This window comes from Streptomyces sp. NPDC002835 (assembly GCF_053591995.1).
In genome coordinates this window covers 168,354-226,024 of sequence record NZ_JBSFUW010000001.1, presented here as the reverse complement: position 1 = coordinate 226,024, position 57,671 = coordinate 168,354, and the positions used below count along the sequence as shown (strand labels likewise).

Here is a 57,671-nt window from a genome sequence, read left to right as displayed (position 1 = left end):
TTCTACGACGTGGAGTACCTGCCCGACGGCCGCATCGGCCGCGTCGTGCCCAACAAGTCGGGCGTGCCGTGGCGGGTCTCGAAGCACACCGTCATGGACCTCGACGAGTGGCCCTACCCGAAGCAGCCGCTGGTCCCGCTCGCGGAGACCGTCCACGAGCGGATGTCCGTCGAGATCTTCCGCGGCTGCACCCGCGGCTGCCGTTTCTGCCAGGCCGGCATGATCACGCGCCCCGTACGGGAGCGAAGCATCACCGGCATCGGCGACATGGTCGACAAGGGTCTCAAGGCCACCGGCTTCGAGGAGGTCGGCCTGCTGTCGCTGTCCTCCGCGGACCACAGCGAGATCGGCGACATCGCGAAGGGCCTCGCGGACCGGTACGAAGAGGACAAGATCGGCCTCTCGCTGCCCTCGACCCGCGTCGACGCGTTCAACGTCGACCTGGCCAACGAGCTGACCAGGAACGGGCGTCGCTCGGGCCTGACCTTCGCCCCCGAGGGCGGCTCCGAGCGCCTGCGCAAGGTCATCAACAAGATGGTCTCCGAAGAGGACCTGATCCGTACGGTCTCCACCGCGTACGGCAACGGCTGGCGTCAGGTGAAGCTGTACTTCATGTGCGGTCTGCCCACCGAGACCGACGAGGACGTCCTCCAGATCGGCGACATGGCGGTCAAGGTCATCGCCGAGGGCCGCAAGGTCTCCGGGCAGAACGACATCCGCTGCACCGTGTCCATCGGCGGCTTCGTGCCCAAGCCGCACACGCCGTTCCAGTGGGCGCCGCAGCTGAGTGCCGAGGAGACCGACGCGCGGCTGGAGAAGCTGCGCGACAAGATCCGCGCGGACAAGAAGTACGGCCGGTCGATCGGCTTCCGCTACCACGACGGCAAGCCCGGCATCGTCGAGGGCCTGCTCTCGCGCGGTGACCGCCGCATCGGCGCGGTCATCCGCGCCGTCTACGAGGACGGCGGCCGCTTCGACGGCTGGCGTGAGCACTTCTCGTACGACCGCTGGATGGCGTGCGCCGCCAAGACGCTGCCGGACTTCGGCGTCGACGTCGACTGGTACACCACGCGTGAGCGTACGTACGAAGAGGTCCTGCCGTGGGACCACCTGGACTCCGGTCTCGACAAGGACTGGCTCTGGGAGGACTGGCAGGACGCGCTCGACGAGACCGAGGTCGAGGACTGCCGCTGGACGCCGTGCTTCGACTGCGGCGTCTGCCCGCAGATGGACACGCAGATCCAGATCGGCCCGACGGGCAAGAAGCTGCTTCCGCTGACCGTCGTCAAGTAGCGCCCGCCACCCGGCTCGGGGGACGGCCCGGCCACAGGGAGACCTGTGGCCGGGCCGTCGTCCGTTTCGGCGACAATGGGACGGTGCCGCAGCTCATCGCCCCTCATACCCGGGTCCACGCCTCGCTCCTCGACGCGCTCGCGGAGTTCGCCGCGGACGGGACCGAGGCGCACGTCGTACACCCGCACGAGGTCGCGGAGTTCGGCGGCGTCTGGCACCGGCCGGACGGCTTCGCCGGCTATGTCGCACGGCTGCGGGCGGAGGCCCTTGAGGACGGCCCGCGGCCCGAGCACTGGGTGCCGCACACCGTGCTCTGGTACGTCGACGGCGACACCTTCCTCGGCCGGCTCTCCATACGGCACCGGCTCTCCCCGTTCCTGCTCGAGTTCGGCGGCCACATCGGCTACGCCGTGCGGCCCGGCGCCAGACGGCAGGGACACGCCACGGCGATGCTGCACGACGCCCTTCCGCACGCCCGGCGGCTCGGGCTCGGGTCCGTCCTGCTCACCTGCGACCACGACAACATCGGATCCCGCCGGGTCATCGAGGCGAACGGCGGTGTGTTCGAGGACCGGCGGGGCGAAAAGCGCAGGTACTGGATCCGAACAGGCCTCTGACGCGTCCTTCCTGGCATGGACTCGGAGAAACCGTCGCAGGCGACCGTGGAGCGGCGCCACGGTGCGCACCCCGCACCGCAGGGGTACGAGCCGGGTGACGGCTGCCTCGCGCAGGTCATCCGCATTCCGGTGCGCGTCGTGGTGGTGCTCGTCGTCATCCCCGTACGGATGGTGTGGGACGTCCTCGCGCTCTGCGGCCGGGCCGTCGAGCGGGTGCTGCTGAGGCCGCTGGGGCGGGCGCTGGCGTGGGTCTTCGAAGAGGTGATCACCCCCGTCGCGCTCGCCGTGGCCTGGCTGGCGGTCGTCGTCGGCAAGGCGCTCTTCTACTGGCCGTGGGTGGGGTTGTGGCGGTATGTGGTGGTGCCGGTGGTGCGGTACGGGCTGGTGGTGCCGGTGGTGTGGGTGTACCGGCAGTTGCTCACCCCGCTGGGGCACGGCGTCGCGTGGCTCATCGAGCGTCTGCTCGTCGCGCCGGCGCGGTGGGCCTGGGCCACGCTGCTCGTCCCGCTCGGCCGCGGAATCGCGGTGGTGTTGGGGTGGCTGGTCACGGCGTTGTTCTACTGGCCGTGGGTGGCGCTGTGGCGGTATGTGGTGGTGCCGGTGGTCCGGTACGGGCTGGTGGTGCCGGTGGTGTGGGCGTACCGGCAGTTGCTCACCCCGCTGGGGCATGGCGTCGCGTGGGTGGTGCGGGCCCTGGGGCACGGCCTCGCCTGGCTGGTCAGGACGCTGCTCGTCGCTCCCGTGGTCTGGCTGTACCGGTACGTCCTCGCCCCCGTCGGCCGGGAGATCGCGGCGGCGGTCGGCGTGGCCTGGCGTATCGCCGGATACGTCTCCCGCGCGGTCGGCCGGGGGCTGAAGTGGCTCGCGTGGCACCTGGTGGGCCGCCCGGTGCGCTGGGCCTACCGCGAGGTGTGCACTCCGGTCGGACACTTCGTGCGCGACGCGGTGTGGCGACCGGTCGCCGAGGCCGCCGTGCAGGCCGGCCGCGCGGCCCGGGCGGCGCTCGCGACGGCCGGCGAAACGGTGCGCCAGGCACGGCGTGACGCCTGGCGCGCGCTGATCGGCGCGCCCCGCCATCAGCGTCCCCTGGTGGGTACGGCCGCTCAGGCGCGTAACCTGGGTGGCAGACAACAAGCACAGACCGTTCCCGGCGCGGCGGCCGAACCCGAGATCTCCCTGCACAAGCAGGGGTGAACCGGTCCGGCCCCCGGGGAGCACCCCACACGTTGAGGGCGGCGCGCCACCCGCGCCCGCTCCACACCGAGGAGAAGAACCACTGGGCAAGCGACAGCCCGAAGGCCCGCCGCCCGCACCTGCGGTGCAGCGCATCCGACTGCGCTACACCAAGCGCGGCCGCCTCCGGTTCACCAGCCACCGTGACTTCCAGCGCGCCTTCGAGCGGGCGTTGCGCCGTGCCGAGGTGCCCATGGCGTACTCGGCGGGCTTCACCCCGCACCCGAAGGTGTCGTACGCCAATGCCGCACCCACCGGCACGGGCAGCGAGGCCGAATTCCTGGAGATCGCCCTCACCGACCACCGCGACCCGGACAAGCTGCGCGAGCTGCTCGACGAGTCGCTGCCGGCCGGTCTTGACATCACCGACGCCGTCGAGGCTCGTGTTCCGGGCCTCGCCGACCGGCTCACCGCCTCCGTGTGGGAGCTGCGTCTGGAGGGTGTCGAGCCCCGGGACGCCGAGAGCGCCGTGGCCGCCTTCCTCGCCGCCGAGACCGTCGAGGTCCAGCGGAAGACGAAGAACGGCATGCGAACCTTCGACGCCCGTGGCGCCGTGGCCGGCCTCGAGGCTGGTCCCGCGGCGTCCGATAGGAGCGGGGACGGGCCCTGTGCGATACTGCGCCTGGTTGTTCGGCACGTGACACCTGCCGTACGACCCGACGACGTCCTGTCCGGTCTCCGAGCTGTGGCCGACCTGGCGCCGCCGGTCCCCGCAGCGGTGACCAGGCTGGCGCAGGGGCTCTTCGACGAGGAGTCCGGCACGGTGACCGACCCGCTCGCGCCCGACCGCGAGGCAGCCCCGGCCGCTACACCCACGGCCGTCGGGACCGCTTCTGCGACGGCGCCGGAAGGTCCCGCCGCGTAAGGACGGTCGTCGTAGCGCGGCTCTTGCACTCGGGAGCCACCAGGGTCGGGCCGCGCGATGACACAGGAGACTTTCGCCAGGCCGTACGTACATCGCGTACGGAACCGGCGAGCCAGACATCAGCTCCCGTGCGGCGCCCGCGCCCCGGACGGCGGCACCGCGCACATGACGCGGGCCGCGGCCGGACCGGATTCAGGCGCGGCGCCCGGGAGCGTGACGGGAGAACCGCCCGCATGCTCGAGCCGAACGAAACCGGCACTGCCGGTAACAACGACAACAACGAAGACAACAACAGCCCCAGCGACACGCTGCCGCCGCGCCGCAGGCGCCGCGCCGCGTCGCGTCCGGCGGGCGCGCCGAAGGCGGTCGAGACCGCGGAGGGCGTCGACCAGGTGCAGGCCGCCGAGGCCGTGATTCCGGCCGTGGCCGCCGTGGGCGCCGTGGTGGAAGCCTCCGACGAGGCTGCCGAAGAGGCGACGCCCGCAGAGCCGGAGGCCGCGGAGGCGGCCCAGGTGGCGCAGGCCGTGACCGACGCGCCGCGTGCACGTCGTCGTGCGACGCGTAAGGCGACGGCTCCGGCCGGTTCGCCGCAGGTGGCGGCCGAGGGTGTTGAGCCGGATGCGGCCGAGGCTGCTGAGGTTTCGGCGCCGCGGCGTCGTCGTCGGGCGTCCGCCCCTGCGGGAGCGCCGGTTGCTGCTGAGGCCGAGGCGCCTGAGGTGGTCGCGGAGGCGGCTGCCGAGGAGGTGCCCGCGCCGCGTACCCGTCGTCGTGCGACCCGTAAGGCGACGGCTCCGGCCGGTTCGCCGCAGGTGGCGGCCGAGGGTGTTGAGCCGGATGCGGCCGAGGCTGCTGAGGTTTCGGCGCCGCGGCGTCGTCGTCGGGCGTCCGCCCCTGCGGGAGCGCCGGTTGCTGCTGAGGCCGAGGCGCCTGAGGTGGTCGCGGAGGCGGCTGCCGAGGAGGTGCCCGCGCCGCGTACCCGTCGTCGTGCGACCCGTAAGGCCACGGCTCCGGCCGGCGAGCCGAACGTGACCGAGGCCCGCGGTGACGAGGCCGAGCCCGCCGGAGCTGCGGCCGAGGAGACCCCCGCGCCCGCCACGACGGAGAGCGCCGCCCCCCGCCGCGCCCGTCGCCGTGCGTCCGCCCCGGCCGGTGCGCCGAAGGCCGTCGAGGTCGAGACTGTCGAGCCCGAGGCCGTAGAGCCCGAGCTCACCGAGGCCGAGGCCGACGAGGAGGAGGCCGCCGTGGCCGCTGTCAGCGAGGAGCCCGAGGCCGCAGCCGACGAGGAGACGCCCGCACGCCGCCGTACGCGGCGACGTGCCTCCGCGCCCGCCGGCGCCCCCAGGGCCGGCGCCGCAGAGGCCGAGGCCCCCGAGGCCGAGGCCGACGAGGAGGAGGCGCCCGCGCCGCGCACCCGCCGCCGGGCCGCCCGTAAGGCCACCGCCGCCGCAGGCGCGCCCAGGGCGGCCGACGAGGAGACGGCGGACGCGGGCGAGAGTCTGCCCGAGAGCGCCGTCGCCCAGATCGCTGCCGAAGGCGCAGAGGTCGAGGCCGCCGAGAAGGCCGCGACCCGTGGCCGCACGCGCCGCCGTGCCGTGTCGCCCCAGTTCACCGCGCAGCAGGCCGAGGAGACCGAGGAGACGGCCGCCAAGGGCGGTCGCGCCGGCCGGCCGGCCGTACCGACCTTCCGTGCGCCCGTCTTCACCGAGCCGATGTTCCAGACCCCGGAGACGGCCGCCGCGGCTGCCGCCGCCGAGAGCGGTCCGGAGCCGCAGGAGGAAGAGGAGCCCGTCGTCGAGGCGGCCGCTCCCGAGCCCGCGGGCCGTCGTCGCCGCCGCCGTCGCGGCGAGCCGGCGGAGCCCGTAGAGGCCCCGGCGCCCGTGGCCGAGACCGCCCCGGCCGAGGACGAGACCGAGCCCGAGCAGGAGGAGGCCGCCGAGGGCGAGGAGCAGGACGAGTACGAGGACCGCCCCTCGCGCCGCCGTCGCCGTGGAGGCCGTCGCCGTCGCCGTGGCGAGGCCGCGGAGGCCGACGAGAACGCGGACGAGCGGGCCGACGAGACCGGCACCGAGACCGAGGCCGCCCACGAGGAGGGCGACGAGGAGGACGAGGACGAGTCGGGCACCCCGTCCGCCGCCGGCACCAGCAGCACCCGTCGCCGCCGGCGTCGTCGCCGTCGCAGTGGTGACGGTGGCGCCGCGGAGGGCGAGACGGGCGCCGACGACCCCGAGCGCACGGTCGTCAAGGTCCGCGAGCCCCGCAAGAAGGAAGAGCTCGGCACCGGCGCGGACGAGGTCCAGTCCATCAAGGGCTCGACCCGTCTCGAGGCGAAGAAGCAGCGCCGCCGCGAAGGCCGCGAGCAGGGCCGCCGCCGGGTGCCGATCATCACCGAGGCCGAGTTCCTGGCGCGCCGCGAGGCCGTCGAGCGTGTGATGGTCGTCCGCCAGAGCGGCGAGCGCACCCAGATCGGCGTCCTCGAGGACAACGTGCTCGTCGAGCACTACGTCAACAAGGAGCAGGCCACCAGCTACGTCGGCAACGTCTACCTGGGCAAGGTCCAGAACGTGCTGCCGTCCATGGAGGCCGCGTTCGTCGACATCGGCAAGGGCCGCAATGCGGTCCTGTACGCCGGTGAGGTGAACTTCGAGGCCCTGGGCATGGCGGGCGGCCCCCGCCGTATCGAGGCCGCCCTCAAGTCCGGCCAGTCGGTCCTGGTCCAGGTGACCAAGGACCCGATCGGCCACAAGGGCGCCCGCCTCACCAGCCAGGTGTCCCTGCCCGGCCGCTACCTGGTCTACGTGCCCGAGGGCTCGATGACCGGCATCAGCCGCAAGCTGCCCGACACCGAGCGCGCACGGCTGAAGACCATCCTCAAGAAGATCGTCCCCGAGGACGCGGGCGTCATCGTGCGCACCGCCGCCGAGGGCGCGAGCGAGGACGAGCTGCGCCGCGACGTCGAGCGTCTGCAGGCCCAGTGGGAGGACATCCAGAAGAAGGCCAAGGGCGGCGGCAGCTCGAACGCGCCTTCGCTGCTCTACGGCGAGCCGGACATGACCGTCCGTGTCGTCCGCGACATCTTCAACGAGGACTTCACCAAGGTCGTCGTCAGCGGTGACGAGGCGTGGGAGACCATCCACGGCTACGTCGCGCACGTGGCGCCCGATCTCGCGGACCGGCTGCAGCGCTGGACCAGCGAGACCGACGTCTTCGCGGTCCACCGGATCGACGAGCAGCTGATGAAGGCGCTGGACCGCAAGGTCTGGCTGCCGAGCGGCGGTTCGCTGGTGATCGACAAGACTGAGGCCATGGTCGTGGTCGACGTCAACACCGGCAAGTTCACCGGCCAGGGCGGCAACCTCGAGGAGACCGTCACCAGGAACAACCTGGAGGCGGCCGAGGAGATCGTGCGTCAGCTCCGGCTGCGCGACCTGGGCGGCATCGTCGTCGTCGACTTCATCGACATGGTGCTGGAGTCCAACCGGGACCTGGTCATGCGCCGGCTCCTGGAGTGCCTGGGCCGCGACCGGACCAAGCACCAGGTCGCCGAGGTGACGTCGCTGGGTCTGGTCCAGATGACCCGCAAGCGGGTCGGTCAGGGGCTGCTGGAGTCCTTCTCCGAGACCTGCGTCCACTGCAACGGCCGCGGCGTGATCGTGCACATGGAGCAGCCGACGTCGGTCGGCGGCGGTGGCGGCAAGCGCGCGAAGAAGCGCGGCCGTGGCGGCGCGCAGGAGCAGGCGGAGCCGCAGCCGGAGACCACCGAGACCGAGAGCGAGGCCGAGGTCGCCGCCGAGGTGGCGGAGCCGGTGGCGCTCGCCGAGCCCGAGTTCATCCCGGACGAGGAGCTGTACAGCAGCGCGGCGGAGGCCGAGGCGGCAGCCACCCGCGGCCGTGGCCGCCGCCGGGCCACCCGCAAGGTGTCCGCCCCGGTCGGCACGCCCAGGGCGGCGGAGCCGCAGGAGCCCGCGGAGCGGGCTGTGGAGCCGCAGGCCGAGGTCCCCGCGCCCGAGGAGGCCGCGCCGGCGGAGGAGGCGGCCCCCACGGGCCGTACCCGCCGCCGCGCGACGCGGAAGGCGTCCGCTCCGGCGGGCCCGCCCGTGACGTCCGAGCCGACCGTCGTGGAGACGACCGTCACCGCGCCGGCCGAGCCGCAGCCCGAGCCCGCGGAGGCGGCCCCCGCCCCCGCCGCCGAGGAGGCGCCGGTCGTGGCGCCGCCGCGTGCGCGCCGCCGGGTGACCCGCAAGGTGACGGCTCCGGCCGGTTCGCCGTCGGGCGCCGAGGAGGCCGCGGTCGTCGTGGTCGAGGCTGAGCCGAAGGCGGCCGAGCCGGAGGATGTGGCCGCGAAGGCCGACGAGACCGGAACCGAGGCCGAGACCGAGGCCGCGGCCCCGGCGGCCAAGAAGGCGGCCCGCAAGACCGCCAAGAAGGCCACGGCGAAGAAGGCGGCGGCGAAGAAGACGACCACCGCCAAGAAGACGGCTGCGAAGAAGACGACGGCGAAGAAGGCTGCCAAGAAGACCGTCGCCGCCGAGCAGACGTCCACGCCGGGCGTCTCGTCCACCGCGTCGGACGAGTAGGGCGGGGCAGCACGACACACGGCCGGCGGTGGGCCTCCCGAGGGGGAGGTCCACCGCCGGCCGTGTGTCCGGGTTCCGTCAGCGCCGCCCGAGCGCCCTGCGGACCTTGCGGCATGCCCGGTCGGCGAAGAACGGGAGCGGTGCGAGAGCCCCGGGCCTCCGGAGGCGCACGACGCGGCAGCAGGGCGCCGGCGAACGGGCGGCGTCTTGGCCCTCGGGGCCGTGGCGGTGACCCGGGTGACCGGACCTTGCCCACGCGGACCTCGAGCACGAGCCGGCACTCAACCCCGGCCGGCGCCCCGGGCAGCGGCGGCGCTGCCCGGCCGTCGCACGGACGCGGTCCGGCGGCGGCACCCGCACGCGCGGCCGGATCGGTGCCGGGGCGGCCGCGGCCGCTCCTCCGCGTCGAGACCTACGATGCGCGCCGACGGGACCCGGGGTGAGCCCGTGGGGCCGTACCGGCCCGGGCCGGGCCGGCCGGTTTGACCCGCCGCGACGCGGTCCGTAACCTGGACCCTCGGCGTGTTTCCTTCATTGCGCCCACTCCTGAGCACCTCCCTCCCGGTCCGCCGGGAGAGGCCGCTCGTCCATTCGGATCACACGGGCCCCGGCCCGTTCGAACGGCTGGCATCAGGAGTTTCGTTCCGAGCGAGAGAGAGATCCGCGTGTACGCCATCGTGCGCAGCGGTGGTCGCCAGCACAAGGTTGCTGTCGGCGACATCGTTGAAGTTGACAAGATTTCCACTGCCCAGGTTGGCGACACGGTCGAGCTCTCGACCCTGCTCGTTGTCGACGGCGACGCCGTGACCAGCGACCCGTGGGTGCTGGCCGGCATCAAGGTCACGGCCGAGGTCGTGGACCACCACAAGGGCGCGAAGATCGACATCCTTCGCTACAAGAACAAGACCGGCTACCGCCGCCGCCAGGGTCACCGTCAGCAGTACACGGCGATCAAGGTCACCGGCATCCCCGCGGCTGCGAAGTAAGGGACTGAGGAGAGATGGCACACAAGAAGGGCGCATCGTCCACCCGGAACGGTCGCGACTCCAATGCTCAGCGGCTCGGCGTGAAGCGCTTCGGCGGTCAGGTCGTGCTCGCCGGTGAGATCCTGGTCCGCCAGCGCGGTACCCACTTCCACCCCGGGGCCGGCGTCGGCCGCGGCGGCGACGACACGCTGTTCGCGCTGCAGCCGGGTGCGGTGGAGTTCGGTACCCATCGTGGCCGCAAGGTCGTGAACATCGTTCCGGTCGCCTGACCGAACGTATCCGAGGGGCGGACCTCACTTCCCGTACGGGAAGCGGGTCCGCCTTTCGTGTGTTGTAGAGACAGACATTACGTACACATCACCCCTCATCACTGGAGGCACTTCCATGACAACCTTCGTGGACCGCGTCGAGCTGCATGTCGCCGCGGGTAACGGAGGCCACGGCTGTGCCTCCGTTCACCGGGAGAAGTTCAAGCCGCTCGGCGGCCCCGACGGCGGCAACGGCGGCCGTGGCGGAGACGTGATCCTGGTCGTCGACCAGTCGGTCACCACACTGCTCGACTACCACCACAGCCCGCACCGCAAGGCCACCAACGGCAAACCGGGCGAGGGCGGCAACCGCTCGGGCAAGGACGGTCAGGACCTGGTCCTGCCGGTCCCCGACGGCACCGTCGTCCTCGACGGACAGGGCAACGTCCTCGCCGACCTGGTCGGTCAGGGCACCACCTTCGTGGCCGCGGAGGGCGGCCGCGGCGGCCTCGGCAACGCGGCCCTCGCGTCGGCGCGCCGCAAGGCGCCCGGATTCGCGCTGCTCGGCGTGCCCGGGCAGGCCGGCGACGTGGTGCTGGAGCTCAAGACGGTCGCGGACGTCGCGCTGGTGGGGTACCCCAGCGCCGGCAAGTCGTCGCTGATCTCCGTGCTCAGCGCCGCCAAGCCCAAGATCGCGGACTATCCGTTCACCACCCTCGTACCGAACCTGGGCGTCGTCACCGCGGGCTCGACCGTCTACACCGTCGCGGACGTCCCCGGCCTGATCCCGGGCGCCAGCCAGGGCCGCGGCCTGGGCCTGGAGTTCCTGCGCCACGTCGAGCGCTGCTCGGTGCTGGTGCACGTCCTGGACACCGCGACGCTGGAGTCCGACCGTGACCCGGTCTCCGACCTCGACGTCATCGAGGAGGAGCTGCGGCAGTACGGCGGCCTCGACGACCGGCCGCGGATCGTCGTCCTCAACAAGATCGACATCCCGGACGGCCAGGACCTCGCCGACATGATCCGCCCGGACCTGGAGGCGCGCGGCTACCGCGTGTTCGAGGTGTCCGCGGTGGCCCACAAGGGTCTGAAGGAACTGTCCTTCGCGCTGGCCGAGATCATCTCCGAGGCGCGGGCGGCCAGGCCCGTGGAGGAGGCGACCCGGATCGTCATCCGGCCCAAGGCGGTCGACGACGCCGGCTTCACGGTCCGGCAGGAGGAGGACCGCCTCTTCCGCGTGCGCGGCGAGAAGCCGGAGCGCTGGGTGCGACAGACCGACTTCAGCAACGACGAGGCCGTCGGCTATCTCGCCGACCGGCTGGCCCGCCTCGGTGTCGAGGCGGAGCTGATGAAGGCCGGGGCCCACGCGGGCGACGGTGTGGCCATCGGTCCCGAGGACAACGCGGTCGTCTTCGACTGGGAGCCGACGGTGATGGCGGGTGCGGAGATGCTCGGCCGCCGCGGCGAGGACCACCGCTTCGACGCGCCGCGCCCGGCGGCTCAGCGGCGACGCGACCGCGACGCGGAGCACGACGAGGCGCTGCAGGAGTACGAGGGCTTCAACCCCTTCTAGCCTGCGGACGCTTCACTGACATTGGCCCGGAGATCGTCTCCGGGCCAATCTCATTCACACCGTCCACGGCATCGGCGGCACCATCCGCACGACGTACCGTGCTGCACGCGGTGCGGGGCCGGGCTCCCGCCGCCGTGCGGATCGGGCCGGAGCGCGTGACTCACCGTCACCACAGGGCGGCGCTGCGGGAGAAGCGGTGCGCGCCGGATGAGAAGACCATGAGAATCGGGCCGGTGCCGGACGACGCGGCACAGGTGAAGAAGACCGGCCCTGAACGTAGTTGACCTCCCACGACCCGCTCTTGGGTGATTCATGCCACTCAGTTGTGTGGTGTCCGTCACTCCCGGGTGGCCGTCCGGCCCGGTCAATTCCCCTGATCACCCGGTGAACAGCCGGTTTCTCGGAGCAGTTACCCGGGCGACACCTGCCTTGCGGTTCGGTAACGGAGGGTGCAACCATCGGATTTGTTCCCCAGCCCTCGCAAGGTAGGTCGTCTGTGTCTGTGCAGCACATAGCCAAACCCCGAACCACAGCAGTCGTGCTCGCCGGCGGGACCGGTCAGCGCGTGGGCCTGTCCATCCCCAAGCAGCTGCTGAAGATCGCAGGCAAGGCTGTCATCGAGCACACGCTGTCGATCTTCGAACGGGCCGACTCCGTCGACGACATCATCGTGCTGATGGCTCCCGGTTATGTGCCGGACGTCGAGAAGATCGTGGCCAAGGCGGGGCTGACCAAGGTCGTCAAGATCATCGAGGGCGGCTCGACGCGCAACGAGACCACCGAGCGCGCCATCGCGGCACTGGGTGAGGGCCTGGGCGAGGGCGAGGACTGCAACGTCCTGTTCCACGACGCCGTGCGACCGCTGCTCTCCGACCGGGTCATCAAGGACTGCGTCGACGCGCTGGACCGCTACCAGGCCGTGGACGTCGCCATCCCGTCCGCGGACACGATCATCGTGACCCGGACCCACGGCGAGGACGGCGAGTTCATCACCGACGTCCCGGACCGCTCCCGGCTCCGCCGCGGCCAGACGCCCCAGGCGTTCAAGCTGTCCACGATCCGCAGGGCGTACGAGGTGGCCGCGGGCGACCCGAACTTCCAGGCCACCGACGACTGCTCGGTGGTGCTCAAGTACCTGCCGGACGTGCCGATCTACGTCGTCGCGGGCGACGAGTACAACATGAAGGTCACGCAGCCGGTCGACGTCTTCATCGCGGACAAGCTCTTCCAGCTGGCCTCCACCGCCGCCCCGCGCCAGGCCGACGAGGCCGCCTACCGCGAACTGCTGGCGGGCAAGACCTTCGTCGTCTTCGGCGGCTCCTACGGCATCGGTGCCGACATCGCCAGGCTCGCCGAGTCCTACGGCGCCAAGGTGTACGCGCTGGGCCGCTCCACCACGGGCACCCACGTCGAGAACCCGGAGCACGTCGACGAGGCCCTCGCCACGGCGTACGCCGAGAGCGGCCGCATCGACTACGTGGTCAACACCGCGGGCGTCCTGCGCATCGGCAAGCTCGCGGAGACGGACAACGCGACCATTCAGGAAGCGCTGAACGTCAACTACCTGGCACCCGTCCAGATCGCCCGGGCGTCGCACAAGTACCTCGCGGAGACCCAGGGCCAGCTGCTCCTCTACACCTCCAGCAGTTACACCCGAGGCCGGGCCGAATACAGTCTGTACTCCTCCACCAAGGCCGCCATGGTGAACCTCACCCAGGCCCTGTCGGACGAGTGGGCCGCCGACGGCATCCGCGTGAACTGCGTGAACCCGGAGCGCACCGCGACTCCCATGCGCACCAAGGCGTTCGGCGCGGAGCCGGCCGGTTCGCTGCTGTCCTCGGAGGCTGTCGCGCGGACCTCGCTCGACGTACTGCTCTCCGAACTGACGGGGCATGTCATCGACGTCCGTCAGCAGGATCCGACCCGTGGAGCCTCCGCGGCGTCGGGCTTCGAGCAGGCCCTGGCATCCGTCCTGGACCGCCAGGAAGATGTGTAATAATTCTTGATAATCATTTCTCTGGGCCTCTGTAGTCGCCGCGTTTCGCGCAGCACTTCGGGGGCCCGAGTTCGTGGAGGTTTGCCTTCACACCTTCTTCGCAAGGCGAAACTGTCGGTACCCCCAGGAGCAGGTGCTTCGTGATTTCGAAAGCCATTCGCTTGGCTCGCGTGGGTAGCGGATCCGAGCTGGCCGCGGCATTCCTGCTGGCGCTGGGATTCCCGTGCGTCATGCTCGCCGCGATAATTCCCGATCTCTGGTTCTTCACGGCGGCCGTGGCAGTGACGTATCTGTCCGACCGGTTTCTGCACCAGCGTTCCAGCTATCTGATCAACCGTCTCGCCAAGGTGCGGGCCGGTCTGTCCATCAGATTCCTGCTGCGCCAGCTGCTTCTCGTGCTGCTGATGGCCCGGACGGGGCTCGCGGACCAGCGGGTCTTCTACGTGGCCGTCGCCTGCCTGCTGGTCTTCTACGGCCTCCAGGCGCCGCACGGCGCGATGGTCACGCTGCTGCGGCTGCGCCGCAAGCTGCCGGTCGTCACGCGTAACGTCGATCTCTCGGGATACGTGCACATCCCCGACGCCCCGCCGCGGCGGCTGCTCGACCGGTCCGCGGAGAAGATGCTTCACCTGGACGTCTTCGCGCTGCTGGGCGTGCTCGCGGCGATCGAGGCCGACGTCCCCGCGTTCGCCTACGCGGGCCTGGCGCTCACCCTCGCCCTCGCCGTCGGGTACCTGGCCCTGCTCCTGCCGTATCTGCGGCCCAGCAGGCTCGTGCCGCCGGCGGACGAGGTCCTGAAGGGCGTCGACAAGTGGCTGACCGACTACCGGCCTACCGTGATGATGTACTTCTCGGGTTCCGCCGACTCCGCGTACCAGATCAATATGTGGCTGGAGACGATGTCCCAGCTCCAGGGCCGGCCGATCATCTTCCTGCGTGAGCGCAACATCGTGCCGCAGCTCGCCCCCACGTCGGTGCCGGTGGTCTGCGTGCCCGGCAGTGTGCACCTGATGAACCTGGACCTGTCCTCCGTGCGGGTCGCGCTGTACGCCGCCAACGTCGGCAAGAACATCCACATGCTGCGGGTGCCGACCATGAAGCACGTCTTCATCGGCCACGGCGACAGCGACAAGCTCGCCAGCGTCAACCCGTTCAGCAAGGCGTACGACGAGGTCTGGACCGCCGGCCGCGCGGGACGCGACCGGTACGCGCTGGCCGACGTCGGAGTGCGCAGCGAGGACATCGTCGAGGTGGGCCGCCCGCAGCTCGCCCCGATCAGGACGGGCAACACGAGGACCGGAAACCCCATTCCGACCGTGCTGTACGCCCCCACCTGGGAGGGCTGGGACGACAACCCGGGCAACACCTCCCTGCTGCTGGCCGGCGAGAACATCGTCAGGAAGCTCCTCGAAGCGCCGGAGCCCGTGCGGGTCGTCTACAAGCCGCACCCCTTCACCGGCACCCGCAGCTTCAAGGCCAAGGCCGTCAACGCCCGGATCGTCGAGATGATCGAGCGGGCCGCGGCGGCACGCGCCGCTGAACCCCGCTGGGTGAAGGAGGCTTCCTCGCACCTCGCGGAACAGGCCGAGGCGGCTGACGAACTGCGGCGCATCGAGGCCCGGCTCGCGGAACTGACCATCGGGACCGGCGAGGGCCAGGACGAGGCGGAGGGGTCCCGCGACTCGCTGCCGGACCCGGCGCGCGAGGCGGAGGCGGCACGGCTGCGGGACGAGTGGAACACCGCTTACTGGCGCTCCTTCGGATGGTGGGAGCACAGGGTCGTCACCGGGCCCGCCCCGCGGCTGTACGACTGCTTCAACGAGTCGGACGGCATGGTCTCCGACATCTCCAGCGTCGTGTCCGACTTCATCGCCAGCGGCAAACCGTACGCGGTCACCGACTCGGCGGGCCTCGGCAAGGACGAGTTCAAGCGGCAGAACACGGCCGTACGGGCCGCGGTGATCCTCTCCAACAGCGCCGAAGAACTCGACGAGTTGCTGGCCGCGGTCGCCGACCCCGCCGCCGACCCCCTCGCCGAGGAGCGCCGGATCCTCAAGGAGTACCTGCTCGGACCCGACGAGCCGTCGTCGATGGAGCAGTTCGACACCGCGGTGCAGAACCTGGCCGCGAAGTCACTGGCCCGCAACACGGGTGTCGAGCAGCGGCTGGCCGAGCCCGAGCAGGCGCCCGGTTTCGACGACACGCCGGTGGGCGGCTGAGAGAAGTTCCCGGCCCGGCGGCCGGCTCCTGAACGGGGGTGGCCGCCGGGCCGGTTTTCGCTCCGGCCGGCGTATGCGGATGCGTCGTTCCGTACAGGCCGCGGGCGTTGTGTCTCCGGGGCTGTCGCGGCCGGCTGCGACTGCTACCGCCTCGTCGCCGGGGGCGCCGGTAAGCACGCGGCGCGGCGGGGAAGTTGTTCGCCGCGTCTCCGTGCCCGACTCGTCGGGCAGTCGGCGCATCATGCCCGCCCGTCACTGTTTTCTCACGTGCGCAACCGACTGTGGGAAGGGCTCGGCGGAATCCGCGAAAGCCGGGTGTCCGCAGACCCCGCCGACGGCGGGTCAAGCTTGACAATGGGTAAAATCGAGCGGCCGGGGCGATGGCCGCTCGGGAAACAAGACCCAATCGAGGACAGAAATCGTGAAGGCACTCGTACTCTCTGGTGGAGCGGGCACACGTCTGCGCCCCATCACCCACACCTCGGCCAAGCAGCTCGTTCCCGTCGCCAACAAGCCGGTGCTCTTCTACGGTCTGGAGGCGATCGCCGAGGCCGGGATCACCGAGGTCGGTGTGATCGTGGGCGACACCGCCGAAGAGATCCGCGAAGCTGTCGGCGACGGCTCCCAGTTCGGGATCAAGGTCACCTATATCCCGCAGGACCAGCCGCTGGGCCTCGCGCACGCCGTGCTGATCGCCCAGGAATTCCTCGGCGACGACGACTTCGTGATGTACCTCGGCGACAACTTCATCGTCGGCGGCATCAGCGGTCTGGTCGACGAGTTCCGCGCCGAGCGCCCCGACGCGCAGATCCTGCTCACCAAGGTGCCGAACCCGACCTCGTTCGGTGTCGCCGAGCTGGACGACGCCGGGCGCGTCGTGGGGCTGGAGGAGAAGCCGAAGGAGCCCAAGAGCGACCTGGCGCTGGTCGGTGTCTACCTCTTCACCCCGGCCGTGCACGAGGCGGTGCGCTCCATCGAGCCGTCCTGGCGCGGCGAGCTGGAGATCACGCACGCCATCCAGTGGCTCATCGACGAGCGGCGCGACGTCCGTTCCACGACGATCGCCGGCTACTGGAAGGACACCGGCAACGTCACCGACATGCTGGAGGTCAACCGCTCGGTGCTGGAGGGCGTCGAGCCGGTCGTCGAGGGCACGGTCGACGAGAGCAGCGAGATCATCGGCCGGGTCAGGATCGAGGCGGGCGCCGAGGTGACCGGCAGCCGTATCGTGGGTCCGGCGATCATCGGCGCCGGCACCGTGATCAGCGACGCCTACGTCGGCCCGTTCACCTCGGTCTCCGAGGGGTGTCGGATCGAGGACAGCGAGATCGAGTACTCCATCGTGCTGCGCGGCTCCTCGATCACCGGTGTGCGCCGCGTGGAGGCGTCCCTCATCGGCCGTGACGTCGTGGTCACGCCCGCTCCCCGCAACCCGTCCGCCCACCGGCTCGTGCTCGGTGACCACAGCAAGGTGCAGATTTCCTCATGACCACGAAGATCCTGGTGACCGGCGGAGCCGGCTTCATCGGTTCCCACTACGTCCGCACCGTCCTCGGCCCCGGAGGGCCCGGTGACGTCGCCGTCACCGTGCTCGACAAGCTGACGTACGCGGGCAACCCGGCCAACCTCGACGAGGTCCGTGAGCACCCCGGCTTCGCCTTCGTGCAGGGCGACATCTGCGACCCCGAGCTGGTCGGCAAGCTGATGGCCGAGCACGACCAGGTGGTGCACTTCGCGGCCGAGTCGCACGTGGACCGGTCCATCGACGGCGGCGCCGAGTTCGTCCGCACCAACGTCGTGGGCACCCACACGCTGATCGACGCCGCGCACCGCGCGGGCGTGCAGACCTTCGTACACATCTCCACCGACGAGGTCTACGGCTCGATCGACGAGGGCTCCTGGCCGGAGACCCACCCGCTGGAGCCGAACTCCCCGTACTCCTCCGCCAAGGCGTCCAGCGACCTGATCGCCCTGTCGTACCACCGCACCCACGGCCTGGACGTGCGCGTGACCCGGTGCTCCAACAACTACGGGCACCACCACTTCCCGGAGAAGGTCATCCCGCTGTTCATCACGAACCTGCTCGACGGCAAGAAGGTCCCGCTGTACGGCGACGGCGGCAACGTGCGCGACTGGCTGCACATCGACGACCACGTCCAGGGCATCGAGCTGGTCCGCACCAAGGGCCGCGCGGGCGAGGTCTACAACATCGGCGGCGGCACCGAGCTCTCCAACAAGGAGCTCACCGGGCTGCTGCTCGAGGCGTGCGGCGCCGACTGGGACACCAGCGTCGAGTACGTCACCGACCGCAAGGGCCACGACCGCCGCTACTCGGTCGACTGCGCGAAGATCCGCGAGGAGCTCGGCTACGTGCCCCGCAAGGACTTCGCCAAGGGCCTCGCGGAGACGGTCCAGTGGTATCGCGACAACCGCGCCTGGTGGGAGCCCCTGAAGGAGCGTGCGGCGCTGTGAGCGCGTGGCTCGTGACCGGCGCCGGCGGGATGCTGGCGCCGGACGTCCTGGAGCGGCTGGCCGCCGACGGCATCGAGGCCGTCGCCGCCGGCCGTGCCGACCTGGACATCACCGACGCGGATTCGGTCCGCGCGGCCATGGCCGCGCACCGGCCGGCCGTCGTGGTCAACTGCGCCGCGTGGACGGACGTCGACGGCGCGGAGACCCAGGAGGAGGCCGCCCTCGCGGTCAACGGCGCCGGCCCCCGGGTGCTGGCCGAGGCGTGCAAGGAGGCGGGAGCGGTCCTGCTCCACGTCTCCACGGACTACGTCTTCGCCGGCGACGGGACCGAGCCCTACGCCGAGGACGCCCTCACCGGGCCCCGCAGCGCGTACGGGCGCACCAAGCTGGCGGGCGAGCGGGCCGTGCTGGAGCTGCTTCCCGACACGGGCCACGTGGTCCGGACGGCGTGGCTGTACGGCGCGCGAGGTGGGAACTTCGTCCGCACCATGATCAGGCTGGAGGCGGTCAAGGACACCCTCGACGTCGTCGACGACCAGCGGGGCCAGCCCACCTGGACCGCCGATCTGGCCGACCGGCTGGTCCGGCTCGGAAAGGGCGCGCTGGACGGCACCGTCAAGGCGGGCGTCCACCACGGCACGAGCAGTGGTGAGACGACCTGGTTCGGGTTCACCCGGGAGATCTTCCGGCTGCTGGGCGCGGATCCCGAGCGGGTGCGGCCGACGACGAGCGCGGCCTTCGTCCGGCCCGCGCCCCGGCCTTCGTACAGCGTGCTGGGCCACGAGGGATGGCGGGAGACGGGAATCGAGCCCATCCGCGACTGGCGCGAGGCGCTCGCGGAGGCGTTCCCCGCGCTGGTCGCGGCGGAACGAGGGAGTGACACACACTAGGTTACTCATCGGTAGATGTTTACCTGCAGGCCAGGTACCGGCTAACTTCGCTGGGAATCAATCAAGTTGAGATTCCCAGCGAAGGGCACCACCAGGTGGACCGCCATACTTTCCTCCGCCAGCTGCACCGTATTTACAAGCCCCGGACATATCTGGAGATCGGGGTCAACGACGGCCGTAGCCTGACGCTGTCCCGCGTTCCCTCGATCGCGGTGGACCCGGCCTTCCGGGTCGTCTCGGAGCTCAGTTGCGACGTGCACCTGGTGAGGGCCACGAGCGACGACTTCTTCGCGCGTCGGGACCCTTTGCTGCATTTGCGCAACGGGCGCAATCCGTTCCGCGCGCTCGCCCGCAGGGATCCGTTCAATCTGATGGGCGCCGATCCGAAGCTGGAGCTGTCCTTCATCGACGGCATGCATCTGTTCGAGTTCGCGCTGCGCGATTTCATGAACGTCGAGAAGCACTCCCGCTGGTCGAGCGTCATCGTTCTTGACGACATGCTGCCCCGCAACGTCGACGAGGCCGCACGCGACCGGCACACCAGTGACTGGACCGGTGACGTCTTCAAGGTCGCGACGGTGCTGCGCAAGTACCGCCCCGACCTCCTGGTGGTCGAGGTGGACACCCAGCCCACCGGTGTCGTCGCGATCTTCGGCGCGGACCCGGAGAGCACCGTGCTCCAACGCTCGTACGACGAGATCGTCAAGGAGTACATCACTCCCGACCCCCAGGAGATTCCGGAGGAGGTGCTGGTCCGCAAGAGGGCTGTGCAGCCCGAGGAACTGCTCGGAGCGGCGTTCTGGTCGGACCTGGTCCGCGCCCGGAACCTGCGCCGGCCCCGGTCGGCCTTCACCTCGCTGCGCGGCAGGATTCCTGGCTCCGGCAACTGATCGGCTCGCTCTCGGGGCAGTCGCCGGGGCTTCGGCGGCTGCCCTCTGCTGCCTGATCGGACTCTTCGGGGCGCGATAGTCTGTCTCTCCTGTGCTCCCGCAAAGTAGGATGCCGGAGCTTTGTGAGGGTCGTCGGGAGCTTGTGCGTGTCGGTCGAGGTCAGTGTGGTCATACCCCAGCGTGCGGCGCCGTGAGCGGTACGCGCGGCTGGCTGGTGACCGGTGCGGGCGGGATGCTCGCGCAGGGCGTCCCGGCCCGGCTCGCGACCGCCCGAATCCCGGCGCTCGCCGTCACCCGTGCCCCGGCGGACATCACCGACCTCGCGGCGGTACGCGAAATCCTCGAGCACCGGGCCGCAGTCGTGGTCGACCGCGCCGCCGGGACCGCCGCCGACGCCGCCGGGACCCGCGAGGACGACGCCCCGCGCCACCCGGCCGAGGCCCGCCGCGAGCCGGCCGCCGTACTGCTGCACGTCTCCACGGATCACGGCTTCCCCGGCGACGCGGAGAAGCCGTACGCGCAGGACGCTCCCACGGGCCCGCGCGGGACGGCATCGAACCGATACGCGACTGGTCCGAGGCGCTCAGCTGCGCGAGGCCCGTGTTGGTCGCAGAGTCCCAGGAGGGGAACCCATGACCGTGAAGGTCAGCATCATCATCCCGGTCTACAACGCGGGGATCTACATCGAGCGCCCGATCAACTCGATCCTGAAGCAGTCACTGCCGCAGGACGAGCTCGAGGTGATCTTCGTCGACGACGGGTCGACCGATGATTCCGCGGCGCGGCTGAAGGAAATGGCCGACAAGACGGAGAACTTCCGGGTGCTCTCCATGCCGAACTCGGGCTGGCCCGGGCGTCCCCGCAACGTCGGTGTCGCCAACGCGTCCGGCGAGTACATACATTTCCTCGACCAGGACGACGCCCTGGGCCCGAAGGCGCTGCAGGTGATGTACGAGCGGGCGCAGCAGAACAATTCCGACATCGTGGTCGGCAAGGTCAAGGGCAATATGCGCGGCCCCATTCGCCTTTTCCGCGAATCGGTCGACAGCACCGGTCCGGAGCTCGCCGAGCTGTACGAGACGCTGACTCCGCACAAGATGTTCCGGCGTCAGTTCCTGCTCGACAACGACATCACCTTCCAGGAGGGGCGCTGCCGTCTCGAGGACCAGATGTTCCTGGCTAAGGCCTATCCGCTCGCCAAGAGCATCACGGTCGTCGGCGACGTCGTCTGCTACGACTGGAGCAAGCGCGACGACGGCAGCAACAACAGCAAGAGCCGGACCGAGCCGGGGGACTACTACCCGTGGCTCGCCAAGACCGCGCAGATCGTCAAGGCCAACACGGTTCCGGGACCGGCGCGCGACGCCTTCCTGACGCGCAACTACCGGGTCGAAGTCCTGCGGAACACCGCCACACAGGGATTCCTGAAGGGCGATCCCTTCAGCATGGGGCACTACGAGGCCGCCCGTAAGGTGGCGGTGGAAGAGTACTCGGACTCCGTCCGTGAGGGACTGCCGCCGCTCTGGCGGTTCCGCGCCGAACTGCTCGAGGCCGACCGTGTCGAGGACCTGCGCCTGGTGGCCCAGCGCTACCGCGACGTCATCAGCGAGGTCGAGTTCAGCGGCCCGGTGCGCTGGCAGCAGGGTGTGCTGGTGGCTCCGTTCCGTGCCCGGCTGCGGTACCAGGACGGTGCCACGGTGAAGGTCAGGAAGCTGGGCGACGCCTACGGCCTCGACCTCGCCGTGGTCCATGGGATCGACGGCGGGCCGGAGTGGTCCTTCAAGGACATCGAGAACCGGGCGGTCGTGGATTTCCAGCTGCGTCAGCGCAACAAGGCGCAGGCCTGGTTCCCCGAGATCGACTCCAAGCTGACGGTGGCCACCGACGGGACCGTGGAGATCGCGGGAACCGTCTCCGTCGACCCTGACACCGCAGCATGTGGAGGCCGGCTCCCCAAGGGGCTCTACGACGTCCACGTCAATGTCCAGATCCTCGGGATCGAGCGCATGGCCCGTGTCGAGGGCGGTCCCGTGAGCGAGCTGCTTCCCTGCGGTGGTGAGCGGTCGCGGCGCCTGAACATCCAGGCTGCTCCCTACTGGACCAGGGACGGGCGGCTTGCTCTCGACATCGGCGGAAACATGCACAAGGTCCCGGCGAAGCCCGAGGCGCCCCAGCCCACTTGGCGAAGGATTGCCAAGAAGGTCAAAAGAGTTTTCGCTTCCTGACCCCGGAGGTCCCGCTACATCATGAAACCCCTTTCGATCGAAGGCGCCTGGCTCCATGAGCCCAGCGTCTTCCCCGACGAGCGCGGCAGCTTCCACGAGTGGTTCCGGGGCAACGACTTCCGCGAGGCCACCGGGCAGGACCTCAGCCTTGCCCAGGCGAACTGCTCGGTCTCCAGGCGTGGCACCCTGCGCGGCATCCACTTCGCGGACGTGCCGCCCAGCCAGGCGAAGTACGTCAAGTGCGTGCGCGGCGCCGTGCTGGACGTCATCGTCGACATCCGCACCGGCTCGCCCACGTACAAGCAGTGGGAGATCGTCCGGCTGGACGACGAGAGCCACCACGCCGTGTATCTGTCCGAGGGCCTCGGACACGCCTTCCTGGCTCTCACCGACGACGCCACCGTCGTCTACCTGTGCTCCGAGGGCTACGCACCCGAGCGCGAGCACGGGATCCACCCGCTCGATCCGGATCTCGCCATCGCCTGGCCGGCAGACGTCCAGCCGCTGCTCTCGCCGAAGGACGACCAGGCGCCGTCCCTGGCGGAGGCCGAGCAGCAGGGGCTGCTGCCCTCCTACGCGGACTGCGTCTCCTTCCGCGAGCAGCTGCGCACCCGCTGATCAGCGGACCGGCGTAGCGGGCGCCTCAGCCGCCGCGTGACGCCGGCCCGGCGCGGCTTCTTGCGCCCGGCGGACGGCAGACGCCGGACGACCGGGCCCACGACCGTGCGTCTGGGCACGCCGCAGCCCTGCTCTGCGGCGTGCCGAGGCGGCGGGGGTCCAATAGGCCCGCGCGGGCCTAGGGCGGGTGCCCGGTTGTCCAGCGGACGGAATGCCAGCGCGCACGGTGCGCGCGCTGGCATACATTCGGCGTTGTGACAGAGGCGAGGCAGAGCGTGGCAGGACAGGCCGCAGGGCAGGCGGAAGCACGGCGGACGGCCGTGGTGCGGGAGCAGGTGACCGGGGCCCGCAGGATCGTCGTGAAGGTCGGCTCGTCGTCGCTGACCACCGCCTCCGGCGGGCTGGACGCGGACCGGGTGGACGCCCTCGTCGACGTACTCGCCAAGATCCGCAGCGGCGGCGAGAAGGAGATAGTGCTCGTCTCCTCGGGCGCCATCGCCGCCGGACTGGCGCCGTTGGGCCTGGCCCGCCGCCCCAAGGACCTCGCCCGCCAGCAGGCCGCCGCCAGCGTCGGCCAGGGACTGCTCGTCGCCCGCTACACCGCTTCCTTCGCCCGCTACGGCGTCCGCGTCGGCCAGGTGCTGCTCACCGGCGACGACACCAGCCGCCGCGCCCACTACCGCAACGCCTACCGGACCCTGGACCAGCTGCTCGCCATGGGCGCGGTCCCGGTCGTCAACGAGAACGACACCGTCGCCACCGACGAGATCCGCTTCGGCGACAACGACCGGCTCGCCGCGCTCGTCGCCCACCTCGTACGGGCCGACCTGCTGGTCCTGCTCTCCGACGTCGACGGGCTCTACGACGGGGACCCGGCGCTGCCCGCCAGCTCCCGGATCGAGGAGGTGCACGGCCCCGAGGACATCGCCCATGTGCAGATCGGCAGCGCGGGCAAGGCGGGCGTCGGCACCGGCGGCATGGTCACCAAGGTCGAGGCGGCCCGGATCGCCGCCGCCGCCGGTGTCCCCGTGGTCCTCACCTCGGCGAGCCGCGCGGCCGACGCGCTCTCCGGCCGTGCGACGGGCACGTACTTCCACGCGACCGGCCGCCGGTCGGCCGACCGGCTGCTGTGGCTGGCGCACGCCTCGGCCCCGCAGGGCTCGCTGACGCTCGACGACGGTGCCGTACGGGCCGTGGTGGTGGGCAGGAAGTCGCTGCTGCCCGCCGGTATCGCCGCGGTGGACGGCGAGTTCAGCGCCGGGGACCCGGTGGAGCTGCGTGACGCCTCCGGCCGGGCGGTGGCCCGCGGACTGGTCAACTTCGACGCCAAGGAGATCCCGCAGCTGCTCGGGCGCTCCACCAAGGACCTGGCGAAGGAACTCGGCCCGGAGTACGAGCGGGAAGTCGTACACAGGGACGATCTCGTCGTCCTCCAGTCCTGAAAAGGCGGAAAGTCCGCCCATCAGGCACAGACCTTTGCCAAAACCGCCACACGGCCCGCCGTGGGCTGGTCAACTTTGTTGCGGGGACGGGGATCGGCTCGACGACCAAGCACGACGCTGCAACAGGGAGGCCGCCGGTGAGACGAGCGCGCCCAGGGGATGCGCCCCGAGGGAACGGGAGGCCGCCCACCGCCCGCCGGGCGGTGGGCGAGGAGCGGGCCCTGACCAGCGTCGGGGCGGGCACCGACTTCGGTGACGGACCCGGCGACAGAGGCCACGACGGGCCCGGCGACGGAAGTGCGGAAGGACGCGCCGACGTGGTCGTGGAGGACCGTGCCGACACGGCCGTGGACGGGCGCGTCCGCGGGCTCGGGGAGGTGCGTCGCGAGGCATTCGCCGGCCGGCCCGGCGACGGTACGGCCCGCCCGGGGACCGGGACACGGCCCGGCGCCGTCGACGAGGAGCGGACGCTGTCCCGGCTGTGGCACATCACGCTCAGCGTCTCCGGCCCGGACGCCCCGCTGAAGGACGTCCGCCGCGGCCTGGAGCAGCTGGCCCACGACCATCCCTTCCTCCTCACCAGCCGGTACGCGGGCGACCACGCCGAGATCCGCTACTGGGAGGAGGCGCGTGATCTGCACGACGCGGCCGCCGTCGCCCTCAGGCTGTGGGGCGAGCACCGGTCGACGGCCAAACTGCCGCCATGGGAGATCGTCGGCCTGGAGGTCATCGACCGGCAGACCTATCACCAGCGCGTCGCCGAGGGTTACGGACCGCCGCCCGCCGCGAGGGTCGGTGTGCACCCCTTCTGAGCTGCCCGTCCGGCCACGGGCCGGCCCCGGCCGTCTCGGAGTGCGGAATCCGTGCCAGGTGCCAGCCAAAGGCGCATTACGCTGCACGTATGACGTCGCTCTCTTCGGTCTCGCCGTACGACAACATGTCCCCGGTCGCCCAGGCGGCCTACCGGGCCCGCGCCGCCGCCGCCGACCTCGCGCCACTGCCGAGGTCGGCCAAGGACGACGCACTGCTGGCGATGGCGGACGCCCTCGAGGTACGTACGAGCGAGATCGTCGAGGCCAACGCAGAGGACGTCGCTCGCGCCCGCGAGGCGGGGACCAGCGAGGCGATCGTCGACCGGCTCACGCTCACCCCCGAGCGGGTGCGCGCCATCGCGGCCGACGTGCGCGACGTCGCCGCGCTGCCGGACCCGGTCGGCGAGGTCGTGCGCGGCCAGACGCTGCCCAACGGCATCGACCTGCGCCAGGTGCGGGTGCCGCTCGGCGTGGTCGGCATCATCTACGAGGCCCGGCCGAACGTCACCGTGGACGCCGCCGCGCTCTGCCTGAAGTCGGGCAACGCGGTGCTGCTGCGCGGTTCGTCCTCCGCGTACTCCTCCAACACCGCCCTGGTGCGGGTGCTGCGGGACGCGGTCGGCGGCTCGGGGCTCCCGGCCGATGCCGTGCAGCTGGTGCCGGGCGAGAGCCGGGACTCCGTACGGGAGCTGATGCGGGCCCGCGGCATGGTCGACGTGCTGATCCCGCGGGGCGGGGCCTCCCTGATCCGCACGGTCGTGGAGGAGTCCACCGTCCCCGTCATCGAGACGGGCACCGGCAACTGCCACGTTTATGTGGACGCCGAGACCGACATCGAGATGGCCGTGGCCATCCTGCTCAACTCCAAGGCGCAGCGGCCGAGCGTCTGCAACGCCGCGGAGACCCTGCTCGTCCACAAGGACGTCGCGGCCGCCTTCCTGCCGCGCGCCCTGGACGCCCTCGCAGAGGCGGGGGTGACCGTGCACGGCGACGAGCGGGTCGTGGAGTACGCGGACGCGACGAAGGCCACGATCGTGCCCGCCACCCCCGAGGACTGGGAGACCGAGTACCTCTCGTACGACATCGCGGCAGCCGTCGTGGAGTCGCTGGAGGCGGCGGTCGCCCACATCCGGCTCTGGTCGTCGGGCCACACCGAGGCGATCGTCACGACCTCGCAGGCGGCGGCCCGGCGGTTCACCCAGTTGGTGGACTCCACGACGGTCGCCGTGAACGCGTCCACGCGTTTCACCGACGGAGGCCAGTTCGGATTCGGCGCCGAGATCGGGATCTCGACGCAGAAGCTCCACGCGCGGGGCCCGATGGGGCTGCCCGAGCTGACCTCGACGAAGTACATCGTGACGGGCGACGGTCACACGCGGTGACCGTCGGCGGGGCTTCGCACCGGGTCACCCGGGCGGGGAGATTCTGCACTCTCCCTGCCCAAACAGGTCTCCCAGGTCTACGCTGAAGGCGTGCCGGACGACGTGGGGGGCAAGCCGTTCCAGGACGGCGGGGACCCCGATGACTCTGTCGACCGCGGGGGCGCGGACGAGGACTTCGCCACCGTGGTGTTCGACGAGGACTTCGTACGGGCCGCCAAGATCCACGAACCGACCGCGGTGGAGCGGCTGCTTGCCGCGGCCGAGGCACGCGCGGAGGCGGACGCCGCCCGCTCCGGCCTGCGGGGCCACTCCGCCGACGACGAGCTCTACGACGGGCGCGGCTCCCGGCACCGCCGACGTGCTCACGACGATGACGAGGACGACGAGGACACCGGCCCCGACGGCGACTGTGCGGGCCCCTACGGACCGCACGGCGGGGCGCTGCGCCCCTACCGGGGCAGCGCGCGCTGGCACCGGCCGGTCGCCTGGCTCCTGGCGCTGCTGATGGGCATCGGAATGGTCGCGCTCGCCTTCACGGCCGTCTACCGCGGAGCCTCGAACGGCAACCGGCAGGACCCCGGGCCGCAGCCCGCGCGGACCGGTGTCGACGCGCCGCCGACGGGAGCCACGGTCAGCGGACACGGTGACGGCCCGCCCGCTCTGCTCGAGCGCTCCCCCTCAGCGGCCTCCGCGGTCCCGCCCGCCCACTGAGCGGCGACCCCGCGCGGCCCCTCCCCTTAACCCGGGCGCGGCGCGTGCGCAACTTGCTGATGGCATGTCAGAAGTTGTGGCGTACCAGCGCGTTTACGGTCAGCCCGCCGGACCTACCCTCAAAGTATGGCTGGGCGTGGAGACCCGCCCGAGGGGACTCCCGAGGGGCTCCCCGGCGGTGGAGAGGACGAGTACGGACCGGTCGTCTTCGACGAGTCGTTCGTCCGTGCTGCCCGCGTCCAGGAATTCTCGGCCATGGAGCGGATGGGCGAGCACGCCCCCGCCGTACGAACTCTGCCCACCTGGGACGCCAAGCGGGCGCCCGCACAGATCCTGGTGCTCGTCCTCCTGGTCGTCATCGCCTTCGGCACCGCGATCTACCTCGGCGTCCGGCACCCCTACCAGCCCGCCCCCGCCAGGCAGGCGGAGCCGCTGCGCATCACCGTCGTCCCGCTCGCCCCGCGGGGCCCGGTGCCGGGCGGCACCCCGGCCGCGCTGTACGCGCACAGCCCGGCGGAGCAGTTCCGCACCGGCGCCGCCGGAATCACCATGCCCCCGGTCCGCCGGACCCAGCACTTCACGGAGGGGCAGGTGACGACGGCGCTGGCGATCGTCAAGGACTACCTCGTGACGTCCTCACTGGACCCGGACGTGCTCACCGGGGGGGCCGTGCAGCCCGTGCGCATGCTGCTCCACCCGGACCAGATGGACCAGTTCGAGGGGGGCGTCGCCGCACCGGCCGGCGACGGACGCGGGGCCGCGATCGGCTGGCTGGTGCGCTTCGACCCGGCGAAGGTCGCGCTGGCCGACCCCGAGGTGCGGGTGCAGGGCACGCTGGAGGTCCTGGAGACCGGGCCGGCGGCGCTGGAGATCACCTCCGACCACACCTTCGTCTACGCGCTGCGGCGGGCCGACGCCGCCGACCGGCCGGCCGCCGGCGACGCCTCCCTCTTCACCGTCCGCCGCGAGCTGCACTTCCGCTTCGACCGGGACGATCTGGTGCACCACCGCCTGGAGGTGCGGTCCAGCCATCTCCAGGCCGGGCCGCAGTCCTGCTCGGCGGGAGCGTCGGACGTCCTGCGGCCGCTGCTGGCCGGACAGCGGCCGGACTCCGACGGCCCGGCCGCCACCGATCCGTACGCGACGGGACGGCCCACCACGGCTGTGTGCGGGTCGCTCACCCCCGGTGCTCAGCCCTCGCTGCCCTGAGCACCGCCCGTGGTCCCGCCGTCGGCCGTACCTCCGCCGGCGGCGCCGCCGCCCGCGGTCCCTCCCGCCGGACCCGAGCCGTTGCCCGCGCCGGCCGGGCCGCCGTTGCCCATGAACTTGTCACGCAGCTTGCCGCCGAGGTCGCCGGCGCCGCCCGCTATGTCGCCGACCAGCTTCATCAGTGGGTCCTTGCTGGTGCGCACCGAGTCGGCGTAGTGCGCGGCGGACTCGCGCAGGGAGTCGCTGACCGAGGTGTCCTTGTCCGTGGTGCGGCGTGGGTAGTGGCCGTCCAGGATCCGCTGGTAGTCGCGGCTCTCCGCCCACAGCTTCAGCTCGGCGGCGCGCACCGTGGTGAAGGGGTGGGAGCGGGGGAGCACGTTCAGAATCTTGAGTACGGAGTCGCGGAGGTCGCCCCCGGCCTCGTACTCCTCCGCCTGCTTGAGGAACGCGTCCACGTTCATCTCGTGCAGGTGGTTGCCGCCGGCGATCTTCATCAGACCGCGCATCGACGCCTGAAGATCCTGGCCGACCAGCAGCCCCGCGCGGTCGGCGGACAGCTCCGACTTGCGGAACCACTCGCGCAGCGCCGTGACGATCGCCATGATCGCCACATTGCCAAGCGGGATCCAGGCCACCTTCAGGGCGAGGCCGGTCAGGAAGAGCAGAATCGTGCGGTAGACGGAGTGGCCCGAGAGGGCATGGCCCACCTCGTGGCCCACGACCGCCCGCATCTCCTCCTCGTCGAGCAGCTCCACGAGCCCGGTGGTGAGGACGATGATCGGCTCGTCGAGGCCGATGCACATGGCGTTGGGACGGGGGTCCTGCGTCACGTACATCGCGGGGACCTTGTCCAGGTCCAGGATGTAGCAGGCGTCCCGCAGCATGTCGTTGAGGTGCGCGAACTGGGCGTCGCTCACCCGCACCGAGTCGGAGAGGAACAGCAGTCGCAGGCTGCGCTCCGGAAGTAGCGCGCTGAGCGCCTTGAAGACGGTGTCGAAGCCGCTGAGCTTGCGCAGTGCGACGAGCGCCGAGCGGTCCGCCGGGTGTTCGTAGGCACGTGAGGAGATCTCCGGAAAGCGCTTGCGCTGCCTGCTCGGGACCTGCTCGTGGCTGTTGGTCATCATGCCCCCTGTGTGGTGCGAGTCCTCGCTCGTCCCCCTGACGGACCCCAGCCTAGGTGGTGGGACCGCGGCACGGTGGGGCCTGTGGACAACTCCGGATGCCCCGGTGACGGCGCCTGCGGACTGCACAACGACTGAGTCGGCGTGAGCGTGCCCGGACCGCCCGCATACGATGTCCGCGAAGTCCCCGCACCCGTTCCCGATCGATAGGTTCTGTTGAAGATGAGCTTCACCGGCACCGCCGCCAACCTGGTCACTCTCGCCGAAGGCGCCGAGCACGGCGGCAACCACGCAAGCCTGAACCCGTATGTCACCGGCGTCGGCGCCTTCGTCGCGCTGATGCTGCTGCTGTGGATCACCACCCGCTTCAACCGCGACCGCTGAGCCGTGGCCGGCGGCCGGTGCCAGTAGGCTCTGCACGCATGGGAGAGCAGACAGCGGCCGCGGGCACCCGCACCCGCTCCGGTGCGGGCAAGCGCAGACTCGGCGTGATGGGCGGCACGTTCGACCCGATCCACCACGGGCACCTGGTGGCCGCCAGCGAGGTGGCCGCCCTCTTCCACCTCGACGAGGTGGTGTTCGTGCCGACCGGGCAGCCGTGGCAGAAGAGCCACAAGAACGTGTCACCGGCCGAGGACCGCTATCTGATGACGGTCATCGCCACGGCGTCGAACCCGCAGTTCTCCGTGAGCCGTATCGACATCGACCGCGGCGGACCGACGTACACGATAGACACGCTGCGGGATCTGCACGCCCTCAACGAGGACTCGGACCTGTACTTCATCACGGGTGCCGACGCGCTCTCCCAGATCCTCGGCTGGCGGAACGCGGAGGAACTGTTCTCGCTCGCCCACTTCATCGGAGTGACCCGGCCGGGCCATGATCTGACGGACGACGGGTTGCCCGAGGGCGGGGTCTCCCTGGTGGAGGTGCCGGCTCTGGCCATCTCCTCCACCGACTGCAGGAAGAGAGTCGCCCAGGGGGACCCGGTCTGGTACCTGGTGCCGGACGGTGTGGTGCGCTACATCGACAAGCGCCAGTTGTACCGCGGCGAGTGAGCCGCGGAGAGGGGCACCGTTGAACGACCAGCAGAGTCCGTACGACCCGTACTACCAGCCGCAGATCGTCGGCTACGACGAGTACGGGCAGCCGGTCTATCAGCAGCCCCAGCAGTACGACCCCTACGCACAGCAGCAGGGTGGCCACCCTCCGCAGCAGCAGAGCCAGCAGAGCCAGCAGCAGGACGGCCAGAGCACGCAGGGCTACGGCTCCGGGCAGGGTTACGCCTCCGGCCAGGGGTACGGCGCGGACCAGGGCTACGGCCAGGCGGAGGGGTACGGCTACGACCAGTACGCGCCCCAGGAGCAGGGCGGCCAGTACGACCCGTACGCCACTCAGGCTGGCTACGGATACGACACCGGCATACAGCCCGCCGTCGACACCACCGCGCAGTGGAACATCCCGCAGCAACAGCAACAGCAACAGCAACAGCAACAGCAACAGCAGGCCCCGCAGTACCAGGGACAGCAGCCTCCCGCCCCGGTGGCATCTCCCGAGCCGGCCGCCGTGCCGGGTCAGCGCCGGCCGGAGAGCGGCGAGCGGCCGTACCAGACGGAGCAGTTCGCGTTCATCGAGGAGCCCGACGACGACTCCGAAGACGTCATCGACTGGCTGAAGTTCACCGAGAGCCGCTCGGAGCGGCGCGAGGAGGCCAAGCGCCGCGGTCGCAACCGTGTCGTCGCCCTCATGGTCACGATGGCGCTCGTCCTCGTCGGCGGCGTCGGCTACCTCTGGTACGCGGGCAAGCTGCCCGGCCTCTCCGGTTCGGACACCAAGTCCGACACGGCGGCCGGCCCGCAGAAGCGCGACGTCATCGTGGTGCATCTGCACAACACCAAGAAGGAGGGCACCTCCACCGCCCTCCTGGTCGACAACGCCACCACCCGGCAGGGCACCACGGTCCTGCTCCCCAACAGCCTCTCCGTCGCCAACGACGACGGCACCGCCACGACCCTCGGCAAGTCCGTCGAGGACGACGGCTCCACCGGTACGCGTGAGGCCGTCGGCACTCTGCTCGGCGCCGACATCTCCGGGACCTGGCGGCTCGACACACCCTTCCTGGAGAACCTCGTCGAACTGGTCGGCACGATCGACCTGACCACCGACACCGAGGTGCCCGGCGCGAAGAAGGGTGACCCGCCCCTCGTGAAGAAGGGGGAGAGCCAGACCCTCGACGGCCGGGCGGCCGTCGCGTACGCCACCCACCTCGGGCCCGACGAGGCCGAGGAGAAGCAGCTGCTGCGCTTCGGCCAGGTCATGCAGGGCGTGCTCAAGAAGCTCCCGGACGACCCGAAGTCGGCGACGGTCATCGTGGAGACGCTGGGGCAGATCCTCGACCCGTCGCTGAAGGAACCCGACCTCGGCGCCTCCCTCGCCAAGCTCGCCGAGCGTGCCAAGGGCGGCGACTACCGGACCGCGGTACTGCCCGTCCAGGAGGACGGCACGCTCAGCGACAAGGCCGCGAGCAGTGTGGTCAAGGACGTCCTGGGCGGCTCGGTCAGCGCTCCCGAACCCGGCGACACGGTCCGCGTGGGCATCAGGAACGGCAGCGGGAAGGCCGACGCCCTGGAGAGCGCCAGGGTCACCCTCATCAACGGCGGCTACAGCGTGGTGAGCGGCGGCAAGACCGACTCCGTCGACGCCTCGCAGGTCACCTACGCCGACGACGGGCAGAAGGCCAAGGCACAGGAGGTCGCCAAGACGCTGGGCCTGCCGGCCGGTGCGGTGATGAAGGGCAAGGCCGCCGCCAACGCCGACATCTCGGTCGTGCTCGGGCCCGATTTCGAGACGGGGAACGCGGGCTGACCGGGGCGGCGGCGCCGCCGCGAGCAAGGGCTGCGAGGAGTGTCGGCGGTCCGTGAGACCCTTGAAGGGTTCTTGACCGCCGACGAAAGCCTGCTTGTGACCGCCACTGATCGCTCCATCGAGCTCGTCACCGTCGCCGCCCAGGCGGCGGCCGACCGGCTCGCGCACGACATCATCGCGTACGACGTCAGCGATGTGCTTTCCATCACCGATGCCTTCCTGCTCGCCTCCGCCCCCAACGACCGCCAGGTCAAGTCGATCGTCGACGAGATCGAGGAGCGGCTGAACAAGCAGCTCGGCGCCAAGCCGGTGCGCCGCGAGGGGGACCGCGACGCCCGCTGGATCCTGCTCGACTACGTCGACATCGTGGTGCACGTGCAGCACAGCGAGGAGCGGGTCTTCTACGCCCTCGAGCGGCTCTGGAAGGACTGCCCCGAGCTCGCGCTCCCCGAGGACGCCCGGAACACCCGCGGCAAGGCGGAGGAGCACGCCAAGCTCACCGGCGGTGACACGGAAGGGGAGCAGCGCTGAACGGCATCGTCTCCGGCACCGGGGTGACCAGGCGGCCGGCGCGCGGCCGGCGCATCGTGCTGTGGCGCCACGGCCAGACCGCCTGGAATCTGGAGCGCCGCTTCCAGGGCTCCACGGACATCGAGCTGACCGAGGCCGGCGTCATTCAGGCACGCCGTGCCGCGCGGCTGCTCGCATCGCTGAATCCGGACGCGATCGTCGCGTCCGACCTGAAGCGGGCCGCGGCCACGGCAGGCGAGCTGGCCGCCGTCACGGGACTCGACGTGTCCTACGACGCCGCCCTGCGCGAGACCTACGCCGGCGCCTGGCAGGGTCTGACCCACGAGGAGATCGTCGAGCGGTACGGCGAGCAGTACGCGGCCTGGAAGCGCGGCGAGCCGGTCCGGCGCGGCGGCGGCGAGCTCGAGACCGAGGTCGCCGACCGGGCCGCCCCGGTGGTGCTCCACCACACGGAGAAGCTGCCCGACGACGGCACCCTCGTCGTCGTCAGCCACGGCGGCACCATCCGTACGACCATCGGCCGGCTGCTGGGTCTCGACGCACACCACTGGGAGAGCCTCGGCGGCCTCACGAACTGCTGCTGGTCGGTGGTGGGCGAAGGCGCGCGTGGCTGGCGTCTGCTCGAGCACAACGCCGGCACCCTCCCGGAGCCGGTCCTCGGCGACGACACCTGAGCGGGGCGCCGCGCGGGGGTTCTGAGCCGGGCCGGGTCCGGCCCCGGCGCCCGAGCGGACTCCGGACCCGGATTTCACTTTCCGGCAGGTCGCAGGCTAGAGTTCTTCTTGTTCGCAGCGCCGAGCGCGAAGAACACGCGGGGCTATAGCTCAGTTGGTAGAGCGCCTGCATGGCATGCAGGAGGTCAGGAGTTCAATTCTCCTTAGCTCCACAATCCGGATCCCGTCCCCTTCGAGGGGGCGGGATTCTGCGTTCTCCCGGGACGGCCCGCACTGCCGCGGCGCCATGGCCGATCTCGTACGCGAACGCCGCTGACCGGTGTGCGTGGTCATGGCAGAATCGGACGGCCGGAGGGGACACCGGCGGTACGGGAGGGAGCGCACGATGTCCGCCAGCGGCGAGGAAGCCGGGGAGGCTGCCGATGACCTGCTTGCCACGGCGGAGGCCGGCGCGCGCCTCAGCTGTCCTTCCTGCGGTTCTGCCCATGTCGCTCAGGTCCTCGGGGACAACGGCGGCGTTTCCTACGTGTGCACGGCCTGCGGCCACAGCTGGAGCTGAGTGATGGGTGCCCACAGGCGGAAATGCGACTGGTGCGGCAGCGGTACGCCGATCGTCCGGGACATGGATCCGGTCAATGCCGAGTTCCAGTACTGGTGCGAGGAGTGCGCGCGGGCGCTGATCATAAAAGGCGACCCGATCGAGACGTACCGCGAGCTGGAGGGCGAGCCGATCTACGGCCGGCTCCTGGACGAGCACTGCACACTCAAACGTTTCTACTCGTTCGCGACGGCCTGACGGCCCGTCCGGCGCTCTGCGCCGCCCGACGGGCGACCCGGCGCCCCAGGGCCCTCCGGGGCGTTCCGCGGGGGCGTGGAATCGATTTGGAGATGCGGCGGCGGGCGCGTTAATGTTCTCTACGTCGCCGCCGCGGGGGAGACCCGGAGCGGTCGGCACACGGCAAGGGGCTATAGCTCAGTTGGTAGAGCGCCTGCATGGCATGCAGGAGGTCAGGAGTTCAATTCTCCTTAGCTCCACAGAAGACAGTGAAGCGGGCCACCCGATCCGGGTGGCCCGTTTCACTTTTGGGGCGTCCGCCGTCAACCGCGGCCGCTGCCAAGCGCCTTGCGGTTGCTGCTCGGCAGCGCGGCGCGCGCGGGCGGCGGCGTCGGGCCCGGGGAGGCGACCCGCTCGATCCGCATGGCGAGCGCGGGGCAGCGCCGCACGGCCCGCTGCGCGCGTCCCTGCATGTGCACCGGAACCATGGCGTCGGCCACCGACGGATAGCCGTCGGGGTTGAGCCGGATCAGCTCCGGGATGATGTCCGCGCAGAGCCCGTGGCCCTGACAGAGCGTCCAGTCGACGAAGATCTTCTCGCCGCTCGGGATCGACTCCTCCGCCTCCTCGTAGCCGGGCAGCGGCAGCGGCAGCACACCCGTCGTGTCACGCCCGCAGCCGCCGTGCAGGACGTGCGCGGCGAGGTCGTCGGTGAACGCGGACAGGGTGGACGCGAAGAAGCGGGCGGAGCCGTCCGGGTGCTTGCACGCGCCACGGCCCTTGACGGCCTGGGTGACCTCGCGCAGCGCCTCCAGGGCCGCGGGCCCGCCGCCGTTCATCACATCGGCCAGCCCGCCGGCCGCGGCGGGCAGCCCGAGCTTGCAGGGGCCGCACTGTCCGGCGGTCTCCGCGGCCAGCCAGTTCGCCACCCGCAGCGCCTCGCCGAGCGGGCAGGTCTCCGGACCGATCGGCAGGATCGCGCCCGCTCCCAGCGCGCCGCCCACGGAGGCCAGGGACTCCTTGGACACCACCGCTTCATGGACGGCGGCCGCGTCGATCCAGTTGCCGTGGTAGCCGCCCGTCAGGACGCCCTGCGGCTCGGGCGGCGCACCGGCCAGCTGGAGCACGTAGCGCAGCGGCACGCCCGTCGGCACCTCGACGACCATCGGGCGGGCGACCGCCCCGGAGATCGTCAGCATGACGGTGCCGGGCTCGGTGTCGAGACCGGTGTGGCTGTAGCGGCGGGCGCCGATCCGGGCGGCGACGGCGAGCTGCGCGAACGTCTCCGCGTTGGACAGCAGCGTCGGAGCCCCGCCGACACCGGTCTCCGCGGCGCGCACACGGCGGCCGGGCGGCAGCGCGGGACCGCCGTTGACGGCCCGGATGACGGAGGATGCCTCGCCGGAGACCATGCGCTCCGGTGTGCGGACCACTCTGGCCCGCAGGGCCTGGCCGCGGCGGTCCGAGAGACCGCGTTCGGCGAGCGCTGCGCGCATGGAGACCTCGGTCGAGTTGCGGGTGACCGCGACGACGAGGGTCCGTGCGCCGAGCGCCTCCGCGGCGAGCAGCGCGCCGTCGAGGATCAGATGCGGCGCGCGGTTGAGCAGCACCGTGTCCTTGCGGCAGGCGGGCTCGCCCTCGCTGCCGTTGACGACGACCACCGGCCGGATGCCGCGCCGGATCGCGGACTTGGCGACGGCCCGCAGCTTCTTGCCGAAGGGGAAGCCCGCGCCGCCGCGGCCGGTGAGGGATATGTCCTCCGCGAGCTGTGCGAGCCGTTCGCCGCTCACCGGCTCCAGCGGTCCGTGCACCTTCAGGTGCATGGGCAGGTCGAGGCGTTCGACCAGGTCGAACCCCTGGGTCAGCTGGGGAAGGCCGACGACGCGGACCTCGGGGACGTCGGGGAGGGGCGCGTTCACGGTCGTTCTCCTGCTGGTGCGTGCCAGGGCTCTCCGGCCGGGGGCTGGAAGAGGGGGCCTGGCAGTGGTGCTGTCTCGTCGTACGGGGGGAGGGCGCCGGTGTCGTAGGACGGCCGGTCGTCGTAGGGGGCCGGCGGGTCGGACGGCGAGGCGCCGTAGCCGGGGCCGTAGGTGGTGTCGTAGGCCGGGACGCTGCCCGTGTCGTACGGAGGGATCGCGCCGGTGTCGTACGGGGAGGGCGCGTCGTACGCGGCGGAGCCGCCGTACGGGGCCGCGGGCGAGTCGTACGAGGGGGCCGCGTCGAAGAGCGGCGGGGGTGGGGTGTCGTGGAGGGGCGCCGCCGGGTCGGGCCGTACGGACTGCGCCGGCGGCGGCGGCGAAGGCGTCGGCCAGTTGCCCGTCATCGGGCCCGTCTCCGACACCACGGGTATCTCCTCGGTCATCGGCACCCGCTCGGCGAGCGGGGGCTGCGGGTCGCCGGCCAGCGATACGGCGCGGTAGGCGGCGGCCATGCCGGTGCCGCGGCCGGCGGCGGCGCCGTCCGGCACGGCGGCCGGCTTCTCCTCCTGCGGCCTGGGCGCCTCGTAGAGCTGCGGGGAGGGCGCGGCGAGCCTCGGGGGCTGGGCACGCGCCTGGCCGAGGGGCGGCTGGAAGTCCTGCTCGTACGGGCGCTGCGGCGGCACGCCGTTCCCGGTCATGCGCTCCATACGGTCCATGCGGTCCATGCCTGCGGGTACGGTCGGGCGGCCCGTCCCGTTCATCGCACCGATGCCGGGGAGCGGCGCGGTGCTGAGGTCCCGCTGTGCCTGCTCGTCCGCGGCCGCGGGCCGGCCGGCTCCGTCGCCGCCGGTCAGCTGCATGATCCTTTCTGCGATGCGGCGCTGCACGGGGCGCGGCATCAGCCGGACGGCGAGCGCGGCGGCGACTCCGGCGAGGGCCAGGCAGTACATGGTCACGACCCAGGTCGCGGCCGGGCGGCCGGTGTAGAGGCCGTGGACCAGGGCGAAGCACCAGGCCGGGTACGCCAGCATGTGCAGCGGCCGCCAGCGGCCGGCGACCTTGATGTTGCCGGCCAGTGCGCTGCGCAGGGCGCCGGTCGTGCCGGCGACCACCATCAGGATCCCCGCCAGTGAGCCGAAGCCGATCAGCGCCTCCGTGCCGGTCACGCCCAGGCCGAAGGGGATCAGCGCTCCGAGCAGCGACACGTGCCCGAGCGACACCTTCACCGTGGCGTGCAGAAGGAGGAAGCCGAGCGAGGCAATGGCGGTCGCCCGGTGGATGCCCTGGGCGAGCAGGCGGTGGCGCGGGGAGAACAGCAGTCTGTCGGTGGCGAGGAGACCCCAGGCGACGGACGCGGTGAGCGACACCAGGGAGAGGACCCCGGTGGTGAAGTCGAGCATGGCGCGGAAGCTGTCGCCGCCTCCGACGGCGAGCAGAGGTAGGAGCACCAACGCGGCCACGGAGACGCCGCCTTGCACCTGGCGGCTGACTCCGCGGTCCGGACCGGACGGCAAACGCATCTTGAGACGAGGGTTCATGGGGCGACTCCGAATGGTGCGGGAAAGCTGTCCCGTTGACGCACTCTAGGTCGACCCATACCAAGTGGTACGAGGTTTCGAGGTTTATCGCGGTGAAGTGAGCACAACTGACTTGGGGGTTGCCCTGGATGGGGTCGATACGCGGAGTAACCCGGACGGCTTGATCACCCGCGACGGCCGAAACTCGCCGCTGGGGCATCGGGCGGCGCGATGGGAGCGGTCGGCATCGGTCCCGAATCGGCCGTAATCGCTCGGACACGGTCGGGAAGTGGCTCGGCGTGGACACCTCTGCGGACGGTTCCTCCGCTGCGGTACCCTGACGCCATGCGTGCCGTACGCCTTCTGCTTAGCGAGCCGCGCTGATCAGTCCCGACGGATGAGAAATCCGGTCGGAATCGGCGCGGCGTCCCCTCCTGTGCGAGGGGATTTTTCATTTCCCCTGGTACGTGAATCGGCTGGCAGTCGGCGAAGACGATCGATGGAGCTTTAAGGATCATGAGCGAGATGAACTCGGCTGCTGAGACAGCGGCCCCGCATCGTTACACGGCCGCCATGGCGGCCGACATCGAGGCACGCTGGCAGGACTTCTGGGACGCGGAGGGCACCTACGAGGCGCCCAACCCGAGCGGCGACCTGGCGGGGGACCCCGCCCAGGTGGCGAAGCCCAAGAAGTTCATCATGGACATGTTCCCGTACCCGTCGGGTGCGGGCCTGCACGTCGGTCACCCCCTGGGGTACATCGCGACCGACGTCTTCGCCCGCCACCAGCGCATGAGCGGGCACAACGTCCTGCACACCCTGGGCTTCGACGCCTTCGGCCTGCCGGCCGAGCAGTACGCCGTGCAGACCGGCACGCACCCGCGCGTGTCGACCGAGGCGAACATCGAGAACATGAAGGCGCAGCTGCGCCGGCTGGGCCTGGGCCACGACAACCGCAGGTCGTTCGCGACGATCGACCCGGACTACTACAAGTGGACCCAGTGGATCTTCGTGCAGATCTTCAACTCCTGGTACGACCAGGAGGCGGAGAGGGCCCGCCCGATCCGCGAGCTGGTCGCCCAGTTCGAGAGCGGGGAGCGCGCCGTTCCCTCCGGGCAGTCCTGGACCGACCTGAGCGCCGTCGAGCGCGCCGGCGTCCTGAGCGACTACCGCCTGGCGTACGCCTCCGACGCGCCGGTCAACTGGTGCCCCGGCCTGGGCACCGTCCTGGCCAACGAGGAGGTCACCTCCGACGGCCGCTCCGAGCGCGGCAACTTCCCCGTCTTCAAGGCCAAGCTGCGCCAGTGGAACATGCGCATCACCGCCTACGCCGACCGGCTGCTGGACGACCTGGACGCGCTGGACTGGCCGGAGGCCATCAAGCTGCAGCAGCGCAACTGGATCGGCCGCTCCGAGGGCGCCCGCGTCGACTTCGCGGTCGACGGTAACGACGGCGCACGGATCACCGTGTTCACGACCCGCCCCGACACCCTGTTCGGCGCCACCTACATGGTGCTGGCGCCCGAGCACGGCCTGATCGACTCCATCGTCCCGGCCGAGTGGCCCGAAGGCGTCAAGGAGGCGTGGACCGGCGGGGCCGCGACCCCCGCCGAGGCCGTCGCCGCCTACCGCAAGCAGGCCCAGACGAAGAGCGACGTCGAGCGCCAGACCGAGCACAAGGACAAGACCGGCGTCTTCACCGGCTCGTACGCCGTGAACCCGGTCACCGGCGAGCGGATCCCCGTCTTCGTCGCCGACTACGTCCTGATGGGCTACGGCACCGGCGCCATCATGGCCGTCCCCGGACAGGACGAGCGCGACTGGGAGTTCGCGGAGGCATTCGAGCTGCCCATCGTCCGCACCGTGCGGCCGCCTGAGGGCTGGGAGGGCGAGGCGTACACCGGGCAGGGCCCCGCCATCAACTCCGCCAACGACGAGATCTCCCTGGACGGTCTGGACGTCACCGAGGCCAAGGCGAGGATCACCGCCTGGCTGACGGACAAGGGCATCGGCGAGGGCACGGTCAACTTCCGGCTGCGCGACTGGCTGTTCAGCCGCCAGCGCTACTGGGGCGAGCCCTTCCCGATCGTCTACGACGAGGACGGCGTCGCGCACGCGCTGCCCGAGTCGATGCTGCCCCTGGAGTTGCCGGAGGTCGACGACTACTCGCCGCGCACCTTCGACCCCGACGACGCGGACACCCAGCCCGAGACGCCGCTGTCCCGCAACGAGGACTGGGTCAACGTCGAGCTGGACCTGGGCGACGGCCCCAAGCGCTACCGCCGCGAGACCAACACCATGCCCAACTGGGCCGGTTCGTGCTGGTACGAACTGCGCTACCTGGACCCGCACAACAGCGAGCGGCTGGTCGCCCCCGACATCGAGCAGTACTGGATGGGGCCGCGCGAAGGACAGCCGCACGGCGGCGTCGACCTGTACGTCGGCGGCGCCGAGCACGCGGTGCTGCACCTGCTGTACGCCCGTTTCTGGTCCAAGGTCCTGTTCGACCTGGGGCACGTCTCCTCCGTCGAGCCGTTCCACAAGCTGTACAACCAGGGCATGATCCAGGCGTACGTCTACCGCGACGAGCGCGGCTTCCCCGTCACCGCCACCGAGGTGGAGGAGCGCGACGGCAAGTTCTACTTCGACGGCGAGCCGGTCAAGCGCGAGCTGGGCAAGATGGGCAAGTCCCTGAAGAACGCCGTCACCCCTGACGAGATCTGCGCCGAGTACGGTGCCGACACGCTGCGTCTGTACGAGATGGCGATGGGCCCGCTCGACGTCTCCCGGCCGTGGGACACCCGCGCCGTCGTCGGCCAGTACCGGCTGCTGCAGCGGCTGTGGCGCAATGTCGTCGACGAGGCGACCGGCGAGGTCACGGTCGTCGACGGCGAGCCGGACGCGGCGACGCTGCGCGCCCTGCACAAGGCCATCGACGGGGTCTCGCAGGACATGGCGGCCATGCGGTTCAACACCGCCATCGCCAAGATCACCGAGCTGAACAACCACCTGACGAAGACGGGCGGCCCGGTGTCGCGGTCCGTGGCCGAGCGCCTTGTGCTGCTGGTGGCACCGCTGGCCCCGCACGTCGCGGAGGAGCTGTGGCGCAGGCTGGGCCACACCGAGTCGGTCGTCCACCAGGACTTCCCGGTCGCCGACCCGGCGTACGTGGTGGACGAGACCGTCACCTGCGTCGTACAGATCAAGGGCAAGGTCAAGGCCCGCCTGGAGGTCGCCCCGTCGATCACCGACGAGGAGCTGGAGGCACTGGCGCTGGGCGCCGAGCCCGTCGTCACCGCCCTGGGCGGCGCGGGGATCCGCAAGGTGATCGTGCGGGCTCCCAAGCTGGTCAACATCGTGCCCGCGTAGCGGACAGGGCTGTCGGGGGCTTCCCCTACGGGCAGGTTGGGGGTTCCGCCGGAACCTACGGCCTGCCCGTTCCGTTTACGGTGGAAGGACACACACGACGCCGGAGGGCGCACATGGAAGCCGTGATCACGATTCTCGCGCTGCTCTTCTTCGCCTTCGTGGCGCTGGGGGTGTACGTGAGCGTGAAGGCCGTGCGTGCCGCCAAGCGCGGCGTCGAGCGCACCGTCACCCAGGCGCGGCGGACGGTGGAGGAGACCGCGCTGCGCGCCAAGAGCTACGGGCAGACCGGCGTCGTCGGCGAGCTCGCCCAGCTGCGGCTGAAGCTGCGTACGTCGATGCGGGCGACCCAGGACACGCTGAACGCGGGGGTCGCGGAGGACGCTTCGCTCTCCGAGTCCCTGGCCCTCTTCCAGCGGCTCAGCGCGCACGGGCGAGAGCTGGACGACGAGCTCAGGCGGCTCGAGCGCGAGCCGGACCGGGCCAAGGTGTCCTCGCTGATGCCGGGGCTGCGCGAGCGCACGGAACAGGTCACGCACTCCGCGGAAGCGCTGCGCTGGGCGGCACGGGACCGGGCGCAGAAGTTCGCCGAGGGCGATCTCGACGCGCTGAGCGCGCAGATCGACATGGAGGCGGGGGCGCTGCGGCACTGGTCGGCCACGGACGGCACGGCTGACGCGGGCCTCGGCGGCGGCGCGGGCAACACGGGCGCCGGGGCCTCGGCATGGCCGCAGGCGCCGGACTCGGAAGTCTCGGAGCCGGCCGGGGCCGGACCGGGCGCCACCCAGACATGGCCGGCGGCGGCGCCGGAGTCCGAGGCGGGCGCGGAGCCGGAGGCGCAGGACCGGCCCCAGGCGATCACCGCCCGGGACCCGCGGCAGCCGACGACCTATCCGTGGCAGAAGACCACCCGGCCGGAGACCACGAACTGACGCGTCGCGGCCCGGCCGTTCCCTGCCTCGGGCGGGGTGGCCGGGCGGGCGTACGGCACATGGCGTCCCCGCATCGGGTGGGGGCGGGTGCCGCCGACCGTACGGCGCGTCGCGTCCGGGGCGGGGTCGGGCTGCCGTACGGCCTCGCCTGCGGGTAACCTCCCGCTCATGTCCCGCCATGTCGCGATCGTCACCGATTCAACGGCCTACCTGCCGCCGCCGGCGATGGAGCGGCACTCCATCACCGCCGTGCCGCTGACCGTCGTCCTCGGTGACCAGGCGCTGGAGGAGGGCACCGAGATCTCGGCCCGCTCGCTGGCGACCGCCCTGCAGAAGCGGCGCTCGGTGACGACGTCCCGTCCCAGCCCGGAGATGTTCAGCCAGGCGTACCGCGCCGCGGCCGACGCCGGGGCCACGGGAATCGTTTCGCTGCACCTCTCCGCCGAACTGTCCGGGACGTACGACGCGGCCGTGCTGGCGGCGAAGGACGCACCCGTGCCGGTGCGGGTCGTCGACACCGGAATGATCGCCATGGCCCTCGGGTTCTGCGCGCTCGCGGCCGCGGAGGTGTCGGAGGCGGGCGGCTCGCTGGACGAGGCGGTGGCCGCGGCGGAGAAACGGGCGGAAGGCACGTCCGCGTACTTCTACGTCGACACGCTCGACTACCTGCGCCGCGGCGGCCGGATCGGTACGGCACAGGCGCTGCTCGGATCCGCGCTCGCCGTGAAGCCCCTGCTTCAACTGACCGAAGGCCGCATCGACATGCTCGAGCGCGTGCGTACGGCGTCGCGGGCCATCGCCCGGCTCGAGGAGATCGCCGCCGAACGTGCCGGCACCGCCCCGGTCGACATCGCGGTTCACCACCTCGCGGCGCCGGAGCGGGCCGCGGCACTCGCGGACCGGCTGCGCGAGCGGGTGACGGGCCTGGCAGAGCTGCATGTCAGCGAGGTGGGCGCGGTGATCGGGGCGCACACGGGACCGGGTCTGCTGGGCGTCGTGGTCTCGGCGCGCTGAGGAAGCCGGCCGCTGCGGTCACCCGTGAGGGTGGCCGAGTTGTCCACAACGGGTGGGCTATCCACTGAAATCGGTGCCTCTCAGCGGGTTCGGGCGCTGGTGCCTACCGTCCTGTGACATGGCTCTTCGATCACGTACCGCAACCAGTGGCCCGGGGCGCGCCCCGGCCTCCGACAGCCGTGCCAGCCACGGCCACGGCCGCGTTCACGGCCGTCTCCGCCGGCGCGAGCCCGTTTACGCGCCCGTGTACGGGCCCATTGCCGGACCGGGGCGCGGGCCGTTGCACGCAGGTGGACGCGTGCCCCCGGTGACGCCGCCAGGCATCGGCGGAGACGTCGGTCCCGGACGGAGGGCCGGCGTGAACGGCCGTGGCTTACGGGCCGTTCGCCTGCGTGGCGGACGCGCGCCGACGGCAGAGGCAGCCACCTTGCGGCGGCGGGCTGACGCCCTGTTCGGGCCGGGTCCGCAGGCCGTGGGCGGGGAAGCGGGAGCGGCTGCGGGCGTGGCGTCCGGACAGGCTGGGACCGGCCCGTCCTCGCCCCCCTCCACGCTGGTGTCCGCACGCCCACCCACGCCCCTCGGGGGGCGGCGGGCGGGGGCGGGCACCGGTCCGGGGCGAAACGGCTCCGGCGGCCGGGTGCGAGCGGCCGGGGCGGGCAGGCCATCGGAACCGGTCGGCGGGGCACGGCCGCCTGTGGTGCCTGCGGGCGACGGCCAGGGCGCGGCAGGAGCGGCGCCTGTGGTGCCCGGCGGCGGTGCCCGTGGCCCGGGCCCGGCAGGAGCGGCCGCGCCCGACACGGACACGGGGGCGGCAGCGGACACGGGGACACCGGGGGACAGGCCGCTCCCGCGCTTCCGGCTCGCCCTGCGTGACCGGCTGCCGGTGTGGGTCCAGCTCAGGTGCGGGCTCGAGCCGAAGACGCTCGCCGCCCTGGCCGTCGTCCTCGTGGCGGCGGCTGTCTTCGCGGCGCAGCACTTCTGGTCGGGCCGGCCGCAGCCGCTGCAAGCCCCGGAGCTGGTTCAGCACGGCGCTGCCCAGCCGCGGTCCGGGCCGGCGGCGGATCCGTCCCCGTCGCCGGGGCCACCGGTCACCGGACCGGAGCGGGCTGCCGCGATCGTCGTCGACGTGAGCGGCAAGGTGCGCCGGCCCGGAGTGCTCGAACTGCCCGCTGGTTCGCGGGTCGCCGACGCGCTCGCGGCGGCCGGTGGCGTCAAGCAAGGCACCGACCTGACGGGGCTCAACCGGGCGCGGGTGCTGATGGACGGTGAGCAGGTCGTCGTCGGCGGCCCGGCCCCGCCGGCACCGGGCGGTTCCGGCACGGGGTCGGGGGCAGGGGCCCCTGCCGGGCCGATCAGCCTCAACTCGGCCACGGCGGACCAGTTGGAGACGCTGCCCGGAGTGGGACCGGTGCTCGCGAAGCACATCCTCGACCACCGCACGCAGAACGGCGGCTTCCGGTCGATCGACGAACTGCGCGACGTCAACGGGATCGGTGACCGCCGGTTCGAGGTGCTGCGGAATCTGGTGCGGCCATGACCGGGGTGCCGGTCCACGCCGGGACGGGACACCGGCCGGGCGCGGCCGACCCGCGTCAGGAGGGCCCGACCGATCTGCGGCTCGTCCCGCCCGCGCTGGCCACCTGGGTGGCGTCGGCCCTCGCGCTGGGGGCGCCGGGCCACTGGACGGCAGTTGGTGCGGCGGCCTGTCTCGCCGCTGCGGCACTGCTACCGCTGTGGGCGGCAGTCACACGGCGTCGTCGGGACGGTGGGTTCGGCGGGACCCACCGGGGCGGCGTCCGTCGGGTCGGCCGCGGTGGTGGGGGCGGTGGGGCCGGTTCGGCAGGCTCCGTGGGGCCGGCCGCCTCACCGGGGTCGGCGCGCACTGCGGGAAGCCGTCCGGGGCGGTGGCGTCCGGGTGCCACGGCGCTCGCCGCCGCGTTGGTGTGCGCCGCTGCCGGTGCCGTGTCCGCCGGGCTCCACGGGGCGGATCTGCGCCGGGGGCCGCTGCCCGGCCTGGCCGAGCGGCACGCGCGCGTCACGGTCGAGCTGACCGTCACGTCCGACCCGCGGCCCACCAGCTCCAGGGTGGTGGGCGACCGGACGGCTCCCACGACCCTCGTACTGAACGCGGAGGCGACACGGGTCACCGTGCCCGGGGGTGCCGTCACCGCGACCCGTACGCCCGTCCTGCTCCTCGTGTCGCCCGGCGAAGAGGAGAGACGGCCTGGCTGCGGCTGCTGCCCTCCACACGGCTGACCGTGGGCGGGCGACTCGCCCTGCCGCTGCGCACGGACGACCCCTTCGCCGCCGTGCTGCGAGCCGACGGCGGCCCTCCACGAATCACCGCCCCGCCGACCGCCCTGCAGCGCACGGCCGGCGACCTGCGCGCCGGACTGCGCGAGGCGACGGACGGCCTGGCCCCCGACGCCCGCGCGCTGCTGCCGGGACTGGTCGTCGGCGACACCTCACGCATCCCCGCCGACCTGCAGGGCGCGTTCGAGGCGACGGACCTGACCCACCTTCTGGCCGTCTCAGGAAGCAACCTCACCATCGTCCTCATCCTGCTCATCGGACCGCCCGGCAGAGCGCTGCTGGCCGAACGGCGCGGGCTGGCACCCCGCCTGGGCATCACGCTGCGCGGAACGGCACTGCTGGGCGGGGTGCTCACGCTCGCCTTCGTGGTCGTGTGCCGACCGGAGCCCAGCGTGCTGCGGGCGGCCGCCTGCGGGCTCATCACCCTGCTGGCCATCGGCACCGGCCGGCGCAGATCGCTGGTCCCGGCGCTGGCCGCCGCCGCTCTGCTGCTCCTGCTGTACGACCCGTGGCTGGCCCGGAGTTACGGCTTTCTGCTCTCCGTCCTGGCCACCGGCGCCCTACTCACCATCGGACCCCGCTGGAGCGAGGCGCTCCAGCGGCGCCGGGTCCCTCCCAGGCTCGCCGAGGCGCTGGCCGCGGCCGCCGCCGCGCAGGCGGTCTGCGCCCCGGTGGTGGCCGTGTTCGCCGCCAGGGTCAGTCTGGTCGCGATCCCCTGCAACCTGGCCGCCGAACTGGCCGTGGCCCCGGCGACGGTCCTCGGGTTCGCGACCCTGGCCGCGGCGCCCGTCGCCATACCGGTCGCCGAGCTGCTGGCCCGCTGCGCCGGGTGGCCCGCCGGCTGGATCGCTTCCGTGGCGCGCGCCGGGGCGGCCCTGCCGGGCGCCCAGATCGACTGGCCGGGCGGCTGGCGCGGCGGGCTGCTGCTCGCGGCACTCACCGTGGCGGTGCTTCTCGTCGTCCGAAGGCTGACGCGGCATCCGTGGGCGACCGCACTCTGCGCGCTCCTGCTCGTGCTCGTCGTGGTGCGCCCGGCGCCGCTCACCGCGAGACTCACCGGCTGGCCGCCTCCCGACTGGGCACTGGTGATGTGCGACGTGGGCCAGGGCGACGCCATGGTGCTCGCGGCCGGAGACGGCGCGGCCGTAGTCGTGGACGCGGGGCCCGATCCGCAGCTCACCGACCGGTGTCTGAGCGAACTGGGCGTCACACAGGTGCCGTTGCTACTGGTCACGCACTTCCACGCCGACCATGTCGCCGGCCTCACCGGGGTGCTGCGCGGCCGGTCGGTCGGCGCCATCCAGACGACCACCTTCGAAGAACCGCGCTGGCAGGCCGAGTTCGTACGGCGTACGGCGGCCGCGGCCGAAGTGCCGGTGATCCAGGCGATACCGGGGGAGCGGCGCAGGACGGGACAGCTCACCTGGCGGGTCCTGGGGCCCGACCTGTCACGGGGCCCCGGCCCGGAAGGCCCGAACGACGCCAGCGTCGCACTGCTCGTCCGGGCCACGGGCGGCCTGTCGATGCTGCTCCTCGGAGACCTCGAACCACCGTCCCAGCGGCGGCTGATACGGGCCCACCCCGCGCTGCCCGCCGTCGACGTGCTCAAGGTGGCCCACCACGGATCGGCCTACCAGGACCCCGGCCTCCTCGCCGGAGCCAGGCCCCGGCTGGCGCTGATCTCCTGCGGCCCGGACAACCCGTACGGACACCCGGCACCCCGTACGGTCGGCGCGCTGCGGGCCCAGGGAGCGCTGGTGCTGCGCACGGACCGGGACGGAGCGATCGCGGTGACGGGCGCCGGGTCCAGCCTCCAGGCGGTGGCCCGCGGCGCCGCCTGACCGGGACCGTGAAACGGCGGAGGGGCCGAGGGCCCCGGCCCGACCGCCGAGGGCTCGAGCCTCGAAGGAGGGGGCCGCCGGACGGTGGCGCGTCGGGCAGAGGTCGGAGTGGCCTCCGACCTGGGGACCAGGACCAACGACGTCTGGTGGGGCGGTGGAGGCGGTGGGCAGACTGCATGTATGAGTACACCTCCGTCGACCCCGTCCGCCTCGAGCCCGTCCCCGCCGGCCTCCGCCGCGAAGGCGCCGCCTGCCCCTTCGCCGCAGGACGTCGACGCGTACCTCGCGCGCATCGGCGCCGGGCGGCCCGAGCGTGCCGACGCCGACGCGCTCAGGGACCTTCAGCTGAGGCACCTGCTGTCCGTGCCGTTCGAGAATCTCTCCGTCCATCTCGGCGAGCCCCTCGTACTGGCGGACGGCCCGCTGCTCGAGAAGATCGTCGGCGCCCGGCGCGGTGGGTTCTGCTACGAACTCAACGGGGCCTTCGCCGCGTTGCTGCGCGGCCTCGGCTTCGGTGTGACGCTGCTCCAGGCCAGGGTGTTCGGCGACGGCGGGCGGCTGGGCATCCCGTACGACCACCTGGCGCTGCGCGTGGAGACCGAGGACGGTACGGGGCCCTGGCTGGCCGACGTCGGGTTCGGTGACCACAGCCACCATCCCCTGCTCCTCGACAAGCGGGGCGACCAGCCCGATCCGGCGGGGACGTTCCGTCTCGTCGAGGCGGGCGACGGGGACCTCGACCTGCTCCGGGACGGCAAGCGGCAGTTCCGGCTCGACACCAGGCCGCGTGAGCTCGCCGACTTCGAGGCGGGGGCCTGGTATCACCGGACCTCGCCCGCGTCCCACTTCACCAAGTCGCTGGTGTGCTCCGTGCTCACAGCTGACGGGAGGATCACCTTGAGCGGTCGCAAGCTCGTCACCACCGTGGGCGGGGAGCGCCAGGAGCGGCCGCTGGAGACCGACGAAGAGGTGCTCGCCGCCTACCGGAAGCACTTCGGCCTCGAACTCGACCGAGTTCCGGAGGTGCGGGCGGCGGCGAAGGACTGACACCGCGCCTCCAGGCCGACGGGGGTAACGGAGACGTACATCGGGCCACCGGCACAATATTGCGGTGAGCGATGTGAGACATGTGCTGGTGCTGCCCGACCGTGACGCCGCCGAGGAGGTGGCCGAGACGATCGGCGACCGCTTCAAGGTGCCCGAGGAGCCCCAGCTGGTACGGGACGCGCTGGCAGGCGAGGACGACGCCGAGGACGCGCAGTGGCTGGTGGTCGTCGAGGACCCGGACGGCAGGCTGGACGCCGCCGAGCTCGACGACTTCGTCGCCGCCTGGGACGGGTGGCGCGAGGCGCACTGACCTGCCGTACCGAGCCGCGTCGGCCGCCCGTGCCCGGGCGCACCGACCGTCCGCCGCTCATGCGGCACGCGTCCTCGGCTGCAGTGCCGACCGGACTGGCTGCCCGTGCCGACCGGACTGTCGGTGGCGCGTGGGATGCTGGAGCGCGATGGCCACCAAGAACTCGACCGACGATCCGCTCGCCCCCGTCACGCTCGCCGTGGGCCAGGAGGATCTGCTTCTCGACCGCGCCGTCCAGCAGGTCGTGGCGGCGGCGCGGGCCGCCGACGCGGACACGGACGTACGGGACCTGACCGCCGACCAGTTGCAGCCCGGCACGCTCGCCGAGCTGACCAGCCCGTCGCTCTTCGCCGAGCGCAAGGTCGTGGTCGTGCGCAACGCGCAGGACCTGTCCGCCGACACGATCAAGGACGTGAAGGCGTATCTGCTCGCCCCCGTCGAGGAGATCACCCTCGTCCTGCTGCATCCCGGCGGCGCCAAGGGCAAGGGGCTTCTGGACGCGGCCCGCAAGGCGGGGGCGCGCGAGGTCGCCTGCCCCAAGACGACCAAACCGGGGGAGCGGCTCACCTTCGTGCGCTCCGAGTTTCGCGCGGCGGGCAGGTCCGCCACGCCGGAGGCGTGCCAGGCCCTCGTCGACGCCATCGGCAGCGATCTGCGGGAGCTGGCCTCGGCGGTGTCGCAGCTGACCGCGGACGTCGAGGGCACCATCGACGAGGCGATCGTCGGCCGCTACTACACGGGCCGCGCGGAGGCGTCCAGCTTCAACGTCGCCGACCGGGCGGTCGAGGGCCGCGCGGCCGAGGCGCTGGAGGCACTGCGCTGGTCCCTGTCGACCGGTGTCGCGCCCGTGCTGATCACCAGCGCGCTCGCGCAGGGCGTGCGGGCGATCGGCAAGCTGTCCTCCGCGCGCGGCGGCCGGCCGGCCGACCTGGCGCGGGAGCTCGGTATGCCGCCGTGGAAGATCGACCGCGTGCGCCAGCAGATGCGCGGCTGGACCCCTGACGGTGTGGCGATGGCCCTGCGTGCCGTGGCGGCGGCCGACGCGGGCGTCAAGGGCGGCGGCGACGACGCGGAGTACGCGCTGGAGAAGGCCGTCGTGACGATCGCGACGGCGGCACGCTCCCGCCGCTGAGCCCTTCCGGGCCGGGCGCGCACCGCCCGGGCCTCACTGCACCCCGCCCTTGTGCTGTCCGCCCACGACGAAGGCCCCGGGCCAGTCGTCCTGGGGAAGGACGGTGGCTCGGGGCCTTCGCTTCAAGCTTGGTGCGCCGCACCCGCGTGGCGAACGCAGGCCGCGTGCGGCGCCAAGGGTGCCGGTCAGGAGCGGATGAGAGGGCCCACTTGATCCCTTCCGGCGATCACATCAGTGCTCAGCCCTGAAGGGTGGCAACCTTGGAAGCCAGCGCCGACTTCTTGTTGGCGGCGGCGTTCTTGTGGATGACGCCCTTGGAGACGGCCTTGTCCAGCTGGCGGGAGGCGGCACGGGCCGCCACGGTCGCCTGCTGGACGTCGCCGGTGGCGACAGCCTCACGGGCCTTGCGGATCGCGGTCTTGAGCGAGGACTTGACGGCCTTGTTGCGCAGGCGCGCCTTCTCGTTCGTCTTGTTCCGCTTGATCTGGGACTTGATGTTCGCCACGAAAGAGCCTTTTCAGGATCGATGATCTTCGAGTTCGTGTCCCTTCCCCGCGGCCCGTCGGACCCGAGAGGTGTGCCCAGAGAGGGAGGGCACGAGACACAGCTGCTCAGGCTACCAGTCGCCGCACGGACGGCCCAAACCGAGCACAGTCCCTTGCGCGTGGGACCATGGAGCCTACGTATCGATCCGACAGCGACCCGAGCCGCGCCCGAGTCGAGCTCACCGACCCGGCGTCTGCCAAAGAATCAGGACCCTGCGTGCCCGCGACTCCTACCAACGTGCCCGAGCCGAGCCGTACCGACCCGGCTCTGATCCGCAACTTCTGCATCATCGCGCACATCGACCACGGCAAGTCGACCCTTGCCGACCGGATGCTCCAGCTGACAGGTGTGGTCGAACAGCGGCAGATGCGCGCTCAGTATCTCGACCGGATGGACATCGAGCGCGAGCGTGGCATCACGATCAAGTCCCAGGCGGTCCGGCTGCCCTGGGCCCCCAATGAGGGAGAGGACCAGGGCAGGACCCACATCCTCAACATGATCGACACTCCCGGGCACGTCGACTTCACCTATGAGGTGTCCCGGTCCCTCGCCGCCTGCGAGGGCACGGTCCTGCTGGTGGACGCGGCCCAGGGCATCGAGGCCCAGACTCTCGCCAACCTCTACCTGGCGATGGAGAACGACCTCAAGATCATCCCCGTACTGAACAAGATCGACCTGCCGGCCGCCCAGCCGGAGAAGTTCTCCGAGGAGCTGGCCAACCTCATCGGCTGCCAGCCCGAGGACGTGCTGAAGGTCTCGGCGAAGACCGGTATCGGCGTGGACGCGCTCCTGGACCGGGTCGTCCGCGACGTCCCGGCCCCGGTCGGCGTCAAGGACGCCCCCGCCCGCGCGATGATCTTCGACTCCGTATACGACTCGTACCGCGGCGTCGTGACGTACGTCCGTGTCATCGACGGCCAGCTCAACAAGCGCGAGCGCATCAAAATGATGTCGACCGGCGCCACCCACGAGCTTCTCGAGATCGGCGTTTCGTCGCCCGAGATGACGCCGGCCGACGGCATCGGCGTCGGCGAGGTGGGCTACATCATCACCGGCGTGAAGGACGTCCGTCAGTCCAAGGTCGGTGACACCATCACCAGCAAGGACAAGGGCGCCACCGAGGCCCTCGGCGGGTACAAGGACCCCAAGCCGATGGTCTTCTCGGGCCTCTATCCGCTGGACGGCTCCGACTACCCCGACCTCCGCGAGGCGCTGGACAAGCTCCAGCTCAACGACGCCGCCCTGGTCTACGAGCCGGAGACCTCCGCGGCCCTCGGCTTCGGCTTCCGCGTCGGCTTCCTCGGCCTGCTGCACCTCGACGTCGTCCGTGAGCGCCTGGAGCGGGAGTTCAACCTCGAACTCATCGCCACCGCGCCCAACGTGGTCTACCGCGTGATCATGGAGGACGGGAAGGAGCACACGGTCACCAACCCGAGCGAGTTCCCCGAAGGCAAGATCGACAAGGTCTTCGAGCCGGTCGTCCGGGCCACGATCCTCGCTCCCAGCGAGTTCATCGGCTCGATCATGGAGCTCTGCCAGAACCGCCGCGGCACCCTCCTCGGCATGGACTACCTCTCCGAGGACCGCGTCGAGATCCGCTACACGCTCCCCCTCGCCGAGATCGTCTTCGACTTCTTCGACAACCTGAAGTCCAAGACCCGCGGTTACGCCTCGCTGGACTACGAGCCCACCGGCGAGCAGGACGCCCAGCTGGTGAAGGTCGACATCCTGCTCCACGGCGACCGCGTCGACGCCTTCTCCGCCGTCACCCACAAGGACGCCGCGTACGCGTACGGCGTACGGCTCGTCGCCAAGCTGCGCGAGCTGATCCCGCGCCAGGCGTTCGAGATCCCCATCCAGGCGGCCATCGGCTCCCGGGTCATCGCCCGCGAGACCATCCGCGCGATCCGCAAGGACGTCCTCGCCAAGTGCTACGGCGGTGACATCTCCCGTAAGCGGAAGCTGCTGGAGAAGCAGAAGGAAGGCAAGAAGCGGATGAAGATGGTCGGCTCCGTGGAGGTCCCGCAGGAGGCCTTCATCGCGGTGCTGTCCAGCGACGAGAGCGGCAAGAGCAAGAAGTAGCCGTCACGTCCCCACGAGGTGCGAAAGGCGTCCGTCCCCTGCCGGGACGGGCGCCTTTCGGTCTTCCGGAACCTCTCGGACAGATGCATGCTTGTCGCATCGATCCACTGCTCCAATCGGTGGATCCGCGTTCCGTTCGTTATCAAGCGGCAGCCCGCAGGCACTTACGCGCCGATCGAACGGGCTTTACCCTGAGCACGGCTCGATGGTTACTCGCCAGTTAAACAACCAGCCCGTCGTGCAGTGCTGCCGCCGGCCCGGAGGACGTCGTGAGCGAAACCCAGACCCTGATCGAGAACCGGCCGCCTTCGGTGGCCACCCTCTTCACCGAGCGCGTGGCAGCCACGCCGGACGGCGAGGCCTACCGCTATCCCGTGCCGCCCGCATCCGGCTCCGGACCCGACGACTGGAAGTCCCTGAGCTGGGGACAGGCCGCCGAACGGGTCTTCGCCATCGCGGCCGGACTGATCGACCTCGGGGTGGGCCCCGAGGAGCGGGTCGCGCTCGCCTCGTCCACCCGGGTCGAGTGGATTCTCGCCGACCTCGGCGTGATGTGCGCCGGCGGCGCCACCACCACGGTCTACCCGTCCACCAACGCCGAGGAATCGGCGTACATCCTCTCCGACTCGGAGAGCAGGGTGCTGATCGCGGAGGACGTCTCCCAGCTGGCCAAGGCCCGTGAGAAGCGCGCCGAACTGCCCGAGCTGAAGCACGTGGTCGTCATCGACCCGGCCGGCCTCGAGCCGGACGCCGCCGACCCGGAGGGCTGGGTCGTCTCCCTGACCGACCTCGAGGCGCGCGGCGCGAAGTACCTCGCCAAGCACCCGGACGCCGTCAAGGAGCGGGTCGCGGCGATCACCTCCGACCAGCTCGCGACGCTCATCTACACCTCGGGCACCACCGGCCGCCCCAAGGGCGTACGGCTGCCGCACGACAACTGGTCCTACATGGCCAAGGCCATCGCCGCGACCGGCCTCGTCACCAAGGACGACGTGCAGTACCTCTGGCTGCCGCTCGCCCATGTCTTCGGCAAGGTGCTGACCTCCGGACAGATCGAGGTCGGCCACGTCACGGCCGTCGACGGCCGCGTCGACAAGATCATCGAGAACCTGCCGGTCGTCCAGCCGACGTACATGGCGGCCGTGCCCCGCATCTTCGAGAAGGTCTACAACGGAGTCGCGGCCAAGGCCCGGGCGGGCGGCGGCGCCAAGTACAAGATCTTCCAGTGGGCCGCCGGCGTCGCCCGCGAGTACGCCAAGGCCACCCAGGACAACTTCCGCCGCACCGGCAACGCCACCGCGCCCTTCGGCCTGACCGCCAAGCACAAGGTCGCCGACGCCCTCGTCTACTCGAAGCTCCGTGAGGCCTTCGGCGGCCGGCTGCGCGCCGCCGTCTCCGGCTCCGCCGCGCTCGCGCCCGACATCGGCTACTTCTTCGCCGGCGCCGGCATCCACATCCTGGAGGGCTACGGCCTCACCGAGTCGAGCGCCGCCTCCTTCGTCAACCCGGGCGAGGCCTACCGCACCGGCACGGTCGGCAAGCCGGTGCCCGGCTGCGAGGTCCGCATCGCCGACGACGGCGAGATCCTGCTGCGCGGCCCCGGCATCATGGAGGGCTACCACAAGCTGCCGGAGAAGACGGCCGAAGTCCTCGAGTCCGACGGCTGGTTCCACACCGGAGACATCGGCGAGCTGTCCGCCGACGGCTATCTGCGGATTACGGACCGCAAGAAGGACCTGATCAAGACCTCCGGCGGCAAGTACATCGCGCCGGCCGAGGTCGAGGGCCAATTCAAGGCCGTGTGCCCGTTCGTCTCCAACATTCTGGTGCACGGCGCGGACCGTAACTTCTGCACCGCGCTGATCGCCCTGGACGAGCCGACGATCCTCGGCTGGGCCGAGGAGAACGGCCTGGGCGGCAAGAGCTACGCCGAGGTCGTTGCCTCCCCGCAGGCCGAGCAACTCATCGAGGGCTATGTGAAGCGCCTCAACGAGGGGCTCCAGCGCTGGCAGACCATCAAGAAGTTCCGGCTGCTCCCGCGTGACCTGGACATCGAGCACGGCGAGCTGACGCCCAGCCTCAAGCTGAAGCGCCCGGTCGTGGAGCGCGAGTACAAGAACCTGATCGACGAGATGTACGCGGGATCCCGCGAGGCCTAGGGCCTCTCGTTCGGATCTTGCCGGGCTCGCGTGCCCTGGCACCGCACCTCGCTGCGTTGTCGTCAGTCGCCGACTCCCCCGTAGCCCTTCGGGCACGGGAGGTGCCCCCACCGCGTGGACTCTCCCCCTGCCTTCGGCGGGGGGACCCCCATCCTCCGCCTTGCGATGTACGGCACCAGACCCCGCTCACTGATCCGGCCTGATCCAAACGAAAGACCCTGGCCGCCATGGTGTGACCCAGGGGCGGGAGCGCGGAAGCAGCCCTCGGCGGACCGGACAATGTCAGGTCCGGCGGGCCTTCCGTCGCTCCCGCCCTGCTCTTTTACGCGGTCCAGGCCGTTTCGTTCCTGTTTCGTTCCCCCGACTTCGGTGACTCGGCGCTTATGGGCGCCCTCGGTCTGTCACGCTGTCGGTGTCATGAGCGGCGCACGCCAGCACCGACCAGGAGCCGCAGGTGGGGTCCATTCCGATGCAGCGCGAAACCGGCAACCGATCGACTTCCGTGTGGCCGGCCCGGTCCGACGCCGGGCCGGCCGGGCGCACCAGCCTGCCCGGCAACCTCCTCGCCCCGGCCGCGGGGCGCCGCTTCGTGCGCGACGCCGTCGCCGAGTGGACAGCGCTGGGGCTGCTCACGGCCGGCCGCCGCGCGGACCGGCTCGCCGACGACGCGGCGATCGTCGTCAGCGAGCTGGTCACCAACGCCGTCGTGCACGCGGGCACCGCGGCCGAACTGCTCTGCCGCTTCGAGGAAGCGACGCACGAGCAGCCGGCCGCGCTGGTGGTCGAGGTCTCCGACCATCACCCCGCCAGCGGCGTGAGCGGCGGCACGCACAGTGCCGACCAGTCGGGCACCCCCGACTACGGCCGCGGTCTCCACCTCGTCGCCTCCCTCGCGGAGCGCTGGGGCGTCACCTTCCACGCCGCCCTCAAGACGGTGTGGGCCCGTTTGCCGCTCGACGGCCGTGAGACCCTGCCGCCGGCCGCCGCGCCACCGGCCCCGTCCGTACGCCGGGACGCGAACGGCGCGGAGCAGGCCAGGCGCCGGCGCGCCGGGCGGGACGACCTGGAGTGGATCAGCCGCGGCGCGCCCGCGTTCCTCGCCGAGGCGTCCGACCTGCTCGCCGGCCAGCTCGACGAGGACCTGGTCGCGGCGCTCGCGGGTCAGCTGCTGGTGCCACGGCTCGCCGACCGGTGCGCGATCTGGCTCGACGGCGAGAGCGGGGGACACGGGCACGGCCACGGAGCCGGACGCGGCGGGCGCGGGGCGGCGCCGCGGCTCGTGGGCGTATGGCACAGCGACGAGTCGTGCGTGGAGCCGTTGCGCGAGGCGCTGGGCAAGGAACCGCCCCCGCTGCCGGACACGCCGGACGGTGGTCCGGTGCGGGTGCGGTGGCCGGACCCTCCGCCGGTGGACGCGACCGCCGTGCCGGCGCCCGCCGGTGTGTCCGGGCGCGCCGACGCGACGGCCGCCCGGCGCGAGGACGCGGATGCTGCGGGGGCTCGCCGGGCCGACCTGGGCCATCCAGCCGTCGAGCACGGTCTCCGGGCCGCGGACGGCAGCGCGTCGGGCGGCGCCCTGCCCGGCACGGAGCCGGCCGCCACGGCCGCCGCGCTGGCCTACCCGCTGAGTGCCGGAGGCCGTCGGCTCGGCGCACTGGTGGTGGCGCAGAGCGGGGAGGAGGACGTACCCGCCGAAGTCGCCGCGCTCATCGAGGACTTCGCCCGCCGGGTCGCCCTGGCCGTCGGCGCCGCGCGCCGGTACGCCCGGCAGGCCACCATCAGCCGGGTCCTGCAGCGCGGCCTGCTCCCCAGCCGGGTCGGGCAGATCCCCGGCGTCGACACGTATCTGGTCTACGAGCCCAGCGACGACGGGGTGGCGGGCGGCGACTTCTACGACGTCTTCCCCGCCGGCTCCGGCGGCCGCTGGTGCTTCATGCTCGGCGACGTCCAGGGCAGTGGTCCCGAGGCCGCCGTCGTCACCGGACTCGCCCGGCCGTGGCTGCGGCTGCTGGCCCGTGAGGGCTACGAGGTCGGCCAGGTCCTCGACCGGCTCAACGGACTGCTGCTCGACGACGCGTTGGAGGCGGCGGAGGCGACGGCGCTGCTCGCCACCGGCGGTCACGGGCCGAGCCTGCCGGAAGGCCGGCACTCCCGCTTCCTCTCGCTGCTCTACGGCGAGGTGGTCCCGTCGGCGTCCGGCGACGGCGGCGCCCGCTGCACCCTGGCCAGCGCCGGGCATCCGCTGCCCCTGCTGCTGCGCCCCGACGGCACCGTCCGCGTCCATGCGGAGCCGCAGGTGCTGCTCGGCGTCGTCGACGACGTCGCGTACCAGAGCCACACCTTCGACCTCGAGCCCGGCGACACCCTGCTGTGCGTCACCGACGGGGTGACCGAGCGGCGCTCCGGCCCCCGGATGTTCGACGACGAGGACGGTCTGGCGGCGATCCTGTCCGAGTGCGCCGGGCTCACCGCGCAGGGCGTAGCGGAACGGATCAGGACGGCGGTGCACGCGTTCGCGCCCACCCCGCCGGGGGACGATCTGGCCCTGCTGGTGCTCCAGGCGGGGTGGCCTCGTGGGTGACGGACAATGGGGGCATGCCTTCCGTACTGCCTGACGGCGAGCTCATGCCCGAGGACGGCGCGCTGCCCGCGTCCGCCCTGCTCGGGGCCGAAGCCCGGCCGCTGGCCTTCTATCTGCACGTGCCGTACTGCGCGACGCGCTGCGGCTACTGCGACTTCAACACCTACACGGCCACCGAGCTGCGCGGCTCCGGCGGAGTGCTCGCCTCCCGTGACAACTACGCAGAGACCCTCGCGGACGAGGTCCGCCTCGCCCGCAAGATCCTCGGCGACGACCCGCGGCCGGTGCGGACGGTGTTCGTCGGCGGTGGTACGCCGACGCTGCTGGCGGCCGGTGATCTCGTACGGATGCTGGACGCGGTCCGGCAGGAGTTCGGCCTCGCGGACGACGCCGAGGTGACCACGGAGGCCAATCCGGAGTCCGTCGACCCGGCCTATCTGGCGGCGCTCCGGGAGGGCGGCTTCAACCGGATCTCGTTCGGTATGCAGAGCGCCCGGCAGCACGTGCTGAAGGTGCTCGACCGCACCCACACCCCCGGCCGGCCCGAGGCGTGCGTCGGCGAGGCGCGGGCGGCGGGCTTCGACCATGTGAACCTCGACCTGATCTACGGCACGCCCGGCGAGAGCGACGACGACTGGCGGGCCTCGCTGGACGCCGCGGTCGGCGCGGGACCGGACCATGTCTCCGCGTA

The 57,671-nt window shown here is 71.6% G+C and carries 43 protein-coding genes, 2 tRNA genes and 2 pseudogenes (2 of these 47 cut by a window edge); 42 read left to right on the top strand and 5 right to left on the bottom strand.

Annotated features, from left to right (window positions below; translation table 11 throughout):
- From ACWD01_RS01050 to ACWD01_RS00945, 22 genes and pseudogenes are all read left to right on the top strand, one after another.
- On the top strand, window positions 1-1,293 hold the 3' portion of the coding sequence (locus ACWD01_RS01050) for a TIGR03960 family B12-binding radical SAM protein (protein ID WP_451156745.1). The gene continues 633 nt to the left of window position 1, outside the view; only the last 1,293 of its 1,926 coding nucleotides appear in the window; its start codon lies off the left edge, out of view; the stop codon is at window positions 1,291-1,293.
- An 83-nt stretch (window positions 1,294-1,376) separates the two neighbouring features.
- Complete coding sequence (locus ACWD01_RS01045) at window positions 1,377-1,910, top strand: GNAT family N-acetyltransferase (protein ID WP_451156743.1); 534 nt, start codon at window positions 1,377-1,379, stop codon at window positions 1,908-1,910.
- A gap of 15 nt (window positions 1,911-1,925) precedes the next feature.
- Window positions 1,926-3,104, top strand: coding sequence for a hypothetical protein (locus tag ACWD01_RS01040; protein ID WP_451156741.1), 1,179 nt, complete (start codon window positions 1,926-1,928; stop codon window positions 3,102-3,104).
- 124 nt (window positions 3,105-3,228) lie between these two features.
- Window positions 3,229-4,008, top strand: coding sequence for a TIGR03936 family radical SAM-associated protein (locus tag ACWD01_RS01035; protein ID WP_451156739.1), 780 nt, complete (start codon window positions 3,229-3,231; stop codon window positions 4,006-4,008).
- 233 nt (window positions 4,009-4,241) lie between these two features.
- Window positions 4,242-8,582, top strand: a complete 4,341-nt coding sequence (locus ACWD01_RS01030) for an Rne/Rng family ribonuclease (RefSeq protein WP_451156737.1) — start codon at window positions 4,242-4,244, stop codon at window positions 8,580-8,582.
- A 665-nt stretch (window positions 8,583-9,247) separates the two neighbouring features.
- A complete protein-coding gene (gene rplU, locus ACWD01_RS01025; protein ID WP_147986440.1) occupies window positions 9,248-9,568 on the top strand; it encodes a 50S ribosomal protein L21 in 321 nt (106 codons plus the stop codon).
- 14 nt (window positions 9,569-9,582) lie between these two features.
- Window positions 9,583-9,837, top strand: coding sequence for a 50S ribosomal protein L27 (gene rpmA, locus ACWD01_RS01020; protein WP_005317677.1), 255 nt, complete (start codon window positions 9,583-9,585; stop codon window positions 9,835-9,837).
- A gap of 115 nt (window positions 9,838-9,952) precedes the next feature.
- Window positions 9,953-11,389, top strand: coding sequence for a GTPase ObgE (gene obgE / locus ACWD01_RS01015; protein WP_451156734.1), 1,437 nt, complete (start codon window positions 9,953-9,955; stop codon window positions 11,387-11,389).
- A 496-nt stretch (window positions 11,390-11,885) separates the two neighbouring features.
- Window positions 11,886-13,385, top strand: coding sequence for a D-ribitol-5-phosphate cytidylyltransferase (locus ACWD01_RS01010; protein ID WP_451156732.1), 1,500 nt, complete (start codon window positions 11,886-11,888; stop codon window positions 13,383-13,385).
- Window positions 13,386-13,525: 140 nt separating this feature from the next.
- Window positions 13,526-15,604, top strand: a complete 2,079-nt coding sequence (locus ACWD01_RS01005) for a hypothetical protein (protein ID WP_451156730.1) — start codon at window positions 13,526-13,528, stop codon at window positions 15,602-15,604.
- Between the two features lie 421 nt (window positions 15,605-16,025).
- Complete coding sequence (locus ACWD01_RS01000; protein WP_451156728.1) at window positions 16,026-17,093, top strand: glucose-1-phosphate thymidylyltransferase; 1,068 nt, start codon at window positions 16,026-16,028, stop codon at window positions 17,091-17,093.
- Entirely contained in the window at window positions 17,090-18,076 is a 987-nt protein-coding gene (gene rfbB / locus ACWD01_RS00995) for a dTDP-glucose 4,6-dehydratase (RefSeq protein ID WP_451156726.1), read from the top strand. Before ACWD01_RS01000 ends, rfbB begins: the two co-directional genes overlap by 4 nt.
- A 29-nt stretch (window positions 18,077-18,105) precedes the next feature.
- Complete coding sequence (rfbD, locus tag ACWD01_RS00990; protein ID WP_451157337.1) at window positions 18,106-18,966, top strand: dTDP-4-dehydrorhamnose reductase; 861 nt, start codon at window positions 18,106-18,108, stop codon at window positions 18,964-18,966.
- Window positions 18,967-19,061: 95 nt separating this feature from the next.
- On the top strand, window positions 19,062-19,856 hold the full coding sequence (locus tag ACWD01_RS00985) for a class I SAM-dependent methyltransferase (protein ID WP_451156724.1): 795 nt from the start codon (window positions 19,062-19,064) through the stop codon (window positions 19,854-19,856).
- Between the two features lie 109 nt (window positions 19,857-19,965).
- Window positions 19,966-20,394: pseudogene (locus ACWD01_RS00980) on the top strand (sugar nucleotide-binding protein); the annotation flags it as partial.
- A gap of 94 nt (window positions 20,395-20,488) precedes the next feature.
- Window positions 20,489-22,081 (top strand): glycosyltransferase family 2 protein, encoded by a 1,593-nt coding sequence (locus tag ACWD01_RS00975; protein WP_451156722.1) that lies wholly within the window; start codon window positions 20,489-20,491, stop codon window positions 22,079-22,081.
- A 21-nt stretch (window positions 22,082-22,102) separates the two neighbouring features.
- Window positions 22,103-22,699, top strand: a complete 597-nt coding sequence (gene rfbC / locus ACWD01_RS00970; RefSeq protein WP_451156720.1) for a dTDP-4-dehydrorhamnose 3,5-epimerase — start codon at window positions 22,103-22,105, stop codon at window positions 22,697-22,699.
- Window positions 22,700-23,034: 335 nt separating this feature from the next.
- Window positions 23,035-24,141, top strand: a complete 1,107-nt coding sequence (gene proB, locus ACWD01_RS00965; protein WP_451157335.1) for a glutamate 5-kinase — start codon at window positions 23,035-23,037, stop codon at window positions 24,139-24,141.
- Window positions 24,142-24,278: 137 nt separating this feature from the next.
- On the top strand, window positions 24,279-24,953 hold the full coding sequence (locus ACWD01_RS00960) for a hypothetical protein (protein WP_451156718.1): 675 nt from the start codon (window positions 24,279-24,281) through the stop codon (window positions 24,951-24,953).
- Window positions 24,954-25,042: 89 nt separating this feature from the next.
- Complete coding sequence (locus ACWD01_RS00955) at window positions 25,043-26,335, top strand: glutamate-5-semialdehyde dehydrogenase (RefSeq protein ID WP_451156716.1); 1,293 nt, start codon at window positions 25,043-25,045, stop codon at window positions 26,333-26,335.
- A gap of 90 nt (window positions 26,336-26,425) precedes the next feature.
- Window positions 26,426-27,046, top strand: a complete 621-nt coding sequence (locus ACWD01_RS00950; protein WP_451156714.1) for an SCO2584 family spore wall biosynthesis protein — start codon at window positions 26,426-26,428, stop codon at window positions 27,044-27,046.
- Between the two features lie 126 nt (window positions 27,047-27,172).
- Entirely contained in the window at window positions 27,173-28,255 is a 1,083-nt protein-coding gene (locus ACWD01_RS00945; protein ID WP_451156712.1) for an SCO2583 family membrane protein, read from the top strand.
- Here the strand turns inward: ACWD01_RS00945 and ACWD01_RS00940 are convergent.
- A complete protein-coding gene (locus ACWD01_RS00940) occupies window positions 28,237-29,379 on the bottom strand; it encodes a M48 family metallopeptidase (RefSeq protein ID WP_451156710.1) in 1,143 nt (380 codons plus the stop codon). The genes ACWD01_RS00945 and ACWD01_RS00940 overlap by 19 nt on opposite strands.
- A 219-nt stretch (window positions 29,380-29,598) precedes the next feature.
- Between ACWD01_RS00940 and ACWD01_RS00935 the strand changes: the two genes are divergently transcribed.
- The 8 genes from ACWD01_RS00935 (at window position 29,599) to ACWD01_RS00900 (ending at window position 34,481) form a co-directional block, all read left to right on the top strand.
- Window positions 29,599-29,760: a hypothetical protein gene (locus ACWD01_RS00935; RefSeq protein WP_451156708.1), complete on the top strand. Its 162-nt coding sequence runs from the start codon at window positions 29,599-29,601 to the stop codon at window positions 29,758-29,760.
- Window positions 29,761-29,798: 38 nt separating this feature from the next.
- The gene (gene nadD / locus ACWD01_RS00930; protein ID WP_451156706.1) at window positions 29,799-30,434 is read left to right on the top strand and encodes a nicotinate-nucleotide adenylyltransferase; all 636 of its coding nucleotides are present in this window, start codon (window positions 29,799-29,801) and stop codon (window positions 30,432-30,434) included.
- Between the two features lie 19 nt (window positions 30,435-30,453).
- Entirely contained in the window at window positions 30,454-32,241 is a 1,788-nt protein-coding gene (locus tag ACWD01_RS00925; protein WP_451156704.1) for an LCP family protein, read from the top strand.
- 96 nt (window positions 32,242-32,337) lie between these two features.
- Window positions 32,338-32,772: a ribosome silencing factor gene (rsfS, locus tag ACWD01_RS00920; RefSeq protein WP_451156702.1), complete on the top strand. Its 435-nt coding sequence runs from the start codon at window positions 32,338-32,340 to the stop codon at window positions 32,770-32,772.
- 23 nt (window positions 32,773-32,795) lie between these two features.
- Window positions 32,796-33,446 (top strand): histidine phosphatase family protein, encoded by a 651-nt coding sequence (locus ACWD01_RS00915; RefSeq protein WP_451156700.1) that lies wholly within the window; start codon window positions 32,796-32,798, stop codon window positions 33,444-33,446.
- Between the two features lie 139 nt (window positions 33,447-33,585).
- Window positions 33,586-33,658: transfer RNA gene (locus tag ACWD01_RS00910), tRNA-Ala, on the top strand.
- 350 nt (window positions 33,659-34,008) lie between these two features.
- Window positions 34,009-34,242 (top strand): hypothetical protein, encoded by a 234-nt coding sequence (locus ACWD01_RS00905; protein WP_355115859.1) that lies wholly within the window; start codon window positions 34,009-34,011, stop codon window positions 34,240-34,242.
- A gap of 166 nt (window positions 34,243-34,408) precedes the next feature.
- Window positions 34,409-34,481 (top strand) — tRNA-Ala (locus tag ACWD01_RS00900).
- Between the two features lie 63 nt (window positions 34,482-34,544).
- Here the strand turns inward: ACWD01_RS00900 and ACWD01_RS00895 are convergent.
- Both ACWD01_RS00895 and ACWD01_RS00890 read right to left on the bottom strand, forming a co-directional pair.
- Complete coding sequence (locus ACWD01_RS00895) at window positions 34,545-36,140, bottom strand: ferredoxin (protein ID WP_451156698.1); 1,596 nt, start codon at window positions 36,138-36,140, stop codon at window positions 34,545-34,547.
- Window positions 36,137-37,600 (bottom strand): hypothetical protein, encoded by a 1,464-nt coding sequence (locus ACWD01_RS00890; protein ID WP_451156696.1) that lies wholly within the window; start codon window positions 37,598-37,600, stop codon window positions 36,137-36,139. The genes ACWD01_RS00895 and ACWD01_RS00890 overlap by 4 nt, the downstream gene beginning before the upstream one ends.
- Before the next feature lie 573 nt (window positions 37,601-38,173).
- On the opposite strand from ACWD01_RS00890, the gene leuS reads away from it, so the two are divergent.
- On the top strand, window positions 38,174-41,026 hold the full coding sequence (gene leuS / locus ACWD01_RS00885) for a leucine--tRNA ligase (protein WP_451156694.1): 2,853 nt from the start codon (window positions 38,174-38,176) through the stop codon (window positions 41,024-41,026).
- Window positions 41,027-41,139: 113 nt separating this feature from the next.
- On the top strand, window positions 41,140-41,955 hold the full coding sequence (locus ACWD01_RS00880; protein ID WP_451156692.1) for a hypothetical protein: 816 nt from the start codon (window positions 41,140-41,142) through the stop codon (window positions 41,953-41,955).
- On the opposite strand, the gene ACWD01_RS00875 is transcribed toward ACWD01_RS00880, so the two are convergent.
- Window positions 41,913-42,125: a hypothetical protein gene (locus tag ACWD01_RS00875; protein ID WP_451156690.1), complete on the bottom strand. Its 213-nt coding sequence runs from the start codon at window positions 42,123-42,125 to the stop codon at window positions 41,913-41,915. The two genes, ACWD01_RS00880 and ACWD01_RS00875, sit on opposite strands and share 43 nt — an antisense overlap.
- Here ACWD01_RS00875 and ACWD01_RS00870 point away from each other — a divergent pair.
- The 6 genes and pseudogenes from ACWD01_RS00870 (at window position 42,124) to holA (ending at window position 49,612) form a co-directional block, all read left to right on the top strand.
- A complete protein-coding gene (locus tag ACWD01_RS00870; RefSeq protein ID WP_451156688.1) occupies window positions 42,124-42,969 on the top strand; it encodes a DegV family protein in 846 nt (281 codons plus the stop codon). The genes ACWD01_RS00875 and ACWD01_RS00870 overlap by 2 nt on opposite strands.
- A gap of 742 nt (window positions 42,970-43,711) precedes the next feature.
- Window positions 43,712-44,506 (top strand): helix-hairpin-helix domain-containing protein, encoded by a 795-nt coding sequence (locus ACWD01_RS00865; RefSeq protein WP_451156686.1) that lies wholly within the window; start codon window positions 43,712-43,714, stop codon window positions 44,504-44,506.
- Window positions 44,503-47,123: pseudogene (locus ACWD01_RS00860) on the top strand (ComEC/Rec2 family competence protein). The gene ACWD01_RS00865 and the pseudogene ACWD01_RS00860 overlap by 4 nt, the downstream one beginning before the upstream one ends.
- Before the next feature lie 180 nt (window positions 47,124-47,303).
- The gene (locus tag ACWD01_RS00855; protein ID WP_451156684.1) at window positions 47,304-48,170 is read left to right on the top strand and encodes an arylamine N-acetyltransferase family protein; all 867 of its coding nucleotides are present in this window, start codon (window positions 47,304-47,306) and stop codon (window positions 48,168-48,170) included.
- Window positions 48,171-48,234: 64 nt separating this feature from the next.
- The gene (locus ACWD01_RS00850) at window positions 48,235-48,480 is read left to right on the top strand and encodes a hypothetical protein (RefSeq protein ID WP_451156682.1); all 246 of its coding nucleotides are present in this window, start codon (window positions 48,235-48,237) and stop codon (window positions 48,478-48,480) included.
- 148 nt (window positions 48,481-48,628) lie between these two features.
- Complete coding sequence (gene holA / locus ACWD01_RS00845; RefSeq protein WP_451156680.1) at window positions 48,629-49,612, top strand: DNA polymerase III subunit delta; 984 nt, start codon at window positions 48,629-48,631, stop codon at window positions 49,610-49,612.
- A gap of 238 nt (window positions 49,613-49,850) precedes the next feature.
- Here holA and rpsT read toward each other — a convergent pair whose 3' ends face one another.
- On the bottom strand, window positions 49,851-50,117 hold the full coding sequence (rpsT, locus tag ACWD01_RS00840; RefSeq protein ID WP_356889904.1) for a 30S ribosomal protein S20: 267 nt from the start codon (window positions 50,115-50,117) through the stop codon (window positions 49,851-49,853).
- Between the two features lie 257 nt (window positions 50,118-50,374).
- Between rpsT and lepA the strand changes: the two genes are divergently transcribed.
- The 4 genes from lepA to hemW all read left to right on the top strand — a co-directional run.
- Complete coding sequence (gene lepA, locus ACWD01_RS00835) at window positions 50,375-52,240, top strand: translation elongation factor 4 (RefSeq protein ID WP_356889906.1); 1,866 nt, start codon at window positions 50,375-50,377, stop codon at window positions 52,238-52,240.
- A gap of 269 nt (window positions 52,241-52,509) precedes the next feature.
- On the top strand, window positions 52,510-54,399 hold the full coding sequence (locus tag ACWD01_RS00830) for an AMP-dependent synthetase/ligase (protein ID WP_451156677.1): 1,890 nt from the start codon (window positions 52,510-52,512) through the stop codon (window positions 54,397-54,399).
- 469 nt (window positions 54,400-54,868) lie between these two features.
- A complete protein-coding gene (locus ACWD01_RS00825; RefSeq protein ID WP_451157333.1) occupies window positions 54,869-56,980 on the top strand; it encodes a SpoIIE family protein phosphatase in 2,112 nt (703 codons plus the stop codon).
- 14 nt (window positions 56,981-56,994) lie between these two features.
- On the top strand, window positions 56,995-57,671 hold the 5' portion of the coding sequence (gene hemW / locus ACWD01_RS00820) for a radical SAM family heme chaperone HemW (RefSeq protein WP_451156675.1). Its footprint extends 556 nt past the window's final position; only the first 677 of its 1,233 coding nucleotides appear in the window; it begins with the start codon at window positions 56,995-56,997; the stop codon falls past the right edge of the window.

Coding starts and splice junctions, on each gene's coding strand:
- ACWD01_RS01040 (WP_451156741.1), top strand. CDS start 1,926: ATGGACTCGGAGAAACCGTCGCAGGCGACCGTGGAGCGGCGCCACGGT.
- ACWD01_RS01030 (WP_451156737.1), top strand. CDS start 4,242: ATGCTCGAGCCGAACGAAACCGGCACTGCCGGTAACAACGACAACAAC.
- rpmA (WP_005317677.1), top strand. CDS start 9,583: ATGGCACACAAGAAGGGCGCATCGTCCACCCGGAACGGTCGCGACTCC.
- obgE (WP_451156734.1), top strand. CDS start 9,953: ATGACAACCTTCGTGGACCGCGTCGAGCTGCATGTCGCCGCGGGTAAC.
- rfbB (WP_451156726.1), top strand. CDS start 17,090: ATGACCACGAAGATCCTGGTGACCGGCGGAGCCGGCTTCATCGGTTCC.
- rfbD (WP_451157337.1), top strand. CDS start 18,106: ATGCTGGCGCCGGACGTCCTGGAGCGGCTGGCCGCCGACGGCATCGAG.
- ACWD01_RS00975 (WP_451156722.1), top strand. CDS start 20,489: ATGACCGTGAAGGTCAGCATCATCATCCCGGTCTACAACGCGGGGATC.
- rfbC (WP_451156720.1), top strand. CDS start 22,103: ATGAAACCCCTTTCGATCGAAGGCGCCTGGCTCCATGAGCCCAGCGTC.
- ACWD01_RS00955 (WP_451156716.1), top strand. CDS start 25,043: ATGACGTCGCTCTCTTCGGTCTCGCCGTACGACAACATGTCCCCGGTC.
- ACWD01_RS00945 (WP_451156712.1), top strand. CDS start 27,173: ATGGCTGGGCGTGGAGACCCGCCCGAGGGGACTCCCGAGGGGCTCCCC.
- ACWD01_RS00940 (WP_451156710.1), bottom strand. CDS start 29,379: ATGATGACCAACAGCCACGAGCAGGTCCCGAGCAGGCAGCGCAAGCGC.
- ACWD01_RS00935 (WP_451156708.1), top strand. CDS start 29,599: ATGAGCTTCACCGGCACCGCCGCCAACCTGGTCACTCTCGCCGAAGGC.
- nadD (WP_451156706.1), top strand. CDS start 29,799: ATGGGAGAGCAGACAGCGGCCGCGGGCACCCGCACCCGCTCCGGTGCG.
- ACWD01_RS00905 (WP_355115859.1), top strand. CDS start 34,009: ATGGGTGCCCACAGGCGGAAATGCGACTGGTGCGGCAGCGGTACGCCG.
- leuS (WP_451156694.1), top strand. CDS start 38,174: ATGAGCGAGATGAACTCGGCTGCTGAGACAGCGGCCCCGCATCGTTAC.
- ACWD01_RS00880 (WP_451156692.1), top strand. CDS start 41,140: ATGGAAGCCGTGATCACGATTCTCGCGCTGCTCTTCTTCGCCTTCGTG.
- ACWD01_RS00870 (WP_451156688.1), top strand. CDS start 42,124: ATGTCCCGCCATGTCGCGATCGTCACCGATTCAACGGCCTACCTGCCG.
- ACWD01_RS00875 (WP_451156690.1), bottom strand. CDS start 42,125: ATGAGCGGGAGGTTACCCGCAGGCGAGGCCGTACGGCAGCCCGACCCC.
- ACWD01_RS00855 (WP_451156684.1), top strand. CDS start 47,304: ATGAGTACACCTCCGTCGACCCCGTCCGCCTCGAGCCCGTCCCCGCCG.
- holA (WP_451156680.1), top strand. CDS start 48,629: ATGGCCACCAAGAACTCGACCGACGATCCGCTCGCCCCCGTCACGCTC.
- ACWD01_RS00825 (WP_451157333.1), top strand. CDS start 54,869: ATGCAGCGCGAAACCGGCAACCGATCGACTTCCGTGTGGCCGGCCCGG.